The sequence below is a fragment of the Streptomyces sp. NPDC057963 genome (assembly GCF_042887155.1).
Lineage (GTDB): Bacteria > Actinomycetota > Actinomycetes > Streptomycetales > Streptomycetaceae > Streptomyces.
The window spans coordinates 1-55,011 of the sequence record NZ_JBHVPX010000004.1 but is presented as its reverse complement, the minus strand read 5'-3'; the positions used below and the strand labels follow the sequence as shown (position 1 = coordinate 55,011).

At 72.2% G+C, this 55,011-nt stretch carries 53 protein-coding genes and 1 pseudogene (1 of these 54 only partly in view); 27 read left to right on the top strand and 27 right to left on the bottom strand.

From position 1 onward, the window contains the following. The 4 genes from ACFVT1_RS10545 to ACFVT1_RS10530 form a co-directional block, all read right to left on the bottom strand. Positions 1-1,324, bottom strand: the 5' portion of a protein-coding gene (locus ACFVT1_RS10545) for a GntP family permease (RefSeq protein WP_389794140.1). Its footprint begins 152 nt before the window's first position; 1,324 of the gene's 1,476 nt are visible here — the first part of the coding sequence; the start codon lies at positions 1,322-1,324; the stop codon falls past the left edge of the window. A gap of 126 nt (positions 1,325-1,450) precedes the next feature. Beyond that, on the bottom strand, positions 1,451-1,861 hold the full coding sequence (locus ACFVT1_RS10540) for a RidA family protein (RefSeq protein ID WP_389794139.1): 411 nt from the start codon (positions 1,859-1,861) through the stop codon (positions 1,451-1,453). Between the two features lie 6 nt (positions 1,862-1,867). After that, positions 1,868-2,626, bottom strand: coding sequence for an IclR family transcriptional regulator (locus ACFVT1_RS10535; RefSeq protein ID WP_389794138.1), 759 nt, complete (start codon positions 2,624-2,626; stop codon positions 1,868-1,870). 73 nt (positions 2,627-2,699) lie between these two features. Continuing rightward, positions 2,700-3,821, bottom strand: coding sequence for a sugar kinase (locus ACFVT1_RS10530; RefSeq protein WP_389794137.1), 1,122 nt, complete (start codon positions 3,819-3,821; stop codon positions 2,700-2,702). A gap of 127 nt (positions 3,822-3,948) precedes the next feature. On the opposite strand from ACFVT1_RS10530, the gene ACFVT1_RS10525 reads away from it, so the two are divergent. Both ACFVT1_RS10525 and ACFVT1_RS10520 read left to right on the top strand, forming a co-directional pair. Beyond that, a complete protein-coding gene (locus ACFVT1_RS10525; protein ID WP_389794136.1) occupies positions 3,949-5,289 on the top strand; it encodes an alanine racemase in 1,341 nt (446 codons plus the stop codon). Between the two features lie 44 nt (positions 5,290-5,333). Then, positions 5,334-7,001, top strand: coding sequence for an amidohydrolase family protein (locus ACFVT1_RS10520; protein ID WP_389794135.1), 1,668 nt, complete (start codon positions 5,334-5,336; stop codon positions 6,999-7,001). A gap of 244 nt (positions 7,002-7,245) precedes the next feature. Here the strand turns inward: ACFVT1_RS10520 and ACFVT1_RS10515 are convergent, their stop codons facing one another. Continuing rightward, entirely contained in the window at positions 7,246-8,097 is an 852-nt protein-coding gene (locus ACFVT1_RS10515; RefSeq protein ID WP_389794134.1) for a siderophore-interacting protein, read from the bottom strand. Between the two features lie 83 nt (positions 8,098-8,180). Here ACFVT1_RS10515 and ACFVT1_RS10510 point away from each other — a divergent pair, with 83 nt between their 5' ends. Further along, positions 8,181-9,002: a TetR/AcrR family transcriptional regulator C-terminal domain-containing protein gene (locus ACFVT1_RS10510; protein WP_389794133.1), complete on the top strand. Its 822-nt coding sequence runs from the start codon at positions 8,181-8,183 to the stop codon at positions 9,000-9,002. Positions 9,003-9,066: 64 nt separating this feature from the next. Here the strand turns inward: ACFVT1_RS10510 and ACFVT1_RS10505 are convergent, their stop codons facing one another. From ACFVT1_RS10505 to ACFVT1_RS10495, 3 genes and pseudogenes are all read right to left on the bottom strand, one after another. Next, complete coding sequence (locus ACFVT1_RS10505) at positions 9,067-9,927, bottom strand: serine protease (protein ID WP_389794132.1); 861 nt, start codon at positions 9,925-9,927, stop codon at positions 9,067-9,069. A gap of 174 nt (positions 9,928-10,101) precedes the next feature. Further along, positions 10,102-10,218, bottom strand: a pseudogene (locus tag ACFVT1_RS10500) (AraC family transcriptional regulator); the annotation flags it as partial. A gap of 184 nt (positions 10,219-10,402) precedes the next feature. After that, the gene (locus tag ACFVT1_RS10495; RefSeq protein ID WP_389794131.1) at positions 10,403-11,077 is read right to left on the bottom strand and encodes a class I SAM-dependent methyltransferase; all 675 of its coding nucleotides are present in this window, start codon (positions 11,075-11,077) and stop codon (positions 10,403-10,405) included. 97 nt (positions 11,078-11,174) lie between these two features. Here ACFVT1_RS10495 and ACFVT1_RS10490 point away from each other — a divergent pair, with 97 nt between their 5' ends. Together ACFVT1_RS10490 and ACFVT1_RS10485 are read left to right on the top strand one after the other, a co-directional pair. Continuing rightward, positions 11,175-11,387 carry a DUF4287 domain-containing protein gene (locus ACFVT1_RS10490; protein WP_389794130.1) on the top strand — a complete coding sequence of 71 codons (213 nt, stop codon included), beginning with the start codon at positions 11,175-11,177 and terminating at the stop codon, positions 11,385-11,387. 183 nt (positions 11,388-11,570) lie between these two features. After that, a complete protein-coding gene (locus ACFVT1_RS10485; protein ID WP_389794129.1) occupies positions 11,571-12,434 on the top strand; it encodes an arylamine N-acetyltransferase in 864 nt (287 codons plus the stop codon). A 72-nt stretch (positions 12,435-12,506) separates the two neighbouring features. Here the strand turns inward: ACFVT1_RS10485 and ACFVT1_RS10480 are convergent, their stop codons facing one another. Then, positions 12,507-12,869: a helix-turn-helix domain-containing protein gene (locus ACFVT1_RS10480; RefSeq protein WP_389794128.1), complete on the bottom strand. Its 363-nt coding sequence runs from the start codon at positions 12,867-12,869 to the stop codon at positions 12,507-12,509. Positions 12,870-13,066: 197 nt separating this feature from the next. Between ACFVT1_RS10480 and ACFVT1_RS10475 the strand changes: the two genes are divergently transcribed. The 6 genes from ACFVT1_RS10475 (at position 13,067) to ACFVT1_RS10450 (ending at position 19,607) form a co-directional block, all read left to right on the top strand. Beyond that, positions 13,067-14,278 (top strand): pyridoxal phosphate-dependent aminotransferase, encoded by a 1,212-nt coding sequence (locus tag ACFVT1_RS10475; RefSeq protein WP_389794127.1) that lies wholly within the window; start codon positions 13,067-13,069, stop codon positions 14,276-14,278. A gap of 125 nt (positions 14,279-14,403) precedes the next feature. Then, on the top strand, positions 14,404-14,805 hold the full coding sequence (locus ACFVT1_RS10470) for a hypothetical protein (RefSeq protein WP_362206897.1): 402 nt from the start codon (positions 14,404-14,406) through the stop codon (positions 14,803-14,805). Between the two features lie 180 nt (positions 14,806-14,985). Continuing rightward, complete coding sequence (locus ACFVT1_RS10465; RefSeq protein WP_389794126.1) at positions 14,986-16,089, top strand: hypothetical protein; 1,104 nt, start codon at positions 14,986-14,988, stop codon at positions 16,087-16,089. Positions 16,090-16,118: 29 nt separating this feature from the next. Next, the gene (locus ACFVT1_RS10460) at positions 16,119-17,348 is read left to right on the top strand and encodes a toxic anion resistance protein (protein ID WP_389794125.1); all 1,230 of its coding nucleotides are present in this window, start codon (positions 16,119-16,121) and stop codon (positions 17,346-17,348) included. Beyond that, a complete protein-coding gene (locus ACFVT1_RS10455; RefSeq protein ID WP_389794124.1) occupies positions 17,345-18,976 on the top strand; it encodes a substrate-binding domain-containing protein in 1,632 nt (543 codons plus the stop codon). The genes ACFVT1_RS10460 and ACFVT1_RS10455 overlap by 4 nt, the downstream gene beginning before the upstream one ends. Positions 18,977-19,016: 40 nt before the next feature. Further along, a complete protein-coding gene (locus ACFVT1_RS10450; protein ID WP_389794576.1) occupies positions 19,017-19,607 on the top strand; it encodes a hypothetical protein in 591 nt (196 codons plus the stop codon). Between the two features lie 299 nt (positions 19,608-19,906). Here the strand turns inward: ACFVT1_RS10450 and ACFVT1_RS10445 are convergent, their stop codons facing one another. Then, on the bottom strand, positions 19,907-21,742 hold the full coding sequence (locus ACFVT1_RS10445; RefSeq protein WP_389794123.1) for a phosphoenolpyruvate carboxykinase (GTP): 1,836 nt from the start codon (positions 21,740-21,742) through the stop codon (positions 19,907-19,909). A 201-nt stretch (positions 21,743-21,943) separates the two neighbouring features. Here ACFVT1_RS10445 and ACFVT1_RS10440 point away from each other — a divergent pair, with 201 nt between their 5' ends. After that, entirely contained in the window at positions 21,944-22,639 is a 696-nt protein-coding gene (locus tag ACFVT1_RS10440; RefSeq protein WP_389794122.1) for a hemolysin III family protein, read from the top strand. A 62-nt stretch (positions 22,640-22,701) separates the two neighbouring features. Further along, positions 22,702-23,334 carry a TetR/AcrR family transcriptional regulator gene (locus ACFVT1_RS10435; protein ID WP_389794121.1) on the top strand — a complete coding sequence of 211 codons (633 nt, stop codon included), beginning with the start codon at positions 22,702-22,704 and terminating at the stop codon, positions 23,332-23,334. Between the two features lie 110 nt (positions 23,335-23,444). Here ACFVT1_RS10435 and ACFVT1_RS10430 read toward each other — a convergent pair whose 3' ends face one another. The 4 genes from ACFVT1_RS10430 to ACFVT1_RS10415 all read right to left on the bottom strand — a co-directional run bounded on the left by ACFVT1_RS10430 (position 23,445) and on the right by ACFVT1_RS10415 (position 27,807). Next, positions 23,445-25,484 (bottom strand): thioredoxin domain-containing protein, encoded by a 2,040-nt coding sequence (locus tag ACFVT1_RS10430; protein ID WP_389794120.1) that lies wholly within the window; start codon positions 25,482-25,484, stop codon positions 23,445-23,447. Between the two features lie 107 nt (positions 25,485-25,591). After that, positions 25,592-26,839, bottom strand: coding sequence for a mannosyltransferase family protein (locus tag ACFVT1_RS10425; RefSeq protein ID WP_389794119.1), 1,248 nt, complete (start codon positions 26,837-26,839; stop codon positions 25,592-25,594). Positions 26,840-26,951: 112 nt separating this feature from the next. Further along, positions 26,952-27,317 (bottom strand): hypothetical protein, encoded by a 366-nt coding sequence (locus tag ACFVT1_RS10420; RefSeq protein WP_389794118.1) that lies wholly within the window; start codon positions 27,315-27,317, stop codon positions 26,952-26,954. Beyond that, entirely contained in the window at positions 27,310-27,807 is a 498-nt protein-coding gene (locus tag ACFVT1_RS10415; protein ID WP_389794117.1) for a SigE family RNA polymerase sigma factor, read from the bottom strand. Before ACFVT1_RS10415 ends, ACFVT1_RS10420 begins: the two co-directional genes overlap by 8 nt. 394 nt (positions 27,808-28,201) lie before the next feature. On the opposite strand from ACFVT1_RS10415, the gene ACFVT1_RS10410 reads away from it, so the two are divergent. Beyond that, on the top strand, positions 28,202-31,447 hold the full coding sequence (locus ACFVT1_RS10410; protein WP_389794116.1) for a tetratricopeptide repeat protein: 3,246 nt from the start codon (positions 28,202-28,204) through the stop codon (positions 31,445-31,447). Positions 31,448-31,534: 87 nt separating this feature from the next. On the opposite strand, the gene ACFVT1_RS10405 is transcribed toward ACFVT1_RS10410, so the two are convergent. Together ACFVT1_RS10405 and mca are read right to left on the bottom strand one after the other, a co-directional pair. Continuing rightward, positions 31,535-31,768, bottom strand: a complete 234-nt coding sequence (locus ACFVT1_RS10405) for a hypothetical protein (RefSeq protein WP_389794115.1) — start codon at positions 31,766-31,768, stop codon at positions 31,535-31,537. A 1-nt stretch (position 31,769) separates the two neighbouring features. Then, on the bottom strand, positions 31,770-32,651 hold the full coding sequence (gene mca / locus ACFVT1_RS10400; protein WP_389794114.1) for a mycothiol conjugate amidase Mca: 882 nt from the start codon (positions 32,649-32,651) through the stop codon (positions 31,770-31,772). Positions 32,652-32,805: 154 nt separating this feature from the next. Between mca and ACFVT1_RS10395 the strand changes: the two genes are divergently transcribed. Both ACFVT1_RS10395 and greA read left to right on the top strand, forming a co-directional pair. After that, a complete protein-coding gene (locus tag ACFVT1_RS10395; protein ID WP_389794113.1) occupies positions 32,806-33,222 on the top strand; it encodes a DUF4307 domain-containing protein in 417 nt (138 codons plus the stop codon). 197 nt (positions 33,223-33,419) lie between these two features. Beyond that, complete coding sequence (gene greA / locus ACFVT1_RS10390; protein ID WP_389794112.1) at positions 33,420-33,917, top strand: transcription elongation factor GreA; 498 nt, start codon at positions 33,420-33,422, stop codon at positions 33,915-33,917. A gap of 69 nt (positions 33,918-33,986) precedes the next feature. On the opposite strand, the gene ilvA is transcribed toward greA, so the two are convergent. After that, positions 33,987-35,216: a threonine ammonia-lyase gene (gene ilvA / locus ACFVT1_RS10385; protein ID WP_389794111.1), complete on the bottom strand. Its 1,230-nt coding sequence runs from the start codon at positions 35,214-35,216 to the stop codon at positions 33,987-33,989. A gap of 157 nt (positions 35,217-35,373) precedes the next feature. Between ilvA and ACFVT1_RS10380 the strand changes: the two genes are divergently transcribed. The 4 genes from ACFVT1_RS10380 (at position 35,374) to ACFVT1_RS10365 (ending at position 38,280) form a co-directional block, all read left to right on the top strand. Next, a complete protein-coding gene (locus ACFVT1_RS10380) occupies positions 35,374-35,904 on the top strand; it encodes a MarR family winged helix-turn-helix transcriptional regulator (RefSeq protein WP_389794110.1) in 531 nt (176 codons plus the stop codon). Positions 35,905-35,992: 88 nt separating this feature from the next. Continuing rightward, the gene (locus ACFVT1_RS10375; protein ID WP_389794574.1) at positions 35,993-36,487 is read left to right on the top strand and encodes a sigma factor-like helix-turn-helix DNA-binding protein; all 495 of its coding nucleotides are present in this window, start codon (positions 35,993-35,995) and stop codon (positions 36,485-36,487) included. Between the two features lie 47 nt (positions 36,488-36,534). Further along, positions 36,535-36,747 carry a hypothetical protein gene (locus ACFVT1_RS10370; RefSeq protein WP_389794572.1) on the top strand — a complete coding sequence of 71 codons (213 nt, stop codon included), beginning with the start codon at positions 36,535-36,537 and terminating at the stop codon, positions 36,745-36,747. Positions 36,748-37,143: 396 nt separating this feature from the next. Next, positions 37,144-38,280: an FAD-dependent oxidoreductase gene (locus ACFVT1_RS10365; RefSeq protein ID WP_389794109.1), complete on the top strand. Its 1,137-nt coding sequence runs from the start codon at positions 37,144-37,146 to the stop codon at positions 38,278-38,280. Positions 38,281-38,589: 309 nt separating this feature from the next. On the opposite strand, the gene ACFVT1_RS10360 is transcribed toward ACFVT1_RS10365, so the two are convergent. Next, complete coding sequence (locus ACFVT1_RS10360) at positions 38,590-39,735, bottom strand: cystathionine gamma-synthase (protein ID WP_389794108.1); 1,146 nt, start codon at positions 39,733-39,735, stop codon at positions 38,590-38,592. Between the two features lie 68 nt (positions 39,736-39,803). Here ACFVT1_RS10360 and ACFVT1_RS10355 point away from each other — a divergent pair, with 68 nt between their 5' ends. Further along, the gene (locus ACFVT1_RS10355) at positions 39,804-40,907 is read left to right on the top strand and encodes a hypothetical protein (RefSeq protein WP_389794107.1); all 1,104 of its coding nucleotides are present in this window, start codon (positions 39,804-39,806) and stop codon (positions 40,905-40,907) included. Between the two features lie 92 nt (positions 40,908-40,999). After that, a complete protein-coding gene (msrA, locus tag ACFVT1_RS10350; RefSeq protein WP_389794105.1) occupies positions 41,000-41,665 on the top strand; it encodes a peptide-methionine (S)-S-oxide reductase MsrA in 666 nt (221 codons plus the stop codon). 218 nt (positions 41,666-41,883) lie between these two features. Here the strand turns inward: msrA and ACFVT1_RS10345 are convergent, their stop codons facing one another. Further along, positions 41,884-42,600 (bottom strand): DUF4232 domain-containing protein, encoded by a 717-nt coding sequence (locus ACFVT1_RS10345; protein ID WP_389794103.1) that lies wholly within the window; start codon positions 42,598-42,600, stop codon positions 41,884-41,886. 393 nt (positions 42,601-42,993) lie between these two features. On the opposite strand from ACFVT1_RS10345, the gene ACFVT1_RS10340 reads away from it, so the two are divergent. Further along, on the top strand, positions 42,994-43,785 hold the full coding sequence (locus ACFVT1_RS10340; RefSeq protein WP_389794101.1) for an integrase: 792 nt from the start codon (positions 42,994-42,996) through the stop codon (positions 43,783-43,785). 129 nt (positions 43,786-43,914) lie between these two features. Here ACFVT1_RS10340 and ACFVT1_RS10335 read toward each other — a convergent pair whose 3' ends face one another. Beyond that, positions 43,915-44,514, bottom strand: coding sequence for a TetR/AcrR family transcriptional regulator (locus tag ACFVT1_RS10335; protein WP_389794099.1), 600 nt, complete (start codon positions 44,512-44,514; stop codon positions 43,915-43,917). A 344-nt stretch (positions 44,515-44,858) separates the two neighbouring features. Between ACFVT1_RS10335 and ACFVT1_RS10330 the strand changes: the two genes are divergently transcribed. Next, positions 44,859-45,290 carry a YrdB family protein gene (locus tag ACFVT1_RS10330; RefSeq protein WP_389794097.1) on the top strand — a complete coding sequence of 144 codons (432 nt, stop codon included), beginning with the start codon at positions 44,859-44,861 and terminating at the stop codon, positions 45,288-45,290. Positions 45,291-45,329: 39 nt separating this feature from the next. Here ACFVT1_RS10330 and gdhA read toward each other — a convergent pair whose 3' ends face one another. Both gdhA and ACFVT1_RS10320 read right to left on the bottom strand, forming a co-directional pair. Further along, positions 45,330-46,667, bottom strand: a complete 1,338-nt coding sequence (gene gdhA, locus ACFVT1_RS10325) for an NADP-specific glutamate dehydrogenase (RefSeq protein ID WP_389794096.1) — start codon at positions 46,665-46,667, stop codon at positions 45,330-45,332. Between the two features lie 262 nt (positions 46,668-46,929). Next, positions 46,930-47,100, bottom strand: coding sequence for a hypothetical protein (locus ACFVT1_RS10320; RefSeq protein ID WP_389794095.1), 171 nt, complete (start codon positions 47,098-47,100; stop codon positions 46,930-46,932). 156 nt (positions 47,101-47,256) lie between these two features. Between ACFVT1_RS10320 and ACFVT1_RS10315 the strand changes: the two genes are divergently transcribed. After that, positions 47,257-48,906, top strand: a complete 1,650-nt coding sequence (locus tag ACFVT1_RS10315) for a hypothetical protein (RefSeq protein WP_389794094.1) — start codon at positions 47,257-47,259, stop codon at positions 48,904-48,906. A gap of 16 nt (positions 48,907-48,922) precedes the next feature. On the opposite strand, the gene ACFVT1_RS10310 is transcribed toward ACFVT1_RS10315, so the two are convergent. After that, positions 48,923-49,435 (bottom strand): hypothetical protein, encoded by a 513-nt coding sequence (locus ACFVT1_RS10310; protein WP_389794093.1) that lies wholly within the window; start codon positions 49,433-49,435, stop codon positions 48,923-48,925. Positions 49,436-49,886: 451 nt separating this feature from the next. On the opposite strand from ACFVT1_RS10310, the gene ACFVT1_RS10305 reads away from it, so the two are divergent. After that, the gene (locus tag ACFVT1_RS10305; RefSeq protein WP_389794092.1) at positions 49,887-50,330 is read left to right on the top strand and encodes an RDD family protein; all 444 of its coding nucleotides are present in this window, start codon (positions 49,887-49,889) and stop codon (positions 50,328-50,330) included. 136 nt (positions 50,331-50,466) lie between these two features. On the opposite strand, the gene ACFVT1_RS10300 is transcribed toward ACFVT1_RS10305, so the two are convergent. The 4 genes from ACFVT1_RS10300 to ACFVT1_RS10285 form a co-directional block, all read right to left on the bottom strand. Continuing rightward, positions 50,467-51,150, bottom strand: coding sequence for an ABC transporter ATP-binding protein (locus tag ACFVT1_RS10300; protein WP_389794091.1), 684 nt, complete (start codon positions 51,148-51,150; stop codon positions 50,467-50,469). Between the two features lie 46 nt (positions 51,151-51,196). Further along, complete coding sequence (locus ACFVT1_RS10295; protein WP_389794090.1) at positions 51,197-52,282, bottom strand: ABC transporter permease; 1,086 nt, start codon at positions 52,280-52,282, stop codon at positions 51,197-51,199. Between the two features lie 179 nt (positions 52,283-52,461). After that, positions 52,462-53,700, bottom strand: coding sequence for an Ig-like domain-containing protein (locus ACFVT1_RS10290; protein ID WP_389794089.1), 1,239 nt, complete (start codon positions 53,698-53,700; stop codon positions 52,462-52,464). Between the two features lie 239 nt (positions 53,701-53,939). Continuing rightward, positions 53,940-54,413, bottom strand: coding sequence for a hypothetical protein (locus tag ACFVT1_RS10285; protein WP_389794088.1), 474 nt, complete (start codon positions 54,411-54,413; stop codon positions 53,940-53,942). Between the two features lie 107 nt (positions 54,414-54,520). Between ACFVT1_RS10285 and ACFVT1_RS10280 the strand changes: the two genes are divergently transcribed. Beyond that, entirely contained in the window at positions 54,521-54,832 is a 312-nt protein-coding gene (locus tag ACFVT1_RS10280) for a hypothetical protein (protein ID WP_389794087.1), read from the top strand. The last annotated feature ends 179 nt before the right edge of the window (positions 54,833-55,011 follow it).

The window sequence follows — 55,011 nt, the reverse complement described above, 5'->3', positions numbered from 1 at the left end:
AGATCGAACCGGCCGAGATCGCCATGATGATCAGGGCGAGGTGCGCCTGCGACAGGTCCTGGCCCTCGACCAGGGGGACGACGATGCCGGCGGTGGTGACGATCGCGACCGTCGCCGAGCCCTGGGCGACGCGCAGGGCCACGGAGATCAGCCAGGCGAGCAGGATGACCGGCAGGCCGACGTCGTTGAAGGTCTTGGCGAGGGCGTCCGCGATGCCGCTGGCCTTGAGGACGGCGCCGAACACACCGCCCGCGCCGACCACCAGCAGGATGTTGCCGACCGGCTTGAGCGAGGAGGTGGACACCGATTCCAGGGACGTGCGGGACCAGCCGCGGCGGATGCCCAGCAGGTAGTACGCCAGCACCAGCGCGATCGTCAGGGCGACGAAGGGGTTGCCGAAGAACTCGATGACGGAGCGCGGGGTGGAGGGGTCCAGCGCGATGGAGGAGAACGTCGCGGCGAGGATCAGCACCAGCGGGGTGCCGATGATCGTGAGTACGGTGGAGAGCGCGACCGGCTCCTCGCGCGGGGCGACGCCCGCGGCCCGCTGTTCGGCGACGACCGCGGCCTTGGCCTCCTCGGCGGCGTCGACCATGTCCTGCGGGACCTCGACGAAGATCCGCTTGCCGATCCACGCGGCGTAGCCCCAGGCGGCGAGCACGGACGGGATGCCGACGACGGCGCCCATCAGGACGACCCAGCCGAGGGAGACATGGAAGAGTCCGGCCGCTGCGACGGGGCCCGGGTGCGGCGGCAGGAAGGCGTGGGTCATGGAGAGGCCCGCAAGCAGCGGCATCGCGTAGAGCAGGATCGACTTGCCGGAGCGCTTGGCGGCGGCGTACACGATCGGCGCGAGGACGAAGATGCCGACGTCGAAGAAGACCGGGATGCCGAAGATGAGGCCGGTGAGTCCCATGGCGAGCGGGGCCCGCTTCTCGCCGAAGAGGTTCAGCAGACGGGCGCTCAACACCTCGGCGCCGCCCGAGACTTCGAGGATCGAGCCGAGCATCGTGCCGAGGCCGATGATGATCGCCACATGGCCGAGGATGCCGCCCATGCCGGATTCGATGACGGAGACGGCGGCGGACTTCTGGACCGTGCCGAAGAGTTCGGTGACGGAGAGGCCGGCGCCCAGGCCGACGGCTATGGAGACGGCGAGCAGCGCGACGAACGGCTGCAGCCTGACCTTGATGATCAGGAAGAGGAGGAGCGCGATGCCGAGGGCGGCGACGGTCAGCAGACCGGCGGTTCCGTCGATCAGCGGGAGGATGCCACCGGTGTGGGGTGGGGTCTCGGCCGACGGTGGGGTTGCGGCGAGCAGCATGCGTAACTCCGTTGCGGGCGACGGGCTCCGGGTGTGGGGGAGCGCGGCACGGCGCCCCTGCGGGGTGGGGCGCCGTGCCGTGCGCGGTGGTGCGGTGGAGCGGGTGCGGCAAGTGGATCAGCTGGTTCAGCCGAGGACCGCGAGCGCGTCGATCTCGATGAGCAGGCCCTTGGGGAGGCCGACGTAGACCGTCGTACGGGCGGCGGGGGCCGCCTTCAGGTTCTGCTCGCCGAAGTAGGTGTTGTAGATCTCGTTCATCTCGGCGAAGTGGTCCACATCCGTGAGGTAGACGCGCATCATCATCACGTCGTCCCAGCTCGCGCCGCCCTCCTCCAGGATCGCCTTGACGTTGGCGAAGGTCTGGAGGGTCTGCTGGCGCAGTGTCGGACCGGCGGGGGTCGGGGCCTGGCCCTCGACGGCGGGGAGGAAGCCGACCTGGCCGGCGACCTGGAGGATGTTCCCCTTCTTCACGCCGTGCGAGAACTTCGCGGGGGGCGTGGTGTGGGTGCTCGGGGTGAGGGCGATCTTCTCGGTCATGGCTGTTCAGGCTCTCTTGGGTTGGTTGGTGCCGGAGTACTCCCGGCTGATGGTGTCGGCGGTGCGGCGCACCAGGGGGAGCAGGGTGAGGAGTTCCTCTGCCGTGACGACGACATTGGGCGCGGAGACCGACATCGCGGCGACGACCCGCCCGTCGGCTCCCCGGACGGGGGCGCCGACGCAGTTGATGGACTCCTCGTGGCCGCCGAGGTCGGTGGCCCAGCCCTGTTCGCGGACGACGGCGAGCTCCTTGAGGAAGGCACCGGCGTTCGGGATCGAACGGGACGTGTACATGGGGTAGTCGAGCTTCTCGGCGAGGGCACGCCGCTCGGGCTCGGTGAGGTCGGCAAGGAGCAGTTTCGCCACGGCGGCGACGGTGATCGCGACGGGCTTCCCGATGCGCGAGTACATCCGGACCGGGTAGCGGCTCTCGACCTTGTCGATGTAGAGGACCTCGTGCTCCTCGTACACCGCCAGATGCACGGTGTGACCGCAGCTCTCGTTGAGTTCGACGAGGTGGGGGTGGGCGATCTCGCGCACGTCGAGGTTCTCGACGGCTTCCTGTGCGAGGGCGAAGAGACGGGCGCCGAGGCGGTAGCGCTGGTCCTGCTGGCGGTAGACGAGCCCGTGTTCGTGGAGCGTGCGGAGCAGCCGCAGCGCGGTGGACTTGTGGACGCCGAGCCGCTCGGCGACCTGTCCGAGGTCGGCGGGCCCCTGGGCGAGCAGCGGCAGGATGCTCAGCGCCCGGTCGACGGTCTGACTCATGCGCGTGCCTCGCTGCCCTCGGCCCGGTCTTCGCCCGGGGCTCCCCTCTTGTCCGTTCGCTCGCTGCGCTCGCTCACGTCGTCCGTACCTCCTGGTCGTCCCCCGTCCACCCGGGGCCGAGACGAAGTCTCCCCCAGGCGTCGTCGTCCAGTGCCGCAAGGGCGTCGGCGTGCGCGCGGGCCGGAGGGGCGGTGAGGTCGCCGGGGACGGTGAGGACGGCGGCGGCCATGAGGTGGCCGTGGCGGACGCGGTCGCGTGCGGGGAGATCGCGGAGGGTGGCGGAGAGGAACCCGGCGGCGAAGGCGTCGCCGGCGCCGACGGGGGCGACGACGTCGACGTGGAGGGCGGGGACGGTGAGGACGGAGTCGGCCTCCGCGGAGGCCTGCCCGGCCCCTCCGGAGACATCACCGGCCTCTGCCGCGTTCGAGGAGCGGGGGCCGGGGCGGTGCCCCGAGAACACCGTCGCGCCGTCGGCCCCGCGCTTCACGACCAGCACCTCCGGCTCCGGCAGCACCGCGCGGATCGCCTCCGCGCCCTTCACCCCCCATGCCTCCTCCGCCTCGTCCTCGCCGACGAAGACCAGGTCGGAGCGGCGGGCCAGGTCGAGGAGGACTCCGGGAGCGGCGTCGGTGTCACGCCACAGGCCCGGCCGGAGGTTGACGTCGAAGGAGATCAGGGGGCGGTCGGGCCGGGGCGCGGTCAGGTCGCGGAGCAGGGCCAGGCAGTCGGCGGAGAGCGCCGCCGTGATGCCGGACAGATGCAGGACGCGGGCCGCGAACAGCACCTCGTACGGGACGTTGTCCGGGGACATCGCGGAGGCGGCGGACCCGGCCCGGTAGTACGCGACCTCGTGCACATCGGTGGCGCGGTCCGTCGCCGTACGGAAGTAGATCCCGGTGGGCCGCACCGGATCGCGCCGCACGGCGGAGGTGTCGACCCCGTACCCGGCGATCGCCTCGACGAGGTGGTCCCCGAACCCGTCCGCGCCGACCCGCCCGACCCAGGCCGCCCGGTGCCCGGCCGCGGCGAGAGCGCAGGCGACGTTGGACTCGGCGCCGCCGATGCCGCGGCCGAAGGAGGGCACGTCGGCGAGGCGTCCGGGCTGCGACGGCAGGAACGTCACCATGGACTCGCCGAGGCACACGACTTCGGCGGCCGTGTCGGCGTCGGCGGTCCTGGCCGGGGTTCCGGGCACTCGGGGCTCCTCGCGGGATCGGTGGGGTTCGGCGATGCGGGGCAGTGGTTCCGGGAGGAACGGCGCCGGCTGCCGGCATTGACCCGGCGTCGGCTCGGATGTTAGACAGCGTCAAGCGATATGCGCAATGAGTGTTGCATATGCTGCAACGAACACTTCGATCGAGGAGGCCCCCTTGGCCGCCGACCGTCCTGTGGCCGGACTTGCCGACGAGCTGGTCGACCACCGCTTCAAGGCGCTCCCGCCCGACGCGGAGGGCCTGACCGTCGGCGCCCTCGCCGCCGAGCGGCGCAATCTCTTCTCGGGCGGCTTCACCACCCCGGTGCTCGCCCTGTCCGCCGAGTCGGTCGAGCACAATCTCGCCCTTCTGGAGGCGTACGCGGAGCGCCACGGGCTCGCCTTCGCCCCGCACGGCAAGACCTCCATGTCCCCGCAGCTCTTCGCCCGCCAGCTGGCGCGCGGCGCCTGGGGCATCAGCGCGGCCGTGCCGCACCAGGCGCGGGTCTACCGGGCGTACGGAATCCGGCGGATCTTCCTCGCCAACGAGCTCGTCGACGCCGCGGCCCTGCGCTGGCTGGCCGGCGAGCTGGACCGCGACCCGGAGTTCCGGTTCGTCTGCTACGTCGACTCGGTGCGCGGCGTGGAGCTGATGGACGAGGCGCTGCGGGCGGCGGACGCCTCCCGCCCCGTGGACGTCGTCGTGGAGCTGGGCGCGGGCGACGGCGCGCGCACCGGTGTCCGCACCGGGGCGGAGTGCGCGGCGGTCGCCGACGCGGTGGCCGCGACCGGGACGCTGCGCCTGGTGGGCGTGGCCGGGTACGAGGGCGAGGTGCCGGATGCGTCCGACGAGCGGGTCCGGGAGTGGCTGGGCCGGCTCGTGGCGCTGGCCGTCGAGTTCGACCGCGCGCGCAGGTTCGCGGCGTCGGTGGCGGCCGGTGAGGGGATCGTGATCAGCGCGGGCGGCAGCGCGTGGTTCGACGCGGTGGCGGACGTGTTCGCCCGGATCCCGGAACTCTCCGGTCCGGTGCTCAAGCTGCTGCGCTCGGGGGCGTACGTCTCGCACGACGACGGCCACTACCGCCACATCACCCCGTTCAACCGCGTTCCGGAGGAGGGGGCGCTGCGGCCCGCCTTCCGGCTGTGGGCCCAGGTCGTCTCCCGCCCGACCCCCGAGCAGGCGTTCCTGAACGCGGGCAAGCGGGACGCGGCGTACGACCTCGACCTCCCGCAGGCCCAGGTCGTACGGTCCGGCCGCGACGGCACGGTCCGGCCCGCGACGGGCATCGCGGTCAGCAGGCTGTCGGACCAGCACACGTGGGTGCGTACGGAGCCGGGCACGGAGCTGGAGGTGGGCGACTGGGTGGGGATGGGCCTGTCGCATCCGTGCACGAGCTTCGACAAGTGGCAGCTGATCCCGCTGGTGGAGGCGGACGGCACGGTCACCGACTACATCCGCACGTTCTTCTGATCCTTCGCGGGTCGGGGAGCGAACACCCCTGAAAGGCGGGCCCCATGGACCTGGTCATCCGCAACGCACACGTCGTCGACGGCACCGGCGCCCCCGCCCGCCGCGCCGACGTGGCCATCGCCGACGGCCGGATCGCCGAGATCCACCCCGAACACGCCCCCGGCCCGCGCCCCTCCGCCCGCCGTACCCTCGACGCCGACGGGCTCGCCCTCTCCCCCGGCTTCGTCGACATGCACGCGCACAGCGATCTCGCGCTGCTGCGCGACCCCGACCACAGCGCCAAGGCCGCGCAGGGCGTCACGCTCGAAGTCCTCGGCCAGGACGGCCTGTCGTACGCCCCGGTCGACGACCGCACGCTCGCCGAGGTGCGGAAGACGATCACCGGCTGGAACGGCGACGGTGCGGACGTCGACTTCGACTGGCGCACGGTCGGCGAGTACCTGGACCGCCTCGACCGCAACTTCGGCGGGCAGGGCATCGCGGTCAACGCCGCCTACCTCATCCCCCAGGGCACGGTCCGGATGCACGCGATGGGCTGGGAGGACCGCCCGGCCACCGGCGCCGAGCTGGCCCGGATGAAGGAACTCGTCGCCCAGGGCATGACGGACGGCGCGGTCGGCATGTCCTCCGGCCTCACGTACACCCCCGGCATGTACGCGGACGACTCCGAACTCACCGAGCTGTGCCGGGTGGTGGCCCGGTACGGCGGCTACTACTGCCCGCACCACCGCTCGTACGGGGCGGGCGCGCTCGGCGCGTACGAGGAGATGGTGCGGCTCACCAGGAACGCGGGGTGCGCCCTCCACCTCGCCCACGCCACCATGAACTTCGGTGTGAACAAGGGCAGGGCGCCCGAGCTTCTCGCCCTGCTCGACGCCGCCCTGGACGCGGGCGCGGACATCTCCCTCGACACCTACCCGTACACCCCCGGCTGCACCACCCTCGTCGCGATGCTGCCGAGCTGGGCGGGCGAGGGCGGGCCCGGGTCGGTCCTCACGCGTCTGGCGGACGACGCGACGGCGGAGCGGATCCGGCACCACATGGAGGTGCTGGGCTCGGACGGCTGCCACGGCGTGCCCATCGAGTGGGACACGATCGAGATCTCGGGCGTCAGCACGCCCGGCCTCGCCGGCCATGTCGGCCGTACGGTGGCGGAGTCCGCCCGCCTGCGCGGCGAGGCGCCCTGGGTGACCGCCCGCCGGCTGCTCGTCGAGGACCGGCTCGGCTCCACGATCCTCCAGCACGTGGGCCACGAGGAGAACGTCCGGCGGATCATGCGCCACCGGGTGCACACCGGCGGCAGCGACGGCATCCTCCAGGGCGACAAACCGCATCCGCGCGCGTACGGCACGTTCCCGCAGTATCTCGGCAGGTACGTGCGGGAGTTGGGCATCCTGTCGCTGGAGGAGTGCGTCGCCCACCTCACCTCCCGCCCCGCGCGGCGGCTGCGGCTGGCCGACCGGGGATACGTCCGCGAGGGCTACCGCGCGGATCTGGTCCTCTTCGACCCGGCGACGGTGGCGGCGGGATCGACGTTCGAGGAACCTCGTACGCTGCCGGTCGGCATCCCGCACGTGCTGATCGACGGCCGCTTCGTCATCGAGGACGGCCGCCGGACGCAGGTACTGGCGGGAAAGGCGGTACGGGGCGGCGCGGCACGGGCGGGGCAGGGCGCCGGCGCTCTGCCGGAGCAGGCGCCCGGCCACAGGTGATCGGCCTGAGCCGACACGCGGCCAGGTGATCCGCCGGAGCCGACGCCCGGCCACAGGCAAACCGCCGGAGCCGGAGCCCGCACCCGCGCCCGCGCCCCCGGAGCGCTCGCCGTCCCGAGCCCGAGGCGCCCGCCTCGTGCCGTCACCCTTCAAGTCCCGCCCGCGGGAAGCCGGTTGCGACCGGGCGGGCGTCCGCCCGGACTCCGAGCGGCGGCAGGGCCGCGGGGGCGCGGCCGGAGGAGCCCTACGCCGGGTCCCGGTCCTGCGCCGCCCGCTCCTTCGCCCAGGCCAGGTCCTCCTCGGTCGGGGCGTCGTCCTGGGTGAGGCGCGCCCGCCAGTAGCCGCTGAACTCCACGGCGGCCCTGGGCAGTCCGCGCTCCTCGACCAGGTGGCGGCGCAGGGCCCGTACCGCCCCGGCCTCGCCGGCCAGCCATGCCGCGCCGGATCCGGCGGGCAGCGCGGCGCCCCGCACCGTGTCCGCCAGCGTCTCGCCCCGGTCCCGGTGCGCCCAGTGCACGGTCACCTCGCCGGGCGAGGCCAGCACCTGCTCCTCCGCCTCGTCGGCGACCTCGGCGCAGACCACCGCCCGCCGCCCGGCCGGGAGGGATTCCAGGAGCGTCCCGATCGCCGGGAGCGCCGTCTCGTCCCCGGCCAGCAGCAGCCAGTCGGCGCCGGGCAGCGGCCGGGCGTACACCGACGACGGGCCGACCATGCCGAGGACGTCCCCGGGGCGCGCGTCCCGGCCCCAGCGGGCGGCCGGTCCTCCGTCGCCGTGGAGCACGAAGTCGACGGTCATCAGACCGAGCCGGCGGTCGTACCCGCGGACGGTGAAGCTCCGCATCAGCGGACGCTCCGGCTCGGGGATCGCGAGGTACGCCTCGTACCACCGCATGCCGTGGGCGTCGTCGGCGTCGGGCTCCGGCAGCCGGGGCACCCCCTGCCCCGCCCTGGGGAAGCAGAGCTTCATCTGCTGGTCCGGCCGGTCCTCCATGAGCTCCGCCAGCGCGTCCCCGGCGAAGGCGACGCGCGCCGTCCTCGGGGTGATCCGCTCCACCTCCACGACCCGTACGTACGACACAGGCAACGCCCGACCCATCGCGGCCCCACTCTCTGCGACTGATACTTTATGCCATAAGGAATTGCCTGGGCGAAGTTACTTTATGGCGTAAGGAGTCGCAAGTGGTGGTCTTTGCCGGACAGGGCGATGCCCGCCGTTCGATGTCCCTGCTGTGGCGTGCCGAGCGGCCGGAGCCGCCGCGCCGCGGCCCCGCGCCGGGCCCCAGGCCGGGGTTGAGCGTCGACGCGATCGTGACCGCCGCGATCGCCGTCGCGGACGAGGAGGGCATGGCCGCGCTCTCGATGCGCGCGGTGGGCGAGCGGCTGGGGCGTACGGCGATGGCCCTCTACACGTACGTCCCCGGCAAGAGCGAGCTGCTGGACCTGATGTACGACGCGGTCCACGCCGAGCTGCCCGCGGAGTACGCCGATGCCGGCAACTGGCGTACCGGGCTGACCGATTGGGCGCACCACACGCTGGCGTTCCACCTCCGCCACCCCTGGGTGCTCCAGGTCTCCCAGGCCCGCCCGGTCCTCGGCCCGCACGAGTACGCCGCCCTGGACACCCTCGTACGCCTCCTGACCGGAACCGGGCTCGACGCCCGGCTCCTGCGGCGACTGGTCGGCGCGCTGTCCCACTTCGTCCGCGGCTGCGCCGGGACGGTCGCCGAGGCACGGCAGGCGGCGTCGGTGACCGGCGAGTCGGACGAGGAGTGGTGGTTCGCCCGCTCGGCGCTGCTGGGCGAGGTGGCGCCCGACTTCGCGGACCGCTACCCGGGCCTGATCGCCATGGAGCGCGCGTCCGCTCCGCCGCCGCCCTCACCCGCCCCCGGCGACGAAGCGCTGCCGTATCTGGAACGCGAGGCGCGGGAGACGTTCACCGCCGGACTCGACGTGCTGCTCGACGGGATCGACGCGGCGATCCGCCGCACGGGCGGGCGGTGAACCCACGAGCGCGTCGCCGCCGCGTCGCCCGGTCGGGCATCGCGGCGGCGACGGGATCACGCGGTCACGGCTTGGGCAGGACGCAGCCGGGCCGGTTGAGGTCGAACTTGTTGCCGGTGCCGATGCACGGCACGATGCCGTAGGTCTCCTGGGCGTAGTTGATGCCCTGGCGCACCGTCACCTTGCCGCTCTCGTCGACCTCGCACGGATTGTTGTCCGTGCACTGCTGGCCGTCCTCGTTGCCGGTGTTGTTGACGGCGACGACCTTGCCGGTTGCGTTGTCGATCACCGGGGAGCCGGACGTTCCGCCGATGGTCTGGCAGGCGGAGGTGTAGCGGACCGAGTCCTTCCAGGTCCACTCGCCCTCCTTGAGGCGGTAGACGAAACCGTCCACATTGCAGGCGTACGTGCGCTTCCAGTAGCCGGAGACGACCGTGATCGCGCTGCCCTGGACGGGGTGCGCGGTGTTGAGCTCCAGCGCCTTGATGCCGTAGGTGCTCTCGATCTGCGCGTAGGTGCGGGTGAGTTCGTACACCGATATGTCGGTGTCGGTCATCGTCCCGTACGCGATCTTGCTCGCCCGCAGGGTGCCGACACCGCTGCCCGCGGCGTTCAGCAGGGTGAAGCTACGGGTGGACGGCTGGTTGAACACCACCTCGCCCGGCCCCGGGAACCCCGACTCCATGCAGTGCCCGTTGGAGAGCACGAGCGCGGGGTCGGACGGCTGGGAGTCGGGCGTACGGACGACGGAGCCGGAACAGTTGCTGAGCGCGACGGTCCCGGCGAAGTTGACCGCCTTGGGCTTGATCTGCGCCTTGACCGTGCCGGCCGTCGCCGCGTCGTGGCCGGCGGCCGCGGTCGCGGGTGCGATTCCCGCCCCGAGGAGCAGAACGGTGAAAAGCGCGCCGACGAGAGGCTTCTTCATGTGGGGGTCCCCTCTAGTGACCTGTGCAGGGTCCGAGTGGCCCCTGCGACCGAAGTTCCTTCGGTTTTGACATGCGCATGTTGGCGCACCAGAGGGGCCCCCACAAGGGGCGGTTTCAAGCCACCCCGTACCGGACGGCCCGGCACCGGCCGTCCGGTACCGGGCCGCCGGGGCTCAGGACATGGCCCGCTCCACCGGGATCCGCGGTTCCGCTTCGGCCTCTCCCGCGTCCGGCGACAGCCGGGTGCGCAGGATCTCGGGTCCGGGCCTGCTCCGGTAGGGGTTGGACGGGGCCGATGCCGTGCACGGCCCGGTTCAACTGCTCCAGCACCCCGGTCTCCTTCCCTTGCGGGCATCAGGTGAGGAAGCACGCACCCTGCCGGACCCGACACCCTGTGCCCGGATCGGTCGGGCCGGGTGCGGCCGGCCGCTTCCCCGGCCTGCGATCGACCGGCGACGGCAACGGCTTTCGGCATCAGCCGCTCCCCGGCTCCGCTCGCGCCCGCGCCCGCGCCTTGAGCACGTCGTAGCCGACGAAGTCGAACATCCGCATCCCCTCGGCCAGTTGGTCCGGCTCGCCGGTGAAGCGGTGCACGCCGACGCCGAACCCCGCGTCCGGTTCGGACAGCCACCGGCGCTCGAAACCGCGCTCCTCGAACCAGCCGCAGATCAGCGGAACCCGGTCCGGCGCGGCGCGGTTCCGGGTCCAGATGACCGTGCCGCCGCTCGCGCACAGCTGGGTGCAGGTGCCGACGGTGTGCTCGATGTCCTCGTCGGTGATGTTGCCGAACACCCCGCAGACCAGCACGAGATCCGCGGGCGCCGTACCGCGGTAGTGGTCGGTGAGCGCGGCGTCGCCCGTCACGACGTCCACCTGATCGAGTCCGGCCGCCCTCGCCGACTCCTGGGCGAAGGCGGTGTTCCGCGGGTCGAGCTCCACCAGGAGCGCGCGCACATCGTCCCGGCGGGGGTGGTCGGCGAGCACCTCGATCAGGTCGCGCCCCTGACCGGCGCACACGCTGATCACCCGGAGCGGGCCCGGCGGCGCGGCGTCGAGGGCCGCCCGGATCCGGGCGGCGACCGCCCGCAGCCTGCCGGTCGGCCACGAGCCGGGGAGGTCGTACCGATCGTGCCAGGTCTGCCGGTCCATGGCGGGACCGTACGTTCGCGAGGCACCGCCGGCCACCGGTTATACGGCCCGTTGTACAGCCGGGACGGCCCTCGCCGACGATGACAGAATGCCCGCCATGACTGATGCCGCGAAGGGCCCCGCGAGCTATTTCCCGTCGATCGAGAAGAAGTACGGCCGTGCGACAGCGGAGTGGCAGGAGCTCATCCGCTCCTCGCCGCTGACCAGGCACATGGAGATCGTCAGCTGGCTCAAGTCCGAGCACGGCCTGGGGCACGGGCACGCCAACGCCCTGGTCGCGCACACGCTTGCCGAGGACAAGGGCGAGTAGCGCGCGGCTCCCGCCCGCCAGGGGCGCGGCCGCTCGGCGTCGGCAGGGGGCCGGCAACGAGCCGCTGCCCCCTCTACCCGGCCCTGCTGAAGCGCCTCCTCGCGGACGGGCCGGGCAACGGGAGCACGACCGGCGTGGTCGACTGCTGGTCCGACGACCCACCCGGTTGCGTACGGTCGGCGCATGACATCCGACCGCGAAGCCGATCACAGCCGACGCACCACCGTCTCCCCCGGTCCCGACCTCGACGCCTATCTCGCCCGCATCGGCTGGACGGGGGAGCGCCGGCCGACCGCGGAGGTCCTGCGCTCCGTGCACCGCGCCCACGCGGTGGGCATCCCGTTCGAGAACCTGGACCCCGTCCTCGGCACCGTCCCCTCGCTCGCCGTGGCGGACCTGGAGGCCAAGCTCGTACGGGGCGGGCGCGGCGGGTACTGCTACGAGCAGAACACCCTGCTCGCCGCCGCACTGAGAGCCCTCGGGTTCCGTATCACGCTGCTCTGCGGGCGGGTCGTGCTGGGGGCCGGGCCCGGGGACGTACGGCCGCGCACCCACATGCTGATGCTGGCCGAGGTGCCGGGCGAGCCGACCCCGTATCTGGCCGATGTCGGCTTCGGTGCCACCGGCTCGCTGCTGGAGCCGATCCCGCTGGTCGCGGACGCGGAACTGCACGACGCCCCGCGCCGCCACCGCCTCGTGAACACTCCGCACGACGGGCCGCTGGCGCAGTGGGAGCTCCAGTCGCACACCGCCGAAGGGGGGTGGGAGGCCCAGTACGCCTTCACGCTGGAACCCTTCGAGGCGCCGGACTTCGAGGTCATCAACTGGCACATGGCGACCAACCCGCGCTCCCCGTTCCAGCACCGGTTGTACGTCCAGCGCACCACAGCGGACGCCCACCTGTCGCTGACCGGCCGCACGCTCAGGGTCACGGCGAACGACGGCACCCGCACGGAACGGGAGCTGACGGACGGCGCCGAGGTGCTCCGGGTGCTGGCGGCCGACTTCGGCATCCGCCTTCCCCGGGACACCCGGCTGCCGGAGTGACGGAAGCCGGACCGTCGGACACTGCGTGGGCGCGGACATCCATTCCGCCTTCCGTGCCCGCATGTCCCTCGGTCAGGCCGCGTGCGCTTCGAACCGGAGGGAGCCGAGATCACGGCCGGGCGTGAGGCGTACATCGGCATCCAGGGCGGCCGCGAGACTCCTGAGGAGTGGGAGCGTCGGCGCTGTTCCGCCCTCCTCGATGCACTCGATGCCGTCCTCCCCCATGCCGGTACGCCCGGCCGGCTCGGCCACGCCGAACCCAAGCGCGGTTCGGCGGTCGTAGAGAGCTCTGCCGAAGGCCAGGGCCTCCCGAACGGCAATCCGTTCCGGATCGTCCGTCCGGACAGGTGAGGCAACCCAGCGGCTGCGCTGTCCGGCCGACGAGCCCCTGTGCCACGCCCTCACGCCCCGAACACCCCCCGCGCCGTGGCGCATCTCACCCGTCCGTGTCCGTCACGTCGCCGTTCCGGCCCATTCCAAGCCCCGCCCCCGTCCCCGCCCGGCGTTCCCACGGTCCGGGGTGGTGGGTGCATGGGGATGGAAGCCGGGGCGGGGCGCCGGGGGCACCCGGGTGGGGCAACCGGAGGGCAAAGGCCGGGCGGCTCGTGAAACGCGGTCGTAAGCTCCCAGACATGCAGGTCATCCAGTCCACGAAGCTCGCCAATGTCTGTTACGAAATCCGGGGCCCCGTGCTCGAAGAGGCGATGCGGCTGGAAGCGGCCGGCCATCGCATCCTCAAGCTGAACACCGGCAACCCTGCCGCGTTCGGGTTCGAGTGCCCGCCCGAGATCCTCGAAGACATACTGCGCAACCTCGCCGGTGCGCACGGCTACGGCGACGCGAAGGGGCTGCTGTCCGCGCGGCGGGCGGTGATGCAGCACTACCAGACCAAGGGGATCGATCTCGACGTCGAGGACATCTACCTGGGCAACGGCGTCTCCGAGCTGATCCAGATGTCGATGCAGGCGCTGCTCGACGACGGCGACGAGGTCCTGGTACCGGCTCCGGACTATCCGCTGTGGACCGCCTCGGTCTCGCTGGCCGGCGGTACGGCCGTGCACTACCGGTGCGACGAGCAGGCCGACTGGATGCCCGACCTCGCCGACATCGAGCGGAAGATCACCGACCGCACCAAGGCGATCGTGATCATCAACCCGAACAACCCGACGGGTGCGGTCTACGACGACGAGATGCTGCGCGGGCTGACGGAGATCGCCCGGCGCCACCATCTGGTCGTCTGCTCCGACGAGATCTACGACCGGATCCTGTACGACGGAGCGACCCACACCCCGGCCGCGACGATCGCGCCCGACCTGATGGTGCTCACCTTCAACGGGCTCTCCAAGAACTACCGGGTGGCGGGATACCGCTCGGGGTGGCTGGCGGTCTGCGGGCCGAAGGCGCACGCGTCCTCGTACATCGAGGGGCTGACGATCCTCGCCAACATGCGGCTCTGCGCCAACATGCCGTCGCAGCACGCCGTGGCCACCGCGCTCGGCGGGCGGCAGTCGATCACCGACCTGGTGCTGCCGGGCGGGCGGATCCTGGAGCAGCGGGACGTCGCGTACGACCTGCTCACGCAGATTCCGGGCGTGACCTGCGTGAAGCCGAAGGGGGCGCTGTACCTCTTCCCGCGTCTCGACCCCAAGGTCTACAAGATCAAGGACGACCGGCAGATGGTCCTCGATCTGCTGCGGGCCGAGAAGATCATGGTCGTGCACGGTACGGGGTTCAACTGGCCGGAGCCCGATCACTTCCGCGTCGTCACGCTGCCCTCCGCCGAGGATCTGACGGACGCGGTGACCCGGATCGCGCACTTCCTGGACGGGTACGGCCAGCCGTAGCGGGGCGGGCGGCCGGTCGGCCCCTTGAATCGATCGCGGAGAATCGATCACGGAGAATCGATCGCAGACAACTTTAGACTAAATCCAATGTAGGATGGTTCCACTGCAACACCAGGAGGCCATCCATGTACGAACCGATCCGCACCAAATCGGTCCACACACCGGCCGACCACGCCGACGACTTCCCGCACCGCTCCCGTGAGGAAGAGCTGGACATCCAGCTCGCCGGGCACCTGGCCGCACTCCTCGCGGTCACCGACGAGCTGGACCTCGGCGCGGCGGGCGACCGCATCGCCGAGCAGGTGGCCAGGCTGCGCGGCGCGCCGCCCGCCCGGCACGCCGGCCGGACCGACGCACCCGCACTCGCGCTCCACCGCCGCGCCCACGCCCTCGCGGGCCGCGCACTGGTGGTGGCCGCGTCCCGCGCCGACACCGCCGTCGCGATTCTCGCGGCCGAGCGCATGGACGCCCACACGGCGGCGATCGCCGCCCCCGCCGCCCCGTCACGACTGGTCGGCGCCCTCTGACGGCCCCGGTCCACGGGCCGTCGAGGCGCGTGGACCGGGTGCCACCCATCCGGACCCGGACCCCGGCCCGGACCCCGAGACGGGACGCCGCAGCCGCCCGCGGCCACCGGCTCCCGCTCCGCTCCCGTTGCGTACTGGGATACGCACTTCACCTCCCGTCCACCCAACTCCGCCTGGAATGTGGGTTTCCGCGAGCAGGCTTCGCGTGTGAGACGCATCGTGGGAATCGTCCTGGCGGTGCTGCTGATCGGCGGAGTGGCAGTGGCCGTCGCAGCAGGCCGCGACAGCAGGGACACGAGCACGGCAACGAAGACCGTGCGTGGAGTGATCGGTTCGGAGAAGGCCGAGTTCTTCGCCGATCCCGATGTGGTGAAGGCCCTTGCCGCCAAGGGGTTCACCGTCAAGGCGGAGACATCCGGGTCCTGGGCCATGGACCAACTCCCGCTCAAGGGCTACGACTTCGCCTTCCCCGGCTCGAAGGCCCCGGCCGATGAGCTCCAACGCAGATCCTCCGTCAAGGGCGGGCCGCTCAGGCCGTTCTACTCGCCTCTCGTCGTCGTCGCGCACCGCGGCGCCGCTCGGGTGCTGGCGGACAACGGACTCGCGGCACTGAGCGGAAAGTCCAGCGGCAAGCTGCTCATGGGCCCGTACCTCAAGGCCGCACAGGCCGACCGGACCTGGCAGCAGCTCAAAGGCGCCGCGAAACATGCCGAGTTGACCGGGACGGTCTTCATCACCAGCACCGACCCCGCCTCGTCCAACTCCGGCGCGCTCTACCTCGCCGCCGCCTCCTACGTCGCCGACGGCGGCCGGGTCGCCGCGGACGAGGCCGCGATCAGCCGCACCGCACCGCTGCTGAAGAAGCTGATCCAGGTGCAGGGCGCGCAGCAGACCAGCAGTGACGCCCCGTTCCGGGACTTCATCAGCGGCGTCGGCAATCCGCTGGTCCTGGTGTACGAGTCGCAGGTCGCCTCGCTGCTGACGCAGAAGCAGGAGGCCGGGGACCTGGTTGTGCTGTACCCCGACACCACCGTCTCCAGCGACCACACCCTCGTACCGCTGACCGAGTCCGGCCGGCGGTTGGGCGAGCTGCTCTCCACCGACCCGGAGCTGCGCAGGCTCGTCGTACGGCACGGGTTCCGGCCCCAGGGTGCCGCGGCCGAGTTCACCGCGGCCACCGCGGGCCACACCGACTACATCGACCAACAGCTGACCGGGGTCCGCCAGGCGCCCGTGCCCACCGCCACGGTGCTGCGCGCGATGGCCCGGCGGACCCGCGGCTGATGATCCACGCCTCCCGGGAGACCTCACCCATGACCCACGTGCCGCAACCGCCCGCCCTCACCCCGCCCGACGGACCCGCCCCGCCGCTCGTCCTCACCCCGCCGGAGCCGGTCGCCCCGGTCCGCGCCGAGCAGGCCGCCGGTCTCGTACCGGTCGACGACGCGGTGCGGACGGAGATGACGCGGCGCGCCGACGAGTACGTCGGCGGCCTCGCCGGGCTCGACGCCCGGTCGCCCGAGTTCGCCACCCGGATCGGGGAGATCACCGCGCTCGGGCAGGCCGACATCCGCGGTGCCGCCCAGCAGTCCAACCGGATGCTGGACCGCACCGTCCGCTCGCTGGCCGGGGACGGTTCCGGAAACGGGAGCGGGGACGCGCAGACCCGGGTCGGCGCCTCCCTCGTCGAGCTGCGCCGCACCGTCGAGGACCTCGACCCGCGCGACACCCCGGGCCGCGGCGCCCGCCGGCTCCTGGCCAGGCTCCCGGGCGGCAACAAGCTCCGCGACCACGTCGCCACGTACGCGTCCGCCCAGTCCACCCTGAACAGGATCGTGGGCTCGCTGCGCGGCGGGCAGGACGAGCTGCGCCGCGACAACGCCGCCCTGCACACCGAGCGCACCCGGCTCTGGGAGACCATGGGCAAGCTCCAGGAGTACGTGGTCCTCACCGAGGCCCTGGACGGCGCCGTCGAGCAGCGCATCGCGCAGACCGCGGCCACCGACCCGGTGCAGGCGGACGCGCTGCGGGCCGATGTGCTCTTCCCCGTGCGGCAGAAGCACCAGGATTTGCTGACCCAGCTCGCGGTCTGCGCGCAGGGATACCTCGCGATGGATGTCGTACGCCGCAACAACGACGAGCTCATCAGGGGCGTCGACCGGGCCGCGACCACCACCGTCTCCGCCCTGCGGATCGCCGTGATGCTGGCGTCGGCACTGGAGAGCCAGCGCAAGGTGACCGAACAGGTGCAGGTGCTGCGCTCCACGACCGAGGACCTGATCCGCGGCAACGCGGAGATGCTCGCCGGCCAGAGCGGCGAGATCCAGCGCATCGCCGCCGATCCGGCGGTCGGCGCGGAGACACTGCGCACGGCGTTCCAGCAGATCTACCGGACGCTCGACGCCATCGACACGTACAAGGTGCAGGCCACCGAGTCGATGGCGGCGACCGTGGAGTCGTTGACCTCGGAACTCCAGCAGGCCGGTGCCCACTTGGAGCGCAGCCGGTCCGCCGGTGCCCTTGAGGGCGGCGGTCTCGGATGACGGCCCGTCCCCGGCGCCGGCCGAGACGGCTGCGGCGCCGGGTCGCCCGCTCGCTCGCCGCGCTGCTGGCCGTCGCCGCACTCGTCCCCCTCGCCGCCTGCTCCGCGTCGGGCAGCGGACCGTCCGGCGGGCCGGAGAAGGACGACGGCGCCCCGCGGGCCGGCACGCTGCGAGTCCTGGCCTCCAGTGAACTCGCGGACATGGAGCCGCTGTTGGAGCAGGCCCGGAAGGCGACGGGAATCACCGTGCGGCCCACCTGGACCGGCACGCTCGACGCCGTCGAGCTGCTCGGGTCCGGGAAGGCCGACGGGGCGTACGACGCGGTGTGGCTGTCGTCCAACGACTATCTGCGGCTGCGCCCGGACGCGGCGGGGCGCATCACGTCGGAGACTCCGCTGATGACGTCGCCCGTCGCCCTCGGCGTCCGCCCGGCGACCGTGGAGCGGCTGGGCTGGCAGCCCTCGGACGTCACCTGGTCGCAGGTGCACCGGGCGGTCGCCGAGGGCCGGCTGACGTACGGAATGACCGATCCGGCCCGTTCCAACTCCGGTTTCTCCGCGCTGGTTTCGGTCGCCTCCGGGCTGTCGGGCGCGCAGTCCGCCCTGACCGGCGCCGATGTCCGCAGGGCGAGCGGCAAGCTTGCGGAGTTCTTCGCGGGACAGCGTTTGACCTCCGGTTCCTCGGGCTGGCTGGCCACCGCGTACACCCGGCGCGGCACGGTCGACGCGCTGATCAACTACGAGTCCGTGCTGCTCTCGCTCAACCGCGACAGTCACACCGGGCTGACCGTGATCCGCCCCCGCGACGGCGTGGTGACGGCCGACTACCCGCTCAGCGCGCTCTCCGCCGCCGCACCGGAGGCGAAGGATTCGGTGCGCGCGCTGACGGCCTACCTCCGCACCCCGGCCGTACAGCGGCGGCTGACCCGCGAGACCTTCCGCCGCCCGGTCGTACCGTCGGTGCGGCCCGCGCCGCCGCTCGCCGCCGAGGCGCGTCGCGAACTGCCGTTCCCGGGCTCGCGGTCGGTCGCCGACGGCCTGCTCCACTCGTACGAGAACAAGCTCCGCCGCCCCTCGCGCACCGTGTATGTCCTGGACACGTCCGGTTCGATGGCGGGGGAGCGGCTGCGGAGGCTGAAGGCGGCGCTGGCCGGGCTGACCGGGGACTTCCGGGAGCGGGAGGAGGTCACGCTGCTGCCGTTCGGCTCGTCGGTGAAGCAGGTCCGCACGCATACGGTCGACCCCGCCGATCCGCAGGCCGGCCTGGCGGCGATCAGGGCGGACACCGCGGCGCTGACGGCGAGCGGCGAGACGGCGGTCTATTCGAGTCTGGAGTCGGCCTACGAGCACCTCGGCGACGGCACCGAGTCCGCGTTCACCTCGATCGTGCTGATGACGGACGGTGAGAACACGACGGGCGACACGGCCGACGGATTCGCCTCCTTCTACCGGTCCCTCCCTGCCGCGCGGCGGGTCACCCCGGTCTTCCCGGTCGTCTTCGGCGACTCGGACCGCGGCGAACTGGACCGGATCGCCGCGCTGACCGGCGGCCGGCTCTTCGACGCGACGAAGGACCGGGGGCCGGGCTCCCTGGACGGGGCGTTCGAGGAGATCCGTGGATACCAGTAGACCGCCGGGCGGATCGCGCGGCAGGCCCGCGCACAGGGTCCTGGCGTACGTCGAGTCGCGGAAGAACCTCGCCGGGAGCGCCTGCGGGATCGCCGGTCTGGTCCTCACCTTCACGGGGCTGGCCGGGGCGTACTGGCCGGTGGTGGTCGTCGGGCTGTACGGCGCGGGCGCGCTGATCGCACCCCCCGAGCGGCCCGCCGCCCCGGACTTCCCGGACCCGTCGTCGCAACTGGAGGCGCTGCGGGCCGACTTCCAGACCCTGCGGGCGTATCTGGACGAGGTGGAGCTGCCGCCCGCCGCGGCCGGCCGGCTCACCGAGCTGACGGAACTGCTGGACGGGCTGCTCGCCCCGGGCTGGGTGTCGAAGGCGCTGGCCACCGACCCGGAGGGCATCCACGCCCTGTCGCGCGCCGTGCACCAGGACATCCCGGAGTCGGTCGACACCTTCGTCCGCACCCGCTGGTGGACGCGGATCGCGCCGGGTACGGAACCGCCCGAGCGCCATCTGGAACGGCAGTTGGAGCTGCTGCACCGGGAGGCGGAGGAGCTGGCGGCGGGACTGCGGGAGGCGGAGGCGCGACGGCAGCAGACCCATACGCGGTACCTGGAGGACCGGGGCCGGACCGGGTAGCGGGGCGGCGGTGGAGGCGAGGCCCCTGACCTCCGCTCCGGGGAGAGGACCGCCGTCCACGGAGGCGGTACGTTCACGGAGGCGGTACGGAGCTCGCCGGCCGCGGACCCGGACCGACGTCGGCGTACCGGTGCCCCGGTCCCGTGAAGGGGCGGCAAAGGGGCGACCCCCGGAACCGTGAGGGGATTCCGGGGGTCGTACCGCGGCGCGGGCCGATGACCCCACAGGTCAGGGCGGATGTCCGGAGACCCGGCCGCGGGGTGTGCGGGGCGCACCCGCGCGGGGTGCGCCCGGGGGCGTCAGCCCAGGCGCTGGACCAGGGCGCGGTACTCGTCCCACAGTTCCTTCGGCGCGTGGTCACCGAAGGTGTCGAGGTGCTCGGGGATCAGCCCGGCCTCCTCGCGCCAGACCTCCTTGTCGACCGTGAGCAGGAAGTCCAGGTCGGACTCGGAGAGGTCCAGGCCCTTGGTGTCCAGGGCACCCTTGGCGGGCAGCACGCCGATCGGCGTCTCGACGCCCTCGGCCCGGCCCGCCAGACGCTCGACGATCCACTTCAGGACGCGGCTGTTCTCGCCGAAGCCGGGCCACACGAACTTGCCCGCGTCGTTCTTGCGGAACCAGTTCACGTAGTAGATCTTCGGGAGCTTCGACTGGTCCGGCTTGTCGGCGCCGACCTTGAGCCAGTGGGCCATGTAGTCGCCCATGTTGTAGCCGCAGAACGGCAGCATGGCGAACGGGTCGCGGCGCAGCTCGCCGACCTTGCCCTCGGCCGCGGCGGTCTTCTCGGAGGCCACGTTGGCCCCGAGGAAGACTCCGTGCTGCCAGTCGAAGGACTCGGTGACCAGCGGTACGGCCGAGGCGCGGCGGCCGCCGAAGAGGATGGCCGAGATCGGCACGCCCTTCGGGTCCTCCCACTCGGGCGCGATGATCGGGCACTGGCCGGCCGGGACGGTGAAGCGGGCGTTGGGGTGGGCGGCCGGCGTCTCGGACGCGGGCGTCCAGTCGTTGCCCTTCCAGTCGGTGAGGTGGGCCGGAGCGGTCTCCGTCATGCCCTCCCACCAGACGTCGCCGTCGTCGGTGAGCGCGACGTTGGTGAAGACGGAGTTGCCCCACATGGTCTTCATGGCGTTGGCGTTGGTGTGCTCGCCGGTGCCGGGCGCGACGCCGAAGAAACCGGCCTCGGGGTTGATCGCGTAGAGGCGGCCGTCCTCACCGAACCGCATCCAGGCGATGTCGTCGCCGATCGTCTCGACGGTCCAGCCGGGGATCGTCGGCTCCAGCATGGCGAGGTTGGTCTTGCCGCAGGCGCTCGGGAACGCGGCGGCGATGTACGTCGGCGAGGCGGCCTCGCCCTGCGGCGGCGTGAGCTTGAGGATCAGCATGTGCTCGGCGAGCCAGCCCTCGTCGCGGGCCATGACGGAGGCGATGCGCAGGGCGTAGCACTTCTTGCCGAGCAGAGCGTTGCCGCCGTAGCCGGAACCGTACGACCAGATCTCGCGGTCCTCGGGGAAGTGCGAGATGTACTTGGTGGAGTTGCACGGCCACGGAACGTCCTCCTGGCCCTCTTCCAGGGGAGCGCCCAGCGTGTGGACGGCCTTGACGAAGAAGCCGTCGGCGCCGAGCTCGTCGAGCACGGCCTGTCCCATGCGCGTCATGGTGCGCATCGAGACGGCGACGTACGCGGAGTCGGTGATCTCGACGCCGATCGCGGAGAGCGGGGAGCCGACAGGGCCCATGCAGAAGGGCACGACGTACATCGTGCGCCCGCGCATGGCGCCTCGGAAGACACCCTGGTCCCCGGTGAAGATCTCCCGCATCTCGGCGGGGGCCTTCCAGTGGTTCGTCGGACCCGCGTCCTCCTCCTTCTCGGAGCAGATGAACGTACGGTCCTCGACGCGGGCGACATCGCTCGGGTCGGACGCGGCGTAGTACGAGTTCGGGCGCTTGGTCTCATCCAGCTTCGTGAACGTGCCCTTGGCCACGAGCTCCCCGCACAGGCGCTCGTACTCGGCCTCGGAGCCGTCGCACCAGACCACCCGGTCCGGCTCGGTGAGGGCTGCGATCTCGTTCACCCAGGAGATGAGTTCCCGGTGGTTGGTGGGGGCAGTGAGGGGAGCCGCGATGTCGCGCGCCACGATCGCTCCTTGTTGAGGGTGTCTGTTTGGTTGGCCCCGTGGGGGCTGCGACCCGGATGCTTCGAATCTCACTGGCGCTCATCCGGTGCCGACCGCACTCATTTGATCATCCGACCGATGCGCCCATATGTCCAGAGGGCCGCACACGTGAGCATTGCCACTCCTGTCCGCTACCTACGGTTGCGTAGGTACGATGCGGGAATGACTGCTGCCGCCGCGCCCGAGCCGACCGGGCTGGAACCAGCCGAGTTCGACACCCTCCCGGTGAAACCACGCCTGCGGGGCTGGCTGCACGCCGGGATGTTCCCCGCCGTGATCGTCGCGGGGGTCGTGCTGATCGCACTGACGGACAGCAGCCGCGGCCGGATCGCCTGCGGCGTCTATGTGCTGTCCGCGTGCCTGCTGTTCGGTGTGAGCGCGCTGTACCACCGCGGCACCTGGGGCCCGCGTGGCGAGGCGGTGCTCCGTCGGCTCGACCACGCCAATATCTTTCTCATCATCGCGGGCACCTACACCCCGCTGACCCTGCTCCTGCTCCCCGATTCGACCGGGACGCCGCTCCTGTGGGCGGTCTGGGCGGCGGCGGCCGCGGGCATCGCCTTCCGGGTCTTCTGGGTCGGCGCCCCGCGCTGGCTCTACACGCCGTGCTACATAGCGATGGGCTGGGCCGCGGTCTTCTTCCTGCCGGACTTCATGCGGACCGGCGGGATCGCGGTACTGGTGCTGGTCGTCGTCGGCGGGCTCCTCTACAGCGCCGGCGGCGTCATCTACGGCATCAAGCGGCCCAATCCGTCACCGCGCTGGTTCGGCTTCCACGAGGTCTTCCACTCGCTGACCCTGGCGGCCTTCGTCGTGCACTACGTCGGCATCTCGCTGGTGGCCTACAACCACAGCTGAACGCCCTCGCGGGAGGGTACGGGCATGGTCCCGGCGTCCGCCGATGGCCGACAATGGCGACCATGGCCGCCACCTCCCGTACCCCTTCCGTTTCCGCGCCCGCGGCGCAGCCCCGGCCGGGGCTGCGCGAGCGGAAGAAGCTCAGGACCAGGAGCGCGATCCGCCGGGCGACGTACCGGCTGATCTCCGAGCAGGGGTACGACGCGACGACGATCGAGCAGATCGCGGAGGCGGCCGAGGTGTCGCCGAGCACGGTGTTCCGGTACTTCGCGGCCAAGGAGGACATCGTCCTCACCGACGCGTACGACCCGGCCCTGGAGGCCCGGCTGCGGAGCCGGCCGGCCGGCGAACCGCCGCTGGAGTCGCTGCGGCTGGTCATGGCCGAAGCGCTGACGGCGTTCCTCGCGGGCGAGGAGGACGAGCTGCGGCAGCGCACCCGGCTGATGGTGGAGGTCCCCGCCGTCCGGGCGCGGATGACGGAGGCCCTGTCCGACACGGCGCGGGCGCTGGCCCGTGCGCTCGCCGACCGCGGCGGCCGGGACCCGGACGACCTGGAGGTCCGGGTGTTCGTCGCGGCCGTGCTGGCGGCGCTGCGCGAGGCCACGCTGTACTGGGCCGAGCACGGGCAGGCGGGCGACCTGGTCGCGGTGATCAACCGGGCGCTGGACACGCTCGAAGGCGCCCCGGCGCTGTAACCGGGACTCCGCGCCCCCGGGGCCATCGCTCCCCAGTCACCGCTCCCCCGTCACGGGCGCCGCCGCTCCCCCGTCGGCGGCGCCACGTCACCGCTCCTGTCGCTCCCCCGTCAGCGGTCCCCGGACGGGTCCGCTCCGATGCTCCGCGCCAGCTCCCGCGGGTCCGTCGTCGGGGCGTCGCACACGAAGTGCCGGCACACGTACGCCGTCGGCGCCCCGCCCACCATCGGCCGGTCCGCCAGCAGCGGGAACTCCGTCCCCGCCGTCTCCCCCGCCGCCACCACCGCGCCGGGTGCCCGCCCCCGCAGCGCCGTACGGTGCAGTTCGCCGCCGACGGGCCCGGCGACCGCGACCTCGCGCGGCCCGTCGAGGAACGCCTCGGCGACCGCCAGCCCCCAGCCGATGAACCGGGGAACCCGCGGCCCGAGCGCCTTCACCACCCCCAACGCCCCCTCGGCGGCGGCGCGATGAGCCTCCGAGCCGGTGTGCGCGGCGTACGAGAGCAGCGCACCCGCCGCCGCCGTCCAGCCCGCCGGGGTCGCGCTGTCGGTGGGGTCCTGCGGGCGGCGGATCAGCTGCTCGGCGTCGTCCGCCGTGTCGTACAGCTGCCCGCCCTCGCCGGTGAAGTGCTGGAGCACGATGTCGAGCAGGAAGCCGGCGAACTCCAGCCAGACTCCCTCGCCGGTGACCGCGGCCAGGGCGAGGAAGCCCTCGGCGACGTCGCCGTAGTCCTCCAGGACCCCGGCGTGCCCGCCGGCGCGCCCGTCCTTCGAGGTCCGGTCCAGCCGGGCGGTGTCGCCCATGTGGACCCGTACCAGCAGATCCGCCGCCTCCGTGGCGCGCTCGACGAGGTCGGGCCGGTCGAAGTACGCCCCCGTCTCGGCGAGCGCGGCGATCGCCAGCCCGTTCCAGGCGGCGACCACCTTGTCGTCCCGCCCCGGACGCGGGCGCAGCTCACGGGCGGCGAGCAGCTTCGCCCGTACGTCGGCGGCCCGGTCCGCGTCCGCCCCGGTGCCGGTCCGTGCGAGCCGCAGGACGGAGGCGCCCTCCTCGAACGTGCCCTCCTCCGTCACGTCGAAGTACGCGGCGGCGAAGGCCGCGTCCTGATCGCCGAGGACCTCCCGCAACTGCTCGGGCGTCCATACGTAGTACGCGCCCTCGACGTGCCGGCCCGCTCCGTCCTCGCTGTCGGCGTCGAGCGCGGAGGCGAAGCCGCCCTCCGCCGTCCGCAGTTCGCGCACCATGAAGTCCGCGGTCTCCAGGGCGACCCGGCGGGCCTCCTCCGAACCCGTCGTCCGCCACAGGTGGGCGTAGACCCGGCAGAGCAGCGCGTTGTCGTAGAGCATCTTCTCGAAGTGCGGGATCAGGGGTCCGTCGGGCCGGCGCAGCACGTACCGGTGGAAGCCCCCGCCCACCTGGTCGAACAGGCTCGACTCCGCCATGGCCCGGCACAGCCCGTCGGCCATGTCCCGGGCCCCTTCGGACTCCGTCCGGGCCCAGTGCCGGAGCAGGAACTCGACGACCATGCTCGGCGGGAACCTGGTGTTGCCGGAGAACCAGCCGGAGGCGGGGTCGTACTCGCGGGTGAGCCCGAGCAGCGCCTGGGCCAGCTCCGCCTCGCCGGGCAGTCCGGCCTTCGCGTAGTCGAGCTGCCGGCCGGACAGGTCCCGCACGATCTTCTGCGCCACCTCGGCCACCTCGTCGGGCCGCCCGGTCCAGGCCGCCCTCACGCCCTCCAGCACCTGCATGAAGGACGGCGACCCGTGGCGCGGCTCGGGCGGGAAGTACGTGCCGAAGTAGAACGGACGGCCGTCCGGGGTCATGAAGACCGACATCGGCCAGCCGCCCTGGCCGGTCGCCGCCTGGAGGGCCTCCATGTAGACGGCGTCGATGTCGGGCCGCTCCTCCCGGTCCACCTTCACGGACACGAAGTGCTCGTTCATGAAGGCCGCCGTCTCCTCGTCCTCGAAGCTCTCGTGGGCGAGCACGTGGCACCAGTGGCAGGAGCTGTACCCCACGCTCAGGAACACGGGTACGTCACGCCGGCGCGCCTCCTCGAAGGCGGCGGTCTCCCACGGCCACCAGTCAACGGGGTTGTCCGCGTGCTGAATGAGGTACGGAGACGTGGCGTGCGCGAGTCGGTTGGGCATGCCCCAATCCTTGCGTACTCGGCGGGGCCGTGCCCATGCGCCACGGGACGGCACGCGAAAGGGCCCCGCTCACGGGGCTCACGGACGTGCGGGGAGGGGGCCGCGGGTCAGCCGGCCCACCGTCCGGAGAGGAAGGTGACGGCGACGACGGTCATCAGCGGTGCCGCGACGGCGAGATAGGCGGTCTTGACGTGGCGGCACCGCAGGCTCCAGGCGGCGAGACCGGTCCACAGCGGCCACCACAGGAGGGTGGCGCGGGGGACGGAGGTGTACCAGTAGGACGTGCCCAGGGCCCACAGCGTCAGGGCGATGTACACGGCTTCCGGCCAGCGCCGCCGCCACACCAGCAGGGCCAGCAGGCCGATGCCGATCAGCATGGTGAGGAGTTCGGCCTGGGACATCAGGGCGTACCCGGTGCTCTGGGAGTGTCCGAAGGCCGCGTGCCAGGTGTTCCGCCAGGCTTCCCAGGGGGCGTGGAATTCGCGGTACCAGCCGCGTTCCTCCGCGTGCTTCCACGCCATCCAGTCACCGGTGTGCGCGTGCAGGTACCAGCTCTGGAGAAGCGGCGGGAGGGCGGGCAGCGCAAGCCAGGGAAGACGGCGCCAGTGGGCGGCGGTGCGGGCGGTGGCCACGAAGTGCACCGCCAGGGCCGCGGCGAGGAAGAGACCGCTGACCCGGACGGTGGTGGCCAGGCAGGTCAGGGCGGCCGCGAGCGGCCAGTTGAGGCGCTGGGCGGCCAGCCAGGCCGGCAGGGCCAGGGCGAGGAAGAGCGCTTCGGTGTAGCCGGCGGCCAGGAAGACGGCACACGGGGAGAGCAGGAAGAAGAGGGCGGCGCGCTGCCCCGCGTTCTCCTGCGGCAGGTGCAGCCGGGCGATCCGCGCCAGGGCCAGCACGGCGACGCCTCCGGCGACGAAGGAGATCAGCGCACCGGCCGCGGGCCAGCTCGGGACGACGGCGTGGACGGCCCGCAGCAGGTAGGGGAAGCCGGGGAAGAAGGCTTCCCTGTTGTCCCAGCCGGATATCCAGGGACCGGTCCCGTCCGGGAAGTAGCCGTCCTGGGCTATGTGCAGGTAGTGCCACCAGTCCCACCGCTGCCACGGCGCGAAGAACGAGGCGGGGTCGCGGGTCTGGCGGTCGTCGAGGAACAGCCAGCGGGTGCAGTAGGCGGTGGTCCAGATGCCCAGCCGGGTCAGCAGGTACAGCCAGAGCACCTCGCGGTCGGCGGGCTTCAGCCGGTGCAGGAGCCGGACGGGGAACACCGGGCTCGCCGACGAGGTGTCGCCGGACGGCCCGGAAGCGGTCCCGGTCCGGTCGGGCGGGCACTCACGCGGCCGCTGAGGGGTCGAAAGGCTCACAACGAAATCTCCTGGATCGAACGTGCGCGTGCCGAACGGACCCGGGCTGCGCTGCCGGGACATGGGACGAACGGCCCCGGCCGGAACTGCCCGGGGCGCGGGAGGCGGGTCGTCAGGGGGGCGTGCTGGTGCTCCCGGTGGGGGCGGTCGGTGTACTTGAGGCGCTCCGGCCGGGAGTGGGGGCGTCCGTCGTCGGCGCACCGCTGCGCGACGGGGAGAGCCTGGGAGAGGGCTTCGGGGTGGTGGGCGTGGTGGCCGGGACGGTGGTGCCCGGGTTGTCGGGCAGGAGCGTGGCCACGGCCGCGCCCGTGCCGGACAGGATCAGGCACGCTCCGACCGCCAGCGCGACGACCCGGCGCCTGCGCACGCGCTCCCCGCGCTCGGTGATGTACGAGGGCGGCACGGAACGGGCGCGGGACTGGCCGGTGGCCGCGGCCTCCTTGAACAGGGACCGCAGCGGGTCGTTGGGTTCAGACACAGGGCCCCTCCTCGGTACGCGGATCCTGAAGGCGGTGCGAGAGCGTGGCGCGGCCCCGGGCCAGATGGGTCTTGACGGTGCTGGCCGCCAGACCGGTCTCCGCGGCGATCTGCTCGACCGTCAGATCGCACACGTAGTGCAGGGCCAGCGTGCGGCGCTGCTTGGACGGCAGCTCCCGCAGCACTTCCACCAGGGCCACCGACTCCGGGCCGGGCGCCTCCGCATGGGGCGGGGCGCCGCTGCGCCGCCAGGCGTCCGCCGTACGCCGCCGGCCGCGCCACCGGGTCACCGCCAGACGCCAGGCGACCGTGCGGATCCACGCCTCGGGCTGTCCGTCGAGGTCGAGCTGGCGCCGTCGGCTCCAGCCCTTGACGAAAGCTTCCTGCACCACGTCCTGCGCCTCATGCTGGTCACCGAGCATCACGAACAACTGCCCCGTCAGCCGGGCGACCGTCTGCGCGTAGAACTCTTCAAACTCCTCGACGGTCAACAAACAGCTCCTGGATCTCCTCGGTCTCACCGGGCATACGCCCGGCACCCCGTGTCCGGACTACACCGGACCCGAAGAATCCGGCGTGACGGTCGTCACACGAGCTGCCCGGACCGGCGCCCACCGCCGCCGGGCCGCACCCCGGCCGCCCGGCCCGGCAGCCCGAAAGCCCTCGTCCGGCCGGGCCGCCGGACCCGCCGGCCGCCGGATTGCCGGCACACCGGCATGCCGGGGCGGGGACGGGGAAGTCTCACGGTCCGGGCGGGACGGCACACCCACATCCTCTCTCAGGCGCGGTCGGCTGCCTCGCTCGCGCCGACGTGCCGCACGCAGGACACTGGGCGGCGCTGCCGGCCGAGGCAGGAGCCATCGTCGTATCCGGAGGGGGACACACATGCGGGACAGCCATCGGGCTGAAGCCGAACGGCTGTTGGTACGCGCCGTCGAGGAAGAGGTGCGGCGCTCGGGCGGGCGGGCCGACGCCGGCGCACTGACAGCGCGCGGGCGGGCCGCGCTCGACTCCCTGGCGGCCGGCGCGGCCGACGAGTACGCCGCGTATCTCCAGGCGCTGGACTCGGCGCAGGCCGGGCACCAGCCGCTGTCGCAGCGGTTCAGCCGGGCGGCCCTGGGGGCGCCCCTGCTGGTCACCGGGGTCACCGCGGTCACCGCCTTCGGCGCGGACCTCGCGTTCGGTACGGCGGCGGGGCCGGCCCTCGGCGCGGGCGCCGTCGTCGCGGTCGCGGGGGCCGCGGCGACCGTCGCCAAGGCCACCGCGTCGCACTGGCCCGCCGCGCACCGGCGCGCGGGCGCACTCGGGCAGCCCGGCGGCACCGAGCAGCTGCGGCTGCAGTGGCTGGCGGCGCTGGAGGTACGGGGCATCCGCCCGTTCCTCGACCAGCAGCGGATGCTCACCGCCTCCTCGCGCACACCGGCGAAGAAGGTCCCTGCGCAGTCGCGCACCGCCCCGCAGCTGCGGGGCGGGGACCGCAGCGCCGCGGCCCGCATGCGCGCGGTCCTCGATCAGTCGTTCGGCCAGCTGCCCGCCGGCGACGGTCCGTTCGCCGGGCGGCGGACCGAACTGGCGCAGATCGCGCAGTGGGTGCGCGAGGCCCGCGCGTCGACGGAGACCAAGCCGACCGTCGTCGTCCTGCACGGCGCGCCCGGCGCGGGACGCACCACGCTCGCGGTGCGGGCGGCACGCAGCCTGAAGGATCAGTTCCGGGGCGCGTGCGTGGTGGACCTGCGCGGCGACGTGCCCGGCGAGGCGCCGCTGCCGACCCGGGACGCGCTGCTGCATCTGCTGAACCGGCTGGGCGCGCCCCGCGAGCAGCTGCTCTTCCGCGAGCGGGCCTCCGCCGAGCAGCAGGTGGGGCGGCTGAGCGAGCTGTACCACCAGCATCTGACCGGCACCCCCGTGACCATCGTCCTCGACGACGCGGGCGACGCCGCCCAGGTCCGCACCCTGATCCCGGAGCGCTCCGACAGCCTCGTCCTGGTCACCGCCCGCGAGCCCCTGGAGCTGCCCGCCGGCATCCCGGCCCGGGTCCACCACCTGCCGGTCGGCGCGCTGGACGCGGCGGGCGCGGAGGAGCTGCTGCGCGAGGCGGCCGGGGAGCCGGAGGAGGGGCCGTACGACGCCCGGTCGACGGACACCGTCGTCGAGCTGTGCGGCGGGCTGCCGCTGGCGCTGCGGATAGCGGGCTCCTCACTCGGCGCGCGCACCCGCGGCGCGCTCGCCACCGGTCTCGCCGCGCACGGCGACCGGGGCGCACCGGTCGAGCGGGCGCTGTGGCTGCGCTACACCGACCAGTCCGAGCAGGCGCGACGGCTGCTGCGCCGGCTCGCGCTGGCCGGGCGGGCCAGCCTGGGCGCCGCGGCGGCGGCCGCGCTGCTCTCCGCCGACGAGCAGGAGGCCGGGCGGCTGCTGACGGCCCTGGCCGGGGCGGGGCTCCTGGACCACGTACGCGGCTCGCGCTACCGGCTGCACGATCTCGTACGGGGCTTCGCCCTGGACCGGCTGCGGGACGAGGAGGCGGCGGCCGACCGCACCGCGGCCCAGGAGCGGCTGATCAAGAACTACGCGGAGCTGGCCGGTGCGGTGATCCGCATGGTGGACGGCAAGATGTCCACCCGGGCCGGGCAGTTCGGCTCGCACGGGTTCAGTTCGCTGGACTCGGCGCTGCGCTGGCTGGACGACGAGTCGAGCTTCATCACCTCGGCGCTCCGGCACGCGGAGGGCGTCGACCAGGGGGCCGTACTGGATCTGCTGGGCGCGCTGTGCGACTACTGCCTGCTGCGCGGCGACCTCTACCGGCTGGGCGAGATCAGCGAGCTCACGCAGGCCGTGGACAAGGGGCTGCTGGAGCGGTCCGTGCAGTGGCGCACCGGCATCGCGGCCCGTCAGCTCGGCGAGCTGGACAAGGCCCGCACCACGCTGTCGTCGGTCGTCGGGCTCTACCGCGAGGCGCAGAACGAGGCGGGTACGGCGCTGGCGCTCTGCTCCCTCGGCATCACCCTGCACCACCAGGGCAATCTGACCGAGGCGGCGGCACGGCTGCGCGAGGCGATCGAGCTCCAGTCCTCCGAGGAGCAGGCCGAGGACCGGGCGTGGTCGCTGCACGCCCTGGCCGCCGTCGAACGCGACCGGGCCCGTCCGGCCCTGGCGCTGACCCTCCTGGACACCGCGCTGACCCTGCACCGGGAGGGCGAGTCGCTGCACGGCGAGGCGTGGACGCAGTTCCAGCTGGGCCAGACCCTGCTGCGGACGGGCGAGGTGGAACGCGCGGAGGAGGCGCTGCGCACGGCCCTGGATCTGTACGGCCGTACCCGCGACGAGCGCGGCGAGGCATGGGCGCTGACCCAGCTGGCCCGCGCCCGGCTGCTGGACGGCGACGCGGCCCCGGCCGTCGAGCAGCTGAACGGCGCCCTGGCCCGGCACCGCGACAACGAGGACGCGCGCGGCGAGGCGTGGACGCTGTACTACCTGGGCCAGGCCCTGGAGGAGAGCGGCGACACCGACCGGGCGGTGCGGCAGCTGGAGCGGGCCCGCTCGATGTTCTCCCGGATGCGGGACGTGTACGGGCTGGCGTGCGCCCGCCACCACTCGGGCCGGGTCACCCGCGACCAGCGGGCCGCGCAGACCGGGAACCTCCGCAACTCCGGCTTCGCCCGCCAGCTCCTGGTCGACGCACGGGCCGACTTCCGGCGCATCGGGGTCGCCCACGGCGAGGCATGGACGTGCCTGGAGCTGGCCCTGATCGACGCGGGCAACAACCGCGCCCCGCAGGCACTGGAGCTGTGCGGCGAGGCGGCGGAGCTGTTCGACTCCTACGGCGACACGCGGGGCGCGGACTGGGCCCGCTTCCTGCGCTGCACACTGCTGCCGTACGCGTCCCCGGGTGGCAGCGAGGTGGGCACGGTGGTGGCCCAGCAGGAGCTGTCCGAGCTGCTTGTGGCCGGCCGTCCGGCGCGCGACAGCAAGCTGGAGGAGTGCGCGGAGGCGTTCGCGGTGGTGCTGAACCGCGGAGTGGACCTGGAGGACGGCTGGCAGGCGTGGCGCCTGGGCATGACGCCGACGCGCCAGGCCCGGGAGGTCATGGGCGTGGCGGTCCCGCCCGCGGCCGGCCCGTCCGGCGGCTGAGGCCGTGTTCGGCCCCGGCCGGGGGTTCTCCGGCCGGGGCCGGGCACGAACGGGGCGGCCACCGGACTCCCGGGTACCGCCCCGCGCCTACTTCCGCTTCGCGGACCCCGCCCCGACGGGGGCGTCGGCAGCCGCCGCCGGGTCCGGCGCCTCCACGAAGTCGACCTTGCCCATGTGCCGGTTCATGGACTTCATCAGCAGCCATACGCCGCCGGCGAGCGCCGCGAAGACGATGAAGCCGAGGATGCCGGGGGTCACCTTGTTGTCGTCGACCTCCTTGGCGAGAGGGACGAGATGAGTCAGTGCCTGGGTCGCGTACATATCAGGCATTGTTGCGGATGCCCGCGAAGAGGTCGCTCTCGGGGAGGGAGGTATCGACGAGAGACTTCGCCAGCTCGTACTCCTCGGTCGGCCAGACCTCCTTCTGGATGTCCATCGGAACCCGGAACCAGCCGCCGTCGGGATCGATCTGCGTCGCGTGCGCGATCAGCGCCCTGTCGCGGATCTCGAAGAAGTCCGCGCACGGAACGTGCGTGGTCAGCGTGCGTTCGTCACGCTGGAACTCCTTCCAGCGCTCCAGCCACTCGCCGTACGGGGACTCCAGGCCGCGGGCCAGCAGGGCCTCGTGGAGCGCCACCGTGCGCGGCCGGTTGAAGCCCTGGTTGTAGTAGAGCTTCTGCGGCTGCCAGGCCGGGCCGAACTCCGACTCGGGGAACAGCTCGGTGTCCGCCGCACCGTCGAAGGCGATCATCGAGATCTTGTGGGTCATGATGTGGTCGGGGTGCGGGTAGCCGCCGTTCTCGTCGTACGTCGTGACGACCTGCGGCCGGAACGCGCGGATGCTGCGGACGAGGCGGCCGGCGGCCTTCTCCTCGTCCTCCAGCGCGAAGCAGCCCTCGGGCAGCGGCGGCAGCGGGTCGCCCTCGGGCAGCCCCGAGTCGACGAAGCCGAGCCATTCCTGTCCGACGCCCAGGATCTCCCGGGCCTCGTCCATCTCCTTCTTGCGCACCTCGTGGATGTTCTCCTCGATGTACGCGTCGCCCTGGAGCTTCGGGTTGAGGATGGAGCCGCGCTCGCCCCCCGTGCAGGTCACGACCAGCACGTCCACCCCCTCGGACACATACTTGGCCATCGTGGCCGCGCCCTTGCTCGACTCGTCGTCGGGGTGGGCGTGAACGGCCATCAGTCGCAGCTGCTCAGTCAAGACTCGATCCTCATTGATTCTGGACGCCGTGGAGAGGTGTCGCCCCGAAGGGGCGTCGGTGTGGGGCGGCAGTCGGGTGGCGGGCGGCAGGCTTCTATAGTGACCGAACCGGGGGGTGGAAAATTCCTCGATCCCCGGTCCGGGAGGAACGATCATGGCTGCGGTGCGCGAAGTGCTTCCGGAGAACCGCTACGGACGCTCCGCGGACCAGCGCGCGGACCGCCGGCTCAAGATCATCGGCTCGGTGCTAGGCGCCGTGCTTCTCGGCGTGGTCGGCTGGATCGGCTACGACTACGTCACCGGCCGGACCATCAGCGCCGAGGTGATCAAGCGCAAGGTCGTCTCGGACGAGCGGGTCGACGTCCACCTCGAAGTGCGCAAGGACAAGGACGCCGAGGGCTACTGCACCCTGCGCGCACAGCAGGAGGACGGCAGCGACGTGGCCCGCAAGGACTTCCGCTTCGACGACCGCACGGACCGCGTCGACCGCGTCGTGTCGCTGCGCACCACGTCCAGGGCGACCAGCGTCGAGCTGCTGGGCTGCACCGAGGACGGCGGGGCGGCGCGTTGACCGCCGCACGTTGACCGCCGCACGCCGGCACTGAACCACCGTCGCAGGCGCTGACCTGCCCGTACGCGGTTCCGACGGTTTACCTTCTCCCCCTTTTCCTGGGGAATTGTTAGGCTCGTGGTTTCGCCCACCCGCGAAGGCACATGCTTACGGGTAGGGCGATGCTTTGTATTCCCAGTACCGACGAGGAGCACCCTGTGACCCAGACCAGCGAAAACGTCACCTGGCTCACGCAGGAGGCGTACAACCAGCTCAAGGCCGAGCTGGAGTACCTGTCTGGTCCCGCGCGCACGGAAATCTCCGTAAAGATCGCGGCGGCCCGTGAGGAGGGTGACCTCCGGGAGAATGGCGGGTACCACGCGGCCAAGGAGGAGCAGGGCAAGATGGAGCTGCGTGTGCGCCAGCTCACCCAGCTCCTGGAGCACGCGAAGGTCGGCGAGGCGCCCGCCGACGACGGCGTGGTCGAGCCCGGCATGGTCGTGACGATCGCCTTCGACGGCGACCCGGACGACACGATGACCTTCCTGCTCGCCTCGCGCGAGTACGCGAGCTCGAACATCGAGACGTACTCCCCGCAGTCGCCGCTCGGCACCGGTGTGAACGGCAAGCGCATGGGCGACGACGCCGAGTACGAGCTGCCGAACGGCAAGACGGCGACCGTGAGGATCCTCACGGCGAAGCCCTACACGGGCTGATCCCGCACCACCCGTGCGAGGTGCCTCCGGTCCGCCGGGCCCGAGGCACCTCGCACCGGTGCACGGGCGTCAGCCCATCACGAGGTACCCCGCGTCGCGCAGCGCCGCCGAGACCTCCTCGCAGTGCTCCGGCCCCTTCGTCTCCAGTTGCAGCTCCACCTCGACCTCGGTGAGTCCGAGCCGGGGGTCGGTCCGCACATGGCCGATGTCGAGCACGTTGGCGTCGACCACCGAGAGCGCGGCCAGCAGCGTGGCCAGCGCGCCGGGGCGGTCGGTCAGCCGCAGCCGCAGGCTCAGATACCGGCCGGCCGCCACCATGCCGTGGGTCAGGACGCGCTGCATCAGCAGCGGGTCCACGTTGCCGCCCGACAGCAGCGCGACCACCGGTCCGCGGAACGACTCCGGATCGCTCAGCAGCGCCGCGACCGGGCTCGCGCCGGCCGGCTCCACCACGAGCTTCGCCCGCTCCAGGCAGAGCAGCAGCGCGCTGGACAGCTCGTCCTCGGAGACCGTGCGGACCTCGTCGACCAGATCCCGCACCAGGTCGAACGGCACATCGCCGGGGCGCCCCACCTTGATGCCGTCCGCCATGGTGGTCGGTGAGCCGATCGACACCGGATGCCCGGCGGCCAGCGACGGCGGATAGCAGGCCGCGCCCGCCGCCTGCACGCCGACGATCCGCACATCGGGCCGCAGCGCCTTGACCGCCACCGCGATGCCCGCGGCGAGCCCGCCACCGCCCATCCCGACGACGATGGTGCGCACCTCGGGGCACTGTTCGAGGATCTCCAGGCCCACCGTGCCCTGTCCCGCGATGATGTCCGGGTGGTCGAAGGGGTGGATGAAGACCGCACCGGTCTCCTGCGCGTATTGCTGGGCGGCGGCGAGCGTCTCGTCGACGACATGGCCGTGCAGCCGCACCTGCGCCCCGTACTGACGGGTGGCGGCCACCTTCGGCAGCGGCGCCCCGACCGGCATGAAGACCGTCGACCGTACGCCGAGCAGCGCGGACGCGAGTGCGACACCCTGCGCATGGTTCCCGGCGCTCGCCGCGACGACCCCGGCCGCCCGCTCCACCGGGGACAGCCCGGCGATCCGTACATACGCGCCGCGCAGTTTGAACGAACCGGTCCGCTGCAGGTTCTCGCACTTGAGATGGACCGGCGCGCCCACGAGCTCCGTCAGATGGCGGCTGCCTTCCATGGCGGTCACCCTGGCCACGCCGGAGAGCATCTTCTGCGCCCCGCGGACGTCATCGAGGATCAGCGGGGGGAAGGGACCGGGCGTGCGGAAGTTCATACGGTAAGTCTTGCAGCTCGGCGGGGCCCCCGGACGTCCGGTACGGCCCCGTCCCGCCCCGTTGTCCACAGGTTTGTGCAGCGCTGGTACGCGTTGCCCCGTGGCCGCGTACTCTGTCCCCCACCCATCCGACACCGCACGAAGAGAGCCCCCGGCCATGCCCCCTCAGGACATGACGACAGCTGCGTCTCCTTCCGGGGGCGCCACCCCCGAATCCACGGGTTCCGACCACGTCCTCGATGCGCTCCAGCACCAGGTCGCGGTATTCGCCCGCCGTGCCGAGCAGACCCGCCTCGGCGGTGTCGGCCAGGTGCGCAATTCCATGGACCGTGCCGCCTATCTGCTGCTCAACCGGCTGGATCGGGAAGGCCCGATGGGCGTCAAGGCACTGGCCGCGGGCATGGGGATCGACTCGTCGACCGTGACCCGGCAGGTCGCGCCGCTCGTCGACACCGGCCTGGTCAAGCGCACCTCGCACCCGGAGGACGGCCGGGCCGTCGTGCTCCAGCTGTCGCCGCGCGGCCAGGCACGGCTGGACGAGGTCCGCGCCTCCCGGCGCGAACTCATGACGCAGGTGACGGACGACTGGACGGCCGAGGAGCGCGAGACGTTCTGCACGCTGCTCACCCGGTTCAACACGGCACTGGCCGCCCGGCAGGCCGCGCACCAGGTGCCTCCGGCCGGATAGCGGGAGGCGGCGGCGGCCGGCGGTGCGGCGCGGCCTCCCCGTGCACACCTCTTGACCAGGGGCCCCCGCAACGGCTCGGATGAGCACTGTGCGAGAGCGCCAGGCGGGCCGGGAGCGGCGCCGCGCCCAGGAGTTCGAGACCTTCGTGGCGGGCGCGGCCGGCCGACTGCTGCACACGGCCACCCTGCTCACGGCCGAGCCCCTGCGGCCGCCCGGGGCCAACCCCCGGGCCCAGCGGATGCTCACGGCCGCGCTGGCCCGCACGTACGCGCAGTGGGAGCGGCTGCGCGGCGAGGACCCGTACGACCGCACCCGGCGGGAGCTGGCCGTCCGGTTCGCCCATGAGGTCTGGCGCCACCGCCGGCCGCGCGGCGGGCCGCTGGACCGGCTCACCCCGCAGGAGCGCCTGGTGCTCGTGCTGCGGCTGTACGAGGGCGTCGCGGAGGAGCAGGCCGCGGCGCTGCTGGGGCTTCCGGTGGAGCGGGTCCGGGCGATCTGCGCCCGTTCGGTGGCCACGATGCGCGGCACCCGCAGGCCCACGGCGCGACGGGGGCTGCAACGACCGCTGGAGGTCGCCCCGTGAGCCGCGGCGGCGGAAGGAGCGGCAGCCGGGAGGACGAGGTCCGGCGCATGCTGGACGGTCCCCATCCGCAGGTGCCCGCCGATCTGGCACAGCGGGCGGCCGAGCGCGGCGGCCGGCGGCTGCACCGGCGGCGTCTGGCCCGCCGGCTGATGCTGCTGGCGGCGTTCGCCGCGGTGGTCGCGTTCACGGTGTGGGCGGTGGCGGCGCAGCCGTGGCAGGTGCCGCCCGCCGAGACGACGCCGCCGCTGGACCGCTGGTGAGGTCCGGTGCGCGGCGAACGGCTGGTGAGGTCCGGTGCGGGGCGAACGGCTGGTGAGGTCCGCGGCGAACCGTGGCCGCCTCGTGCTCCGGCAAGGCAGCGGCTTGTCCACGGAACCGGAGCACGTACCACCTGCCGTCAGGTGCCTGGCCGTCACTGCCGTTCAGGCCACGAAGGTGCAGGCGGGCCGGTACCGGGACCGGTGTCGGCCGGTTGTCGGCGGTGGGCGGTGATCTGTCGGTGAGCTGTCGGTGGCTGCCGGGACATTGGGGCTGTCCGGCGTCGGCCATCAACGGCACCGGCCACCGGCATCGCATCGTCCCGACTCAATGGAACGGCGCTCCAGGTATCACCTGCCGGGTGTCCGCCCAGCGGTCCATGATCAGGAGAGAACCCCATGACCCCTGACGTCACGATCATCGGCGCCGGGCTCGGCGGCCTCGTGCTCGCCCGCGTCCTGCACGTCCACGGAATACCGGCCACGGTCTACGAGGCGGAGCCCTCCCCGGCTGCGCGTTCGCAGGGCGGGATGCTCGACATCCACGACCACAACGGGCAACTCGCCCTCAAGGCAGCCGACTTGATGGACGAGTTCCGTGGCCTCACCCTGGAGGGCCGCCAGGCGATGCGGGTCCTCGACCCGGACGGGACCGTCCTGTTCGACAAAGCCGACGACGGCACGGGCGGGCGCCCCGAGGTGCAACGCGGCGAGCTGCGACAGGTCCTGCTCGACTCGCTGCCCGTCGACACCGTCCGCTGGGGGCGCAAGGTCAGCAGCACCCGTGCCCTCGGCGGGGGCCGCCACGAGGTGGCGTTCGCGGGTGGCGGCACCGTCGTCACGAGCCTGCTGGTCGGCGCGGACGGCGCGTGGTCACGGGTCCGGCCGCTGCTCTCCACCGCCACACCCGAGTACGTCGGCAGGTCGGTCGTCGAGACCTACCTGTTCGACGCCGACACCCGGCACCCCGCCGCCGCGAAAGTGGTCGGCGACGGGTCGATGATCGCGCCCACGCCGGGCAGGGAGATCTTCGCCCACCGGGAAAGGGGCGACACCCTGCACGCCTACGTGGGGCTGTCCGAGCCGCGGGACTGGTTCGCCGCCATCGATTTCACCGATGCCGCCATGGCCACCGCGCGGATCGCGCAGGAGTTCGATGGCTGGGCGCCGGAGCTCACCGCGCTGATCACAGACAGCGATATCGCGCCGGTCCTGCGTCCCCTCTACGCTCTGCCGACCGGGCACCGGTGGGACCGGGTGTCAGGGGTGACTCTGGTCGGCGACGCCGCCCACCTCGCGGCTCCGGACGGCGAAGGCGCCAATCTGGCCATGCTCGACGGCGCAGAACTCGGCAAGGCCCTCGCTGCGCACCCCGACGACATCGAGGCCGCGCTCACCGAGTACGAGCAGGCCATGTTCCCCCGCAGCGCCGAGGCTGCCACTTTCGAAGGTGCCGAGGCCCACGGAACCGACTCCGACGACAGCACGGCCCACGACCTGATCAGCGCGTTCACCCGACACGAGCAGGCCCGGTAAGGCATTCGCCGTCGTGCGGGCCTCGGGCATCGACGAACCGGCCGAGACGAAGCGCGGTCCCGGTCCGCCCGGCAACCGGGGCCGGAGGAACCCGGAGCCGATACGCCGCCGTCGACCACACCCGGTCCTCAGCAGGCTGTACTCCACGAGAACTGGCGACAGTTGAACAGGAACGCCCACCCGTACCGAGGCCGGAGAAGGCCGGCACCTGACGGCGCCGGCCGCCCCGGGCGCGGCCGAGCGGGCCGGCGGGCGGGCTTCGGTGACCGGGCCCGCCCGCCTTCACCGTGCCCCGGCCGCGCACCGGTCTCAGCCGAGGGCCTGCGTCAGATCGGCCATCAGGTCGTCGGCGGACTCGATGCCGACGGAGATCCGGACGAGGTCGGCCGGCACCTCCAGCGGGGAGCCGGCCGCCGAGGCGTGCGTCATGCGGCCCGGGTGCTCCACAAGGGACTCGACGCCGCCCAGCGACTCACCGAGGGTGAACAGCTTCGCCCGGTTGCAGACGTGGACGGCCGCCTCCTCGCCGCCCACGACCCGGAAGGACACCATCCCGCCGAAGGCCTTCATCTGCTTGGCGGCGACCTCGTGACCCGGGTGCTCGGGCAGCCCCGGGTAGAGGACCTGGGTGACCTTGGGGTGCCGGGTCAGCAGATCGACGATCTTGGTGGCGTTCTCGCTGTGCCGGTCCATGCGGACCGCGAGGGTCTTGATGCCGCGCAGCACCAGCCAGGCGTCGAACGGTCCGGCGACCGCGCCCATCGCGTTCTGGTGGTACGCCAACTCCTCGGCCAGTTCCGGGTCGTTGACGATCAGCGCGCCGCCGACGACGTCCGAGTGGCCGCCCATGTACTTCGTGGTGGAGTGCACCACCACATCCGCCCCCAGGGCGAGCGGCTGCTGGAGGTAGGGGCTGGCGAAGGTGTTGTCGACGACCAGACGCGCACCCGCCGCACGGGCCACACCGGCGATCGCGGCGATGTCGGTGATGCCGAGCAGCGGGTTGGACGGGGTCTCCACCCAGATCGCCTTGGTGCGCGGAGTGATCGCCGCCCGTACCGCCGCCACGTCCGAGGTGTCGGCGACGGAGAACTCCACGCCCCACCGCGAGACGACCTTCGCGAACAGCCGGAACGTGCCGCCGTAGGCGTCGTTCGGGATGACCACGTGGTCGCCCGGGGTGAGCAGGGTGCGGAGCAGGCAGTCCTCGGCGGCCAGGCCGGACGCGAAGGCGAGGCCGCGACGGCCGCCCTCCAGGGCCGCGAGGTTGTCCTCCAGGGCGGTACGGGTCGGGTTGGCGCTGCGGCTGTACTCGTAGCCGCCGCGCAGTCCGCCCACGCCGTCCTGCTTGTACGTGGACACCTGGTAGATGGGCGGAACAACGGCGCCGGTGAGGGGATCGGCGGTGTTTCCCGCGTGGATCGCGAGAGTCTCGAAGCTGTGCTGGTCGCTCATGGGGCCCGAGCGTAGTTCGTCACGAGGGCGCTCACCGGGCTTCAGGGCCGTCCGGTGACAATGGAGGCATGGAGATTCTCTGGTTCCTGCTCGCGCTCTGCATGCTCGCCGCGGTCGTCGGCCCCTTCGTGCTGCGCCGCCGCGGCGGAATCCGCCAGGTCGCGCCCGGTTCGCCGGACGCCGCCGATCCGGACACCTACGGCTTCGTGCGCCAGGAGGAACTGGACGTCCGGCTGCCGGGCCCGGACCAGGATCTCCTCGACGTGCTCGATGTCGTGCAGCGCTCCCAGGACTGGCGGGCGGCCTCGCAGCTGCTGGCCGGTACGCCGAAGGAGGGCGAGGTGCGGTGGCAGCGGGTGCAGGCGTTCGCGGGTGCCGCCTCGCTGGAGCTGGCGCAGCAGCCCGGTGTCGGTGGTGCGTGGCTGCGCAAGTGGCGGGCCGAGGCGCCGAAGGACGCGGGCGGTGCGGCGGTGCACGCCGAGTTCCTGGTGCAGCAGGCGTGGCGTTCGTCGACTGCGGGGACGGACGACTTCCGGATCATCCTGGAGGAGGCCCGTACGGTCTGCGGCCAGGCCGCGCTGCTGGCGCCGGGCGACCCCGTCCCGTACCTCGTCGAACTGGCCGTCGCCCGCGGACTCGGCTACTCGCACGAGGAGTTCGACCAGCTCTGGGCGAAGATCATCGACCGGGCCCCGGCCCACATGGGCGCGCACATCACCGCGCTGCACTACTGGTGCGAGAAGTGGCACGGCTCCCGCGAGGAGGCCGACCGCTTCGCCACCACGGCCGCCGCCCGTGCCCCGCAGGGCTCGCTGCTGGCCGCGCTGCCGCTCTTTGCGGTCTACGAGCACCTGCCCGAGGTCAATCTCGTGCAGGGCTTCTACCGGAGCGCGGTGGTGACCAAGGCGGTCGAGGGCGCCCTGTTCGCGGTGCACGCGGCCCGTGCGGACGATCCGATGCTCGCCCACGTCCGGCACCTGCTGGTCCTCTTCCTCGTCCGGATGGAGCGCTGGTCGGAGGCGATGAACCAGCTCGTCCACATCGACGGCCACGTGGGCGCCCTGCCGTGGACGCAGAACTCCGACCCGGCCGCCGAGTACACGGTCTACCGGGCGCTGGCGGTCGCCGGCTACGAGGCGAACGGCGGCAGCCCGGCGACGCTGCCGCGGTAGCCGCGCGGAATCCACGGCATTCCCGGTGCGGAATCCACGGCATTCCCGGTGCGTTGTACCCACTGCACGCCGACCCCACGAGGAGCCCCCGCATGTTCCTGCAACGCCGTACCCCGCAGCTCCCCGCCCCCGAGGAGGCCCTGAAGGGCCGCCCCGCCCCCGAATTCACCGTCCCGTCCCACCACACGGTCCTCGGCAACCCGTTGCTGGGCCCGTACCCGGAGGGTCTGGAGGTGGCGGACTTCGCGCTGGGCTGCTTCTGGGGCGCCGAGCGCAAGTTCTGGCAGACGGACGGCGTCTGGACGACGCTCGCCGGCTACCAGGGCGGCTACACGGAGAACCCCGCGTACGAGGAGGTCTGCTCCGGCCTGACCGGCCACACGGAGGCCGTCCGCGTCGTCTTCGACCCGCGGACCGTCCCGTACGCCGAGCTGCTGAAGCTGTTCTGGGAGTCCCACGACCCGACGCAGGGCTTCCGCCAGGGCAATGACGTGGGCACCCAGTACCGTTCCGCGATCTACACCCACTCCCCCGAGCAGGCCGCGACCGTGGCGGCCTCCCGGGACGCGTACCAGAAGGTCCTCACGGGCTCCGGCTACGGCGAGATCACCACGGAGATCCTCCCGGCGGAGGGCCGCACGTTCTGGCCCGCCGAGGCGTACCACCAGCAGTACCTGGACAAGAACCCGGCGGGTTACTGCGGGATCGGCGGGACGGGCGTCTCCTGCCCCGTGGGAGTGGCTCCCGCCGGAGAGTGACAGGCTGCCCCGGGCCCGGTGAGTGCCCGCCTGCCGTCGGCCGTCGGGCACGCCCACACCCAGGCGCTACGGCGGGCCCCCGCCTCACCTACTGATACAACCACCGGGGCGATGGTCCGCGGATGTCTCGTGCCGCCTTCGCATCAGCGATGAACGCCGACCGACTGCGACCGCTGAAGGCGACCACGGGCCCCGAGGCGCCCTTGCGCGCACCGCCCCTACTTGGTCGTGTGCGTGGGGTAGACCTCGACGTCGGTGTAGGCGCCCTTGATCTCCCCCGCGCCCGCAGGCCACTTCAGGCTCACGGTGTGGGTCTCGTTCGGCGGCGTCACCAGGATGTTGGTCGGGGACGCGAGGCTGCCGCCGGTGTTGTCGATGTCGTAGGCAAGGTCGAAGACAGCAGCGTCGCCCGGCTTCAGGATGGTGACACGCGGCTGGGCATGGCCACGCTCGATGGGGTTCGAGGTGTGGTCGGCATCCTTGATGTCGACACCCGCGAAGCCCGTCGCCGAGCACGTGGTCGCACCCCGGTTGATCATGGTGATGTCGATCCTGCCGGAGTCCGCGTCGGGCGCGGCGTCCACGGCATCGATGGCCAGGTCCTTCGTCTTGCAGAACGTGACCTTGCCGCCCGTCTTCGTCGCGGCGTTCGCGGCGTTAGCGGCACCCGCACGGGCCTCAGCACCCTCACCGGAGCCCGACTTCGCGCTGCCGGCCACCGAGCCCCCGGAGCCCGAGCCACCCTCCGACTTCGAACCGCCGTCCGACTTCGAGCCACTGTCCGAGGACGAAGAAGACAAGGACGAGGACGAGGACGAGGACGTGGAGCCCTTGGAGGACGAGTCCTTCCCGGAGCCGTCGCTGCCACAGGCGGTGAGCGAGAGGGTGGCGGCAACGCCGATGGCGGCAAGAGCAGTGATGCGGGTGTACTTCACAGTGTTCCCCCAGAAGCAGCGCGGTGCGTGCGGTCAGAAATATTTGTATCTCGCACCGAGTCACAGGCGGTCCCCCACGACGTCTTCGTTCTGTCACAGGCGTATGGGGCGCTGTCAGTTGGCCGACCCGTGGGGTGATCTTCGGGTTGATCACGTTCGGGGAGCCGTCCGTGCCGGGTGCACTGCCGTCGCACATGACAACGCCTTGCCGGAGAATGAAGGTGGTGAAGGTACGGAGAGCATCGGCCGGCAGCCGTGCCCCGGCGTGCCCCACCAACCCGGCACCGCGGGCGGGCTCATGAAGCCCGGGGCGCTTTCGCGTGACCGCCCGTGATCCGGACGGGCCCTTGAGCGCAGCGCGCGGACCGATCGGCGGGAGGACGGCGGCAGGGCATGCGAGTGACGACGAGCGCCGCGGCGCGGACCGGCCGCGCGAACGAGGACTTCACCGGCGCCGTACCGACGGCGGCGGTGCTGATCGACGGTGCCGGCATCCCCGGCACCGCATCGGTCTGCCGGCACGGCGTGGCCTGGTACGCCAACCGCCTGGGAGGCAGCCTCCTCGGTCTCCTGTCACTCGTGCGGGACCGCAGCCTTGCGGAGCTTCTCGCCGAGGCCATCGAGCAGGTGACGGACGATCACCGGGACACCTGCGACGTAGCCGCCCCGATCAGCCCGTCGGCGGCCGTAGCCGTCCTGCGCCTGTCCGACGGCCTCGTCGAGTACCTGGTGCTCGGTGACGCGGTCCTCGTGCTCGACCGGGCGGACGATGCGCCGCTCGTCGTCTCCGATCCCCGGGAGGTGATCGTCGGCCGCCCGTACGCGTCCGCGCTCGAAGCCGTCGCCGAGGGAAGCGACGAGTACCGCCGAATCCTCCGAGATCTGCGGGCCAACCGGAACCGGCCGGGCGGCTTCTGGGTGGCCAAGGACGACCCGCGGGCGGCGGACGAAGCGATCACCGGAAGCTGGCCGCTCTCCGAGCTGACCGGTGCCGTCCTGCTCAGCAACGGAGCCGGCCGCATCGTGGATCGGTTTGGGCTCGCCGACTGGCCAGGGGTCATGGCCCTCCTGGCATCGAGCGGACCCGCCGAAATCATCCGCCGTGTCCGGCGGGCGGAGGCCCGCCACGCGGTGGCGGCGGACGATGCGACGATCGCGCACTGCACCGACCTCGGCGGGGCCTGACCGCCGCCGGAGCGTGGCTCCCCTTCGATCACGCACAACCGGGGCAGGGGGCGACGCGGCTTCTGGGGGCCTGCTTCGGGCTTGGGTTCCGGCCTCCGGACGGTCCGCGTCGGAGGCCGGGAAGCACGCTCAGGGCCGAAAGGCCCTCAGCGTGACGTCAACGAGCGAGTCGGCGTACCCGGCGGTCAGCGGGCCCGAGCGGTGCAGCCAGCGCTGGAACAGGGGTGCGTAGAGCACCTCCAGGACCAGGTCGAGGTCGGCGTCCGCGGCCAGTTGGCCGGCCCGTTGCGCGCCGCGCAGCCGCTCCTTCTTGGCGTCGTCCACCGGCCGGGCCAGCTTCTCGCGGTACTGCGCGGCAAGGCCGGGATCGTTGATGATCTCGTTGTTGAGCGCCCGGATCGGCTTCTCGAACTCCGGGTCGGCGAACTCGGCGACCGTCGCGCGCATGACCGTCTTGAGGTCGGCCTCGATGTCGCCGGTGTCCGGCAGCGCCGCGCCCTGCCCCTCGGCGCCCTCGCTGAGCGCCAGGAAGGCGTCGAAGATCACCGCGCCCTTGGACGGCCACCAGCGGTAGATCGTCTGCTTGCCGACACCGGCCCGGGCGGCGATGGTCTCGATCGCCACCTTGCCGTACCCGACCTCGGAAACCAGCGCACGGGTCGCTTCGAGGATCGCCTGTCGCGAACGTTCGCTGCGCCGGGAGCGGTCCGGTTGCGTGGCCTGGGGCATGGGCTCAGGCTAACACCTCAACGAGACGGACCGGTTCGCATTGACAGGGCCGCCGCCCCGGCAGGGGAAGAACTCAGCCGCAAGGCTCCGAGCCGACCGTAACCGCGCCCGGAACCGCTCTGGCCCGGCGCGAGGCCCGGCGCGAGGCCCGGCACGTCGCCCAGCGCCGATGGCATCGTGAGCCGAGGGGGCGTCCGGCGCGGGACACGGCCGAGAATGGGGCGTCACAGGATCCGCCGGACACTCCCCGGTCCCGACAGCGCTGTCGGGCCGCGGAGATCCGCGCCCGGTCGGCCACCGCCCCCGGCGGGGACCGGCCACCGTACGAAGAGGAGTTTTCACCGATGACGGACGAAGGCCGCGACACCCCTGCCGCCCCGGCCGGCCGGCCCTGGTTCATGGCCAACGAACTCCTCGCGTTCGCCGTCGAGTTGGCGGCACTGATCGCTCTGGGCCGGTGGGGTTTCCGCACCGGTGACGGCACGGCCGGCCGGCTGCTGCTGGGGCTGGGAACCCCGGCGGCGGCCATCGCGGTCTGGTGGCTGTTCGCCGCCCCGCGCGCCCGCTTCCGGCCGCCTCTCGCGGGGGTTCTGCTGGTCAAGGCGGTGGTGCTCGGCGGCGGTGTGTACGCGGTCCACGCGGTGGGGCATCCGGTGGGGGCGGTGTTCTTCGCGGTGGTGGTGGTCGTGAACACGGGGCTGGCGGAGACCTTTCGGCGCCGCGCGCCGCACAGTGCCGTGGAGGCCGCCCGAAACGGCTTCGGCCCGGTCGCGTGAGGCGGCCGGGCCGAAGCCGTCACTGAACGGACGGGCGGGTCAGATCAGTCCCTGCGCCAGCATCGCGTCCGCGACCAGTTCGAAGCCGGCGATGTTGGCGCCGACCACGTAGTTGCCGGGGCTGCCGTAGCGCTCGGCGGTGGTGTGGCAGGAGTCGTGGATGTGGCGCATGATCTCCGCGAGCCGCTCCTCGGTGTGGGTGAACGTCCAGGAGTCGCGCGAGGCGTTCTGCTGCATCTCCAGGGCGCTGGTCGCCACGCCGCCCGCGTTGGCCGCCTTTCCGGGGGCGAAGGCGACGCCCGCCTCCTGGAAGACGCGTACGGCCTCCGGCGTGGTGGGCATGTTGGCCCCTTCGGCCACTGCCTTCACGCCGTTGCGCACGAGGGCCAGGGCGTCGGTCTCGTGGAGTTCGTTCTGGGTGGCGCAGGGCAGGGCCACGTCGCAGGGGACGTTCCAGAGGCCGGTGCCGGGGACGAATACGGCGTGTTCGCCGCGGCGCTCCGCGTACTCGGAGACCCGGCCGCGGCCGGCCTCCTTGATCTCCTTGAGCAGGGCGAGGTCGATACCCTTCTCGTCGACGACGTAGCCGTCGGAGTCCGAGCAGGTCACCACGGTCGCGCCGAGCTGCTGGGCCTTCTCGATCGCGTAGATCGCGACGTTGCCCGAGCCCGATACGGCGATGCGCTGCCCGTCGAGGGACTCGCCGCGGCTGCGGAGCATCTCGGCGGTGAAGAGCACACAGCCGTACCCGGTCGCCTCGGTGCGTGCCTGGGCGCCGCCCCAGCCCAGGCCCTTTCCGGTGAGGACTCCGGACTCGTAGCGGTTGGTGATCCGCTTGTACTGTCCGAACAGGTAACCGATCTCGCGGCCGCCGACGCCGATGTCACCGGCGGGGACATCGGTGTACTCGCCGAGGTGGCGGTGGAGCTCGGTCATGAACGACTGGCAGAACCGCATGATCTCGGCGTCGGAGCGGCCCTTCGGGTCGAAGTCGGCGCCTCCCTTGCCACCGCCGATGGGCATGCCGGTGAGGGCGTTCTTGAAGATCTGCTCGAAGCCGAGGAACTTCACGATGCCGAGGTTGACCGAGGGGTGGAAGCGCAGCCCGCCCTTGTACGGCCCGAGCGAGCTGCTGAACTCGACCCGGAAGCCGCGGTTCACGTGGATGTCGCCGGAGTCGTCGGACCACGGCACGCGGAAGATGAGCTGGCGCTCCGGTTCGCAGACGCGCTCGATGATCCGGGCGTCCACGAACTCCGGTCGCTGTTCGAGGACCGGGCCGAGGGTCTCCAGGACCTCCCGTACCGCCTGGTGGAACTCCTTCTCGCCCTGGTTGCGACGGAGTATCTCCGCGTACAGCGGCTCGATGACACTCATGTGGTCAAGACCTTCCGTGGGTCGGGATCGCGCGCGAAGGTGCCTCCGCCCCGGAGGCACCTGCGGTCCCCCTCGCCATTGAGGGCGTCGCCCGGACATTGCGCGCTCTGCGCTCACGAAAGCGACGTACAGAACCGTTGTGGCATCACGATTGTCCCAGTGGCCCCGGAAATCCGTCCATGGTGTCCCCATCGTGGACTCCGCCGCCCTGGAGGCCCCGCCTCGGAGGCCCCGCCTCGGGCGTCCCCGCCGCGGACCCGGTCTACTGCTGCGAGGTGCGGTGCTGCATCCACAGCCCCACTCCGGACGCGAGGACGACCACACCGGAGACGATGCTCAGCGCGATGTTCAGGACGTTGTCCCCCACGAGGAAGTTCAGGGAGACGTTCGCGGCGAGCGCCGCGCAGAGCACGATCCAGAGCAGGGCCTTCATGGGGTTCCTCCGTGGTGGGGATGGTGTCGACGGTGTTCGGCGATGTCTCCATCCTTCCGGCCGCTGTCCGCCGTCACGAGGGACCGATCCCCCTGATCCGTGGTGGAGCCCGCTCCACCATCGTGCGGTTCTCACGGCCCCGTTAGGGTTTGCGGGATGGGGATCACCGAGGAGACGGCGCCGCGCGAGCGGCGGAGCGAGCGGTCCGGTGCCGGTCCGCGCCCGGCGGCCACGGAGGCCGCGCGGTGGTGGGTTCCGGGTGTCGCCGTGCTGGTCGTCGTGCCGTTGTACGGGGTGTGGGCGCTGGTGCTGGCCACCGGCGGCGGTGATCTGGCAGCGCAGTTCGCCTGGGCCGGATTCGCGTCCCGCCATCCCATGTCCGCGTACAACCTCTCCTGGTACGGAGGGACGCACACCGCCAATTACAGCCTGCTGACGCCGCCGCTCATGGCGGTGTTCGGGGTGCGGGCGGTCACCGTCGCCGCCGGGCTCGGCGGGTCGTGGGCGCTGGGGCGGCTCTGTGTGCGGAGCGGGGTGCGGTGGCCGGCCGCGGTCTCGGCGCTGGGGTCGCTGGTGCTCTGGTGCAATGTCGCGTCCGGGCGGACGACGTTCGCGCTGGGCGTGGCGATCGGGCTGGTCGCGCTGTTGTACGTGCGACGTCGTACGGGCGTCGCCGCGGGCTGTGCGGCGCTGGCGACGGCGGCGAGCCCGGTGGCGGGGCTGTTCCTGGTGGTGGTGGGTGCGGCGTACGGGCTCGACCGGCAGTGGCGGCGGGCGGCCGTGCTGCTCGTACCGCCCTTCGTGGTGGTCGCGACGACGACCGTGCTGTTCCCCTTCACGGGCGAACAGCCCATGGCCGTGGGGAAGTTGTGGATGCCGCTGGCCGCCTGCGCGGCCGTGTGGCTGGGGGCGCCGCGCGAGGGCGGCTGGCGGGTGGTCCGGTTCGCGAGTGCGGTGTACGGGGCCGGTGTCGTCCTGACCTTCCTGATCCCCTCGCCGATCGGGACGAACGTGGAGCGGCTGGTGGGGGTGGCCGGCCCGCCCGTGCTGCTCGCGGCGGCACTGGCCGTCCTGGCGGGGTGGGCACGGGGCGGCCGGCTGCTGCGGCTGCGGGCCGTCCTGCTCGTCGGGATGCTCGCGTTCAACACCGGCTGGCTGGTCGACAAGACCGATGACGATCTGCGGGTCTCCAGCACGGTGCCCGCCTGGGCGGCCCACACCGGCGGTGTGGTCGCCGAGTTGCGCAGGCTCGGTGCCGAACGGACCCGGGTGGAAGTCGTTCCGGCCCGCAATCACCGGGAGGCGGACGTCCTCGCCCCGCACGTGAACATGGCCCGCGGCTGGAACCGGCAGCTCGATGTGGAGCGCGGGCGGCTGTTCTACGGGGAGGGGCCGACCCCGGCCGCGTACCGCGCCTGGCTGGACCGGTGGGGTGTGGGCCTCGTGGTGCTGCACAGCGGCAGGCCGGACGGCCCGGCGGAGGCGGAGGCGGACGTCGTCCGGCGCGGGACGGACTGGCTGGAGCCGGTCTGGCAGGACGACGGGTGGCGGATCTACCGGGTGCGCGACGCCGTTCCGCTGGTCTCCGCGCCGGGCACCGTCGTACGCGGGGACGACGCCTCCCTGGTGGTACGGATGCCGGCGGCCGGGTCGGTGACGGTGCGGATCGCGTACTCCCCCTGGCTGCGGGCCGACGGCGGCGGTTGCGTGCGGCAGGACGGCGCGTGGACGCGGCTCACGGTGAAGCGGGGCGGCGTGTACCGGCTGGACTCGCGCTACCGGTTGTGGCCGTTCGGGGGCTGCTGACGGCGCCCCGCGCGGTTCAGTCGGTGACGCCGAGGTCCTGGCGCATCAGCCCCCGCATCGTGTCGAGGCAGGGGTCGGCCGCCTTCAGGTCCTCCAGGACCCGTTCGACGCTCTCGCCGTCGCGGGCCACGCCCCGGTCGAGGCGTTTGACGGCGGCGTCACCGGCGGCGAGGACCCGGTTGAGGTCGCGGGACGCCTGCAGTATCCGTTCCGGGACGATCATCTGCGCCTCGGCGTAGCGGTCGCGGTGGTCGAGGCGGGCCTCTTCGAGCTGGGTGCGTTCCTGCTCGGTGTAGACGTCGTCCCGGATGCGGTGCAGGGCGTCCTTGAGGAGCGTGTGGAACTGCCGGGAGGCCCGGTTCATGGCCGTGTACTGGACGCGTCGGTCCTCGAACTTCCGCTGCTCGCCGTCGAGTCGGGCCTGCTCCACGCGTCGGCGGTCGGTCAGCCGCTGCGCGAGGACCGGCGCGAAGAGAGTGCCGAGCACCCCGACTACTGCGGTGATCATGGCGGTGACGGCGGCGGTCATGACTGCGAGATTAATGCGAGGGGACCGGTGCGGTGGCCGATGCGGTGATATCGGCGCGACGACACACCTGCGGTGGCATCGGCACGACGAGGCACATGCGCTGGGGTCGGCGCGATGAGGCACATGCGAGGACGTGGGCGCGATGAGATCCGTGCGACGAGACACGTGCGAGGGGGCGGGTACGGCGCACGGGCCTGCCGGGAGAATCGGGGCGGGAGTGCCCGGGTACGCGGACCTGGGCACACCGGGACGGCCGATCGGACATGATGCCGTCATGACGACGTCGCGGGGCCCCAGACGCCCCCGGAGCGGGACCCGGCCCCTCTTACCGGCCGCCCGGCCGCCGTGGGGACACGGACTGCCGGAACCTGCGGGACCGTACTTCCTCCCCGCCCTCCCACCCGTCCCCGGGCAGCGGGCCGCGCCCCGTGTCCCGCCGCGTGCGGGCGACATGCGCCGCTATCTCGCCGTCGGTCTCGACTGCTACCTCTGCCTGGTCACCGCCGGCCTTCTGGCCCGGCCGTACGTGGACACGGCCGGGGTTCCCGAGACCGCCGGTCTGCTGCTCGGCCCGGCGCTCGCGTTCTCGTTCCTCAATCAGGTGGTCCTGACCGCCGCCGCCGGAGGCGGGGCAGGCAAGCTGATCATGGGGATACGGGTGATCAGACTGCCCGACGCCGGGCGCCCGGGGCCCCGGCTGCTGGTGCGGCGCTGGCTGTACGGGCTGTGCCGGCTGCCGTTGCAGCCGTGGTACGTGCTGCGCTCGTACCTCGCGGGACCCGGCGCCCTCCCCCTCAGCACCTTCTGGACCAGCGGGCACACCGACTCCATGGGCCTGCGCCAGGTCCGGCGCGGCGACCTCGCCGTCCTCCGGACCGCCGCCGCCCCCCACTGAGGCCATCCGCCGCGATCGGCCGCCGGGACACCGCCGATGGACCGGCCCGCCCGCCCGCCGTAGACGGGAGCGGTCCGGCCCGCCCGCCGTCGGCGGCAGGGACCCGCCGGACGGCCGGCGCCCCGCCCGCCCCTTCTCAGGCCGCCGCGTTCTCCGTGATCGTGACCCGGCCCTTGCGGATGGTCGCCAGCCGGGGCGCCCGCCGGGCGATGGCGCTGTCGTGCGTGACCATGATGAACGTCAGGCCGTGCTCCTTCCACATGGTCTCCAGTACCTCCATGACCTCGTCGCGCATCGACTCGTCGAGGTTGCCGGTGGGTTCGTCGGCGAGCAGCACCTTCGGCTGCTTGACCAGGGCTCGGGCGATCGCCACCCGCTGCTGCTGGCCCCCGGACATCTCGCCGGGCAGATGTCCGAGCCGCTCGCCGAGTCCGACCGAGTCCAGTGCCTCGGCGGCCCGCCTGCGCCGCTCGGCCGCCCTGCCGCCGAGCGGTACGAGCGCCGTCTCGACGTTCTCCTGGGCGGTGAGCGTCGGGATGAGGTTGAAGCTCTGGAAGACGAAGCCGATGTTCTGCGCGCGCACCGTGGTGAGTCTGGCCTCGCTGAGCTTCGCGAGGTCGACACCGTCGAGTTCGACGCTGCCGCCCGTGGGGCGGTCGAGGCCGCCGAGCATCTGCAGCAGTGTGGACTTGCCGCCACCGGTGGGGCCCTGGATGACCAGCCGGCCGCCGTCCTCGATGGTCAGGTCGACACCGGCGAGCGCGTTGACGGTGGTCTTGCCGCGCGCATAGCTCTTGGTGACGTCTCTGAGTGTGTACATGGGTCAACTCCTGCGGGAACGGGGTGGGGTGGGATGCCGGGGCCGGCTATGCGACGCGGCGCAGGGCATCGGCGGGGCGCAGCCGGGAGGCCCGCCAGCCACCGAACGCACCGGCGATCAGCCCACCCGCCACGGCCAGCACGACGGCGGTCAGGATGACGGAGAGCGAGACAGGTGCGGTCAGCGCGATGTCGAGCGTCTTGGCCGCGCCCGGTCCGCCCGGTCCGCCCATGAACCGGCCGCCGCCCATGCCGCCGCCCATACCGCCGCCCGAGCCGCCGAGCTGTGCGGTGAGGGTGGGGCTGATGGCGGTCACGGCGTACGCGCCGGCGAGACCGACGGCGATGCCGAGCACCCCGCCCAGCAGTCCGTTGACAAGGGCCTCGCCGACGACCTGGCGGGTGACCCGGCCGCTCTTCCAGCCGAGCGCCTTGAGGGTGCCGAACTCCCGTACGCGGCGGCTGACCGCCGAGGAGGTGAGCAGGCCCGCCACCAGGAAGGCGGCGGCCAGAACGGCGATGGAGAGCCACTTGCCGACGCTGGAGGCCAGGTCGGAGGCGGTGGAGAGGGAGCCGGAGACGGTGTCGGCGAGGTCGGCGGAGGTGGTGACGGTCGTGCCGGGGACGTTCTTCTGGACGGTGGCCTTCACCTGGTCGATCTGCTGCGAGTCCGCGGCCTCCACATAGACCGTGGTGACCTTGTCCTTCGAGTCCGCGAGCTTCTGCGCGGGCGTCAGCGGGATGTAGAGGTTGGCGGCGGCGTCGCCGCTGTCGGCGGTCGAGACCCCGTCCTGCTTGCCGATCGTATCGACGGTGGAGGAGGCCAGCGTCTGGAAGCCCTGGACCAGGACCCGGTCGCTGCTCTGCGTCGCGTCGTCGTCGTTGCCCCTGGCGTCGAAATCGAACTTCGGGCGTCCGTTGCCGGAACCGGGGGCGGCGGCGGCCTTGGTGACCGTCATGTCGGTACCGAGGCCGTACAGCGATTCCAGGACCTTGTCCTGGGCCTTGCTCATGCCGGCGGAGACCGAGCTGACGATGATGACCAGCGCGATGCCCAGGGCAAGTCCCGAGGCGACGACCAGCGCCGTCTTTCTGCGGCGGCGCAGCTCGCGCCGGAGGTAGGTGAAGAACATGGCGCGAGGCTAGGGACGCGTGGTGATGACGGGTTAAAGCCACGATGAGTGCTGGATGAGAACTCCTGCGTACGCCGGAGGCGGCGACACCGCGGGATCCGTGGGATCCGGGTGCCGCCGCCTCCGTACGGGATTCGGGAAGGGACTGCGGGAACTGCGGGAGGGGTGGGTGCCGCGGGTCAGGCCGCGGAGCCCGCCTTCCAGTCGGCCCAGCTCATGTTCCAGCCGTTGAGACCGTTGTCGGGGGTGACGGTCCTGTCCGGCGAGTTCTTGACGATGACCACGTCGCCGACGAGGGAGTTGTTGTAGAACCAGGCGGCGGGCTGGTTGGCGTCGCCCGCGCCCTGCACGTCGGCGAGGCCGACACAGCCGTGGCTGGTGTTGGCGCTGCCGAAGATCGACCGCGCGCCCCAGTAGTTGCCGTGGATGAAGGTGCCCGAGGTGGACAGCCGCATGGCGTGGGGCACGTCCTTGATGTCGTACTCGCCGCCGAAGCCGACGGTGTCACCGTTCATCCGGGTCTCCTTGAACTTCTCGGAGATCACCATCTGCCCGTTGTACGTGGGGTTGGTGGAGGAGCCGGAAGAGATCGGGACGGTCTTGATCGTCTTGCCGTTCTGGGTGACGGTCATCGTCTTGGTGTTGGCGTCGACCGTCGAGACCTGGTTGCGGCCGACCTTGAAGGTGACCGTCTTCTGCTGCACACCGAAGACGCCGTCCGCACCCTCGACGCCGTCCAGCGCCAGCTTCAGCGTGACGGTGGAGCCGCCCTGCCAGTAGCTCTCGGGGCGCAGGTCGAGGCGCTGGGAGTTGAACCAGTGGCCGACGACCTCCTGGCCGCTGCTGGACGTCACGGTGATGCCGTCCTGGACGGCCTTCTTGTCCGTGATCGGCTTGTTGAAGTTGATCGAGACCGGCATGCCGACGCCGACGGTGGAGCCGTCTTCGGGCGTGAAGTTGCCGATGAAGCTGTTGGCGGGCGACACGGTGGTGAAGGAGGAATTCTCGTGCGCCTCGCGGCCCTTGGAGTCCTTGGCCGTCGCGCTGATCTTGTACGTGGTCGAGCGCTCCAGCTGGACGTCGGGCTTCCAGCTCTTGCCGTCGGCGGCGAGCGTGCCCTTGACCGGCGCACCGGCCGTCGTGGTCAGGGTGACCTCGGACAGCGTGCCCTTGGAGACGGTGACCTTGGCGTCGTTGTTGATGCTCGCATTGGTCACGCCGTTCTTCGGCGCGATGGCTATCTGCGCTTCCGACGCGTCCTCGGCGGCCGCCTTGTCGACCTGGGCCGCCTGCGACTTCTTCGAGCCGTCGGCGCCACCGCCGTTGCAGGCCGTGAGCACCAGTACGCCGCCCAGCAGTGCAGACGCGGCCGTCAGGCCCCTGCGCCGCTTGCTTCCCGTCATCACACGCTTCTCCATCGTTGCCGAATCCCCAAAAACCCCGAGCAGAGCCGCCGTCGACCGGCGGAACCCGTCAATGGTCCTAGAACCCATGGAAAGGGTCCTCCGTTCCCCATCCAAGGAAGATGTGGGGAACAACACTCATCGACGCGTACGCGGCAGCGGCGGTTCCCGGCGCCGGTCGCGTATGTGCGACCGGTACGCACCACGGCCCCGGTCCGCCGAGAGCGGGCCGGGGCCGTGGCACATCGCGCCTGCTAGACCCGTTGTCCCGCACCGCCGCTCACGCCGCCGCGCTCGCCGTCTTCCACCCCATTGTGCGGGACGCCGTCGGCGCCCCCCGTACTGTCCCCCTCGCCGTTCTCCTCGTCCTCCTCCTCGGCCTCGTGGACCTCGTAGGCCTCGTCGTCCGCCTCGTCCTCGTCGTCGGGGTCCCAGGAGTCCGGGTCGTGGTCGACGAGCTCGCTGCTCCACGACGCCTGGGCGAGTTCGACCCCCGGCACCCCGCTGACCAGGTCGAACGGGTCGACGAGAGAAGCGAGGGCCTCCGCGCCGTCCTCCCGTACGGCCGCCTCGGCGCGCCGGCGCTCCTCGGCGGAGCCACCACCGAGTTCCCCGTACTCGGCGGCGATGGCCTCCAATGCGGTACCGCTCAGGGCGGCGGGGTCCGTGATCTCCCACACCATGTCGATCCGAAGCCGGACAAAGCGCGCTGACTCAGAAGTGCTCATGCGCCGGAGCGTAAGCGCCCCGCACCTGCGACTTTCCCGCGACCCGCTGCTTTCACTAGCATCGGCGTACAGGCCCGACTCACGGCTGTACAAAGGGGATCGATTCCGTGGCCGCTGCTCGTCGCCCGCTCCTGACCGCCACCGCCGCGGGCACCTTGCTGACCGCCCTGTGGTTCGTGCCCTCCGCCAACGCGACGGACGATCCGGCCGCCGCACCCGGCGCGCGGAGCCGGCCGGCCGGCGCCGACGGGAGCGCCGCGGCCGGTCCGGGGCTCGCCGACACGGGGACCGGGGTCGACACCACCCCGTATCTGATCGGCGGCACGGCGTTCCTGGGCATCGGCGCGGCGCTCGTCACCCACGCGGTACGCCGCTCCGGACCGGCCCCGGTGGGCCGCGCCGACGCCCTGTCCGCCTGATGCGCCCGTTCTTCCGCCGGATCCAGGGTCTTCCGTTCGGATCAGGCCGGACCCCGCGAGCCCGGCGTGATCCGGACGAGAGGCCCTAGTAGGGCTTTGTTAGGTGGTGTCGTAGGTCTGCCATGGGGTGGGTTGTCGGCAGGTGGGGCAGGTCCCGGTCCAGGTGGCTAACAGGTGTT

What these genes read in the sequence shown, in the direction of transcription:
- ACFVT1_RS10540 (WP_389794139.1), bottom strand. Translation starts at nt 1,861, where the DNA reads ATGACCGAGAAGATCGCCCTCACCCCGAGCACCCACACCACGCCCCCC.
- ACFVT1_RS10535 (WP_389794138.1), bottom strand. Translation starts at nt 2,626, where the DNA reads ATGAGTCAGACCGTCGACCGGGCGCTGAGCATCCTGCCGCTGCTCGCC.
- ACFVT1_RS10525 (WP_389794136.1), top strand. Translation starts at nt 3,949, where the DNA reads ATGAGTGTTGCATATGCTGCAACGAACACTTCGATCGAGGAGGCCCCC.
- ACFVT1_RS10520 (WP_389794135.1), top strand. Translation starts at nt 5,334, where the DNA reads ATGGACCTGGTCATCCGCAACGCACACGTCGTCGACGGCACCGGCGCC.
- ACFVT1_RS10515 (WP_389794134.1), bottom strand. Translation starts at nt 8,097, where the DNA reads ATGGGTCGGGCGTTGCCTGTGTCGTACGTACGGGTCGTGGAGGTGGAG.
- ACFVT1_RS10505 (WP_389794132.1), bottom strand. Translation starts at nt 9,927, where the DNA reads ATGAAGAAGCCTCTCGTCGGCGCGCTTTTCACCGTTCTGCTCCTCGGG.
- ACFVT1_RS10495 (WP_389794131.1), bottom strand. Translation starts at nt 11,077, where the DNA reads ATGGACCGGCAGACCTGGCACGATCGGTACGACCTCCCCGGCTCGTGG.
- ACFVT1_RS10490 (WP_389794130.1), top strand. Translation starts at nt 11,175, where the DNA reads ATGACTGATGCCGCGAAGGGCCCCGCGAGCTATTTCCCGTCGATCGAG.
- ACFVT1_RS10485 (WP_389794129.1), top strand. Translation starts at nt 11,571, where the DNA reads ATGACATCCGACCGCGAAGCCGATCACAGCCGACGCACCACCGTCTCC.
- ACFVT1_RS10480 (WP_389794128.1), bottom strand. Translation starts at nt 12,869, where the DNA reads ATGCGCCACGGCGCGGGGGGTGTTCGGGGCGTGAGGGCGTGGCACAGG.
- ACFVT1_RS10475 (WP_389794127.1), top strand. Translation starts at nt 13,067, where the DNA reads ATGCAGGTCATCCAGTCCACGAAGCTCGCCAATGTCTGTTACGAAATC.
- ACFVT1_RS10470 (WP_362206897.1), top strand. Translation starts at nt 14,404, where the DNA reads ATGTACGAACCGATCCGCACCAAATCGGTCCACACACCGGCCGACCAC.
- ACFVT1_RS10460 (WP_389794125.1), top strand. Translation starts at nt 16,119, where the DNA reads ATGACCCACGTGCCGCAACCGCCCGCCCTCACCCCGCCCGACGGACCC.
- ACFVT1_RS10455 (WP_389794124.1), top strand. Translation starts at nt 17,345, where the DNA reads ATGACGGCCCGTCCCCGGCGCCGGCCGAGACGGCTGCGGCGCCGGGTC.
- ACFVT1_RS10440 (WP_389794122.1), top strand. Translation starts at nt 21,944, where the DNA reads ATGACTGCTGCCGCCGCGCCCGAGCCGACCGGGCTGGAACCAGCCGAG.
- ACFVT1_RS10435 (WP_389794121.1), top strand. Translation starts at nt 22,702, where the DNA reads ATGGCCGCCACCTCCCGTACCCCTTCCGTTTCCGCGCCCGCGGCGCAG.
- ACFVT1_RS10430 (WP_389794120.1), bottom strand. Translation starts at nt 25,484, where the DNA reads ATGCCCAACCGACTCGCGCACGCCACGTCTCCGTACCTCATTCAGCAC.
- ACFVT1_RS10410 (WP_389794116.1), top strand. Translation starts at nt 28,202, where the DNA reads ATGCGGGACAGCCATCGGGCTGAAGCCGAACGGCTGTTGGTACGCGCC.
- ACFVT1_RS10405 (WP_389794115.1), bottom strand. Translation starts at nt 31,768, where the DNA reads ATGTACGCGACCCAGGCACTGACTCATCTCGTCCCTCTCGCCAAGGAG.
- ACFVT1_RS10395 (WP_389794113.1), top strand. Translation starts at nt 32,806, where the DNA reads ATGGCTGCGGTGCGCGAAGTGCTTCCGGAGAACCGCTACGGACGCTCC.
- ilvA (WP_389794111.1), bottom strand. Translation starts at nt 35,216, where the DNA reads ATGAACTTCCGCACGCCCGGTCCCTTCCCCCCGCTGATCCTCGATGAC.
- ACFVT1_RS10380 (WP_389794110.1), top strand. Translation starts at nt 35,374, where the DNA reads ATGCCCCCTCAGGACATGACGACAGCTGCGTCTCCTTCCGGGGGCGCC.
- ACFVT1_RS10370 (WP_389794572.1), top strand. Translation starts at nt 36,535, where the DNA reads ATGCTGGACGGTCCCCATCCGCAGGTGCCCGCCGATCTGGCACAGCGG.
- ACFVT1_RS10365 (WP_389794109.1), top strand. Translation starts at nt 37,144, where the DNA reads ATGACCCCTGACGTCACGATCATCGGCGCCGGGCTCGGCGGCCTCGTG.
- ACFVT1_RS10360 (WP_389794108.1), bottom strand. Translation starts at nt 39,735, where the DNA reads ATGAGCGACCAGCACAGCTTCGAGACTCTCGCGATCCACGCGGGAAAC.
- ACFVT1_RS10355 (WP_389794107.1), top strand. Translation starts at nt 39,804, where the DNA reads ATGGAGATTCTCTGGTTCCTGCTCGCGCTCTGCATGCTCGCCGCGGTC.
- msrA (WP_389794105.1), top strand. Translation starts at nt 41,000, where the DNA reads ATGTTCCTGCAACGCCGTACCCCGCAGCTCCCCGCCCCCGAGGAGGCC.
- ACFVT1_RS10340 (WP_389794101.1), top strand. Translation starts at nt 42,994, where the DNA reads ATGCGAGTGACGACGAGCGCCGCGGCGCGGACCGGCCGCGCGAACGAG.
- ACFVT1_RS10335 (WP_389794099.1), bottom strand. Translation starts at nt 44,514, where the DNA reads ATGCCCCAGGCCACGCAACCGGACCGCTCCCGGCGCAGCGAACGTTCG.
- ACFVT1_RS10330 (WP_389794097.1), top strand. Translation starts at nt 44,859, where the DNA reads ATGACGGACGAAGGCCGCGACACCCCTGCCGCCCCGGCCGGCCGGCCC.
- gdhA (WP_389794096.1), bottom strand. Translation starts at nt 46,667, where the DNA reads ATGAGTGTCATCGAGCCGCTGTACGCGGAGATACTCCGTCGCAACCAG.
- ACFVT1_RS10320 (WP_389794095.1), bottom strand. Translation starts at nt 47,100, where the DNA reads ATGAAGGCCCTGCTCTGGATCGTGCTCTGCGCGGCGCTCGCCGCGAAC.
- ACFVT1_RS10315 (WP_389794094.1), top strand. Translation starts at nt 47,257, where the DNA reads ATGGGGATCACCGAGGAGACGGCGCCGCGCGAGCGGCGGAGCGAGCGG.
- ACFVT1_RS10310 (WP_389794093.1), bottom strand. Translation starts at nt 49,435, where the DNA reads ATGACCGCCGCCGTCACCGCCATGATCACCGCAGTAGTCGGGGTGCTC.
- ACFVT1_RS10305 (WP_389794092.1), top strand. Translation starts at nt 49,887, where the DNA reads ATGCGCCGCTATCTCGCCGTCGGTCTCGACTGCTACCTCTGCCTGGTC.
- ACFVT1_RS10300 (WP_389794091.1), bottom strand. Translation starts at nt 51,150, where the DNA reads ATGTACACACTCAGAGACGTCACCAAGAGCTATGCGCGCGGCAAGACC.
- ACFVT1_RS10295 (WP_389794090.1), bottom strand. Translation starts at nt 52,282, where the DNA reads ATGTTCTTCACCTACCTCCGGCGCGAGCTGCGCCGCCGCAGAAAGACG.
- ACFVT1_RS10290 (WP_389794089.1), bottom strand. Translation starts at nt 53,700, where the DNA reads ATGGAGAAGCGTGTGATGACGGGAAGCAAGCGGCGCAGGGGCCTGACG.
- ACFVT1_RS10285 (WP_389794088.1), bottom strand. Translation starts at nt 54,413, where the DNA reads ATGAGCACTTCTGAGTCAGCGCGCTTTGTCCGGCTTCGGATCGACATG.